We start from the raw sequence: 57671 nt of genomic DNA, 5'->3' as shown, positions 1-57671 counted from the left end.
GGTTTCGAATATTTTGGTAATCCAGATTTAAAGGCAGTGCTGAGTAATAATTTTGAGGTGACTTATAGCAATTTCAAAAAAGGTTCACTCAATGTAAGCTTAACCTATAATTTTGCCAACAACACACAGCAAAGAGTATTTGAGTTTGTACCAGCGGCAAATATCACCAGGGTAACCTCACAAAACATCGGTAAAGAAAGCTTGTTAGGCACCAACATTAACTTTAACTATCCTATCACTGCCAAATGGAATTTAAACTTAAGCGGAAACTTGAACTATTTACAGTTAGAAGGTATTGTTAATGAAAAGCTCATCAAAAATGATGGCATCACGGGATATGTGAACTTTAACACCAGTTACAAATTTGAACATACTTGGAAAGCTAGCGTATCTGTGAATTATGGTGCGCCAAACGTGATGTTGCAAGGCAAATCAAATGATTACTACTACATCGGTTTCAGCGGTAGCAAAGACATTATTAAAGATAAATTGACCTTTTCTGCCATGGTGGCCAATCCTTTTCAACAATATAGGGCATATAGAAATTATACCGAAGGAGATACCTTTACCCAAGAACGTATCCGTGAAAACATTTTCAGGCGTGTAAACATTGGTTTAAACTGGAAATTTGGAAAGTTCGAAGGATCTATCAAAAAAAGCGAGCGCAGTATCAACAACGACGACACGAAGAAATCAAGCAATTAAGTTTTGAGGAGTACCGAGGCCGGGCGTCATTTACGATGTCCGGCTTTTTTATTTGCAAAGCAGTTTTAATGCTAAAATTAATGTTCGTCGGGCTATACGCTGCAATCTTTTTGTGGCCTGGCGCAAACCTCATAGGTTTCCCTAGCTTACTTCCTATCAAACCTATGAGGTTTTTTCTTTAAGACAAAAAGGATTTCCGCTGCTATCCCGTTTAGATAACGGAAGTCATTGCTAGTTAACCTACTTTACTAACAAAGCAGATTCCGCTACTATTTCGTCATCTCGACCGTAGCGGAGAGATCTTTGAACATGGTTTAATCTTTCTTTGGTACTATTGTTCTTTTGTCATTCAGAGCGTCACCTGTACCGATTCTTCGGTAGCGAAGACCGTAAAGCAGCTACGCAGTAAATCACTTGAACTACTCCGTTTCCACACTATCTTTTGCGTACATTTCAGCAATAGCAGGCGCATATTTCTTTTCCACCACTCTGCGTTTCACCTTTAACGTTGGGGTAATCTCACCTTCATCAATGCTAAACGGGTTACGTTTGATTTTAAAGTGCTTGATGCGCTCAAATTTGGCCAGTTCATTGCTGATTTTCTTGATGTCCTTTTCCATCCATTCATTGATCTCTTGTTCATCAATAAAATCGCCCTCACGTTGGAAAAACTCCTCCTTCAGGTTAAAAGTTTCTTGCAAGGTTTCTTTATTGGGAATAATAATAGCAGTAATATATTCTCTTTTGTCGCCAATTAAAAACAATTGATCAATTTTGGGGCTTTTCAAGTAAATATTTTCTACCGGAGTAGGATACACGTTTTTACCATAGGCATTTACAATCATGTTTTTAAGCCTGTCGGTAATTTGTAGGTTACCTTTGTAAAAGCGGCCAATATCACCCGTGTGAAACCAATTGTCTTTGTCGATAGCCTCAGCAGTTTCGGCAGGCTTATTAAAATAGCCTTTCATCACACAGTGTCCGCGAACAATGATTTCACCTTCTTCGCACTCAAAATTCTCGTTAAACGTGTCGTGGGTTTGAATGTTGACAATCTGTTTGGTATCTACGTTCTGTATTCCAATTTCAATACCTGGGATTACACGGCCTACCGTGCCATATACCTGTCGGTGGTATTCGGTTACGGCCATTACCGGCGAAGTTTCCGTCAGGCCAAAGCCTTCCAATATCTTGATGCCCAGATTTCCAAAAAACTCGCCCACGTTTTTAGGCAACGCTGCTCCGCCAGAAATCATGAATTTTAAGCGTCCACCGGTTTTCTCTTTAATTTTGCTGAAAACCAACTTTTCTGCCAGTGCTTTTTTTCCAGTTAACAACAAGCCAGGGTTTTTGCCTGCTTCTTTTTTCTCTCTGTAGGCACTTCCGGTTTCTAGGGCCCAAGTAAATATCTTCGCTTTTAAACCACCTGCCGAAGTTCCGGATTTAATGGCCTTGTCATGGATACGCTCCAACAAACGGGGCACGCAGTTCATTACCGTTGGCCTCACCTCGCCCATATTTTTTGCCAAAAGCTCTAAACTTTGCGCAAAAGCAATTTTACAGCCCTGCGCACAGCAAACGTGGTAGGTAGCAGTGCGTTCAAATACATGTGATAAAGGTAGGAACGAAAGAAAGGTTTCTGTCTCATCAATTACTGGAATTTGCTCCAGGCACACCTTCACATTCTCCACAAAGTTGTAGTGGGTAAGCATTACGCCTTTTGGTGTGCCCGTAGTTCCGGAGGTATAAATCAACGAAGAAACGTCCATCGGTTTAACTTCATCGCGCATTTGGCCGATAATTGTTTTTTCGGTTTCGCTAACGGGTCTGTTTAAAATGTCCTGATAATCAATTACCTCAATATTTAAGCCCTCAGGGATAGCGATTTTCCCAAAATCTGCAAAGGCAGGAATAATATATTTAAGTTCCCTGCAGTTATCGGCTATTTTTATAATTTTCCTGAATAAAAATGGGTTGCCCACTAAAATGGCCTTAATGCCCGAATCGTTGATGATATAAGCCACTTCCTGCTCTGAAAGTGTGGGATAGATAGACACATTGATTACACCAATTTGTTGTATGCCTTGGTCGTAAAAAACATATTCTGGAGAATTTTCTATCATCAAGCCAAGCCTATCGCCTTTGATCACGCCTTTTTCAAGGAAGAAAGCCGAAACGGCATCAGCCTTGTCAAGCGTTTCCTTAAATGAAATTTCTTCCCATTCGGCCCCTTTTTTATGGATTAAAAAGGTGGTTGCTGGTGTATGTATATTTTTTACAACATTGCGTAGAAGCGAAGGTACGGTAGAAAATTCGTTGAATGTTACCATGTTACATTTACTGTTTGGTGTGTTTTAACCAACAATGATAAACTATTGTAACTAATAATACAAAATGAATTGCTGATTGTTGGTAAAATTAGAAATTAGGCCCAGATGTTTGTGCACTGCCTTTAATACCTAAAAAAGGGCAAAACAACAAAAGGCACCGATGAACAGTGCCTTTTGTGATATTTTATAATTTGTACTTACACAGAGAAACTCTCGCCACAGCCGCAGGTTCTACTGGCATTAGGATTGATAAAGTTAAAGCCTTTGCCATTCAAACCATCTGAAAAATCCAATTCAGTACCTGCAAGGTATAGAAACGATTTCATGTCCAAGGCTATCCTAATTCCACGATCTTCGAAAAATTGGTCGCCAGTTTTCTCTTCGTTATCAAAATCCAGATTGTATGATAAACCAGAACAACCGCCGCCTTTTACCGAAACACGTAAAAAGTAATCAGAGCCCAGCTGCGAATCTTGCATCAGGTGGTCTATCTTATCTTTTGCTTTATCTGTTATCGTAATCATAATTGTAGTATTTAGTATAAAGTATTTAGACAAGCTGCATAAGCAGCCATTGTCATTACCTTTAATCCTTTTAGCAGTCGGTACTTAACGATGATATCTAACATCTAAATACTAACTACTAAATACTTTTTAGTGGTGTGATTTTGGTAATTCCAATGCTTCTAAACCATTTTTAACGCGATAGTCGTTAATTGCAGATTTGATGGCATCTTCAGCCAATACCGAACAGTGGATTTTCACTGGAGGCAAAGCTAATTCTTCTACCAAATCCATGTTATCGATGGCTAAAGCTTCGTCAATAGACTTGCCTTTCAACCATTCGGTAGCTAAAGATGAAGAGGCGATTGCAGAGCCACATCCAAAAGTCTTGAATTTAGCATCTGTAATTACATTTTCATCATTTACCTCAATTTGCAAGCGCATTACGTCGCCGCATTCTGGAGCACCCACTAAGCCCGTACCTACGTTTTTAGCTTCTTTATTTAAAGTACCAACGTTTCTAGGGTTGGTGTAGTGATCAATTACTTTTTCTGAATATGCCATGATATCTTTTATTTTAATTAGCTAATTAGCCAATATGATTATTATCTAATTTATTAGTGTTCTGCCCACTCAATTTTGCTCAAGTCGATACCTTCTTTAAACATTTCCCACAGCGGAGAAAGATCTCTCAAGTGGTTAACTGCTTTTTTGGTATTTTCTATGGCGTAGTCAACTTCTTCTTCGGTAGTAAATCTGCCTAGGCCAAAACGTATCGAAGAGTGTGCCAAATCATCAGAAAGGCCTAGAGCTTTTAATACGTATGATGGTTCTAACGAAGCAGAAGTACAAGCTGAACCTGAAGAAACCGCTAAATCTTTCATTGCCATCATCAAGCCTTCACCTTCTACATATTTAAAAGAGATGTTGGCTACGTGAGGTAAACGATGTGCCACATTGCCATTCACATAGCTTTCTTCAAGTTGTGTTAACGCACTTTCTAGTTTATCGCGTAGGGCAGATAAGCGCTTAGCCTCCTCATCCATTTCTAAACGGCAAAGCTCGCACGCTTTCCCTAAACCAACAATTCCGGGTACGTTTAAGGTTCCTGAGCGCATGCCACGCTCATGGCCGCCACCGTCCATTTGGGCAGTAACTTTAACCCTGGGTCCTTTTCTGCGTACATACAAAGCACCAATACCTTTTGGTCCGTACATTTTGTGTGCACTAAATGCCATTAGGTCAATGCCGTCAGCATTTACGTCAACCGGGATTTTGCCCACCGCTTGAGTAGCATCAGTCATGAACAAGGCACCATGTTTGTGTGCAATGGCAGAAATTTCTTTCACTGGTTGTATTACGCCAATTTCGTTGTTACCATACATGATAGATACCAGGATGGTTTCAGGAGTCATGGCGGCTTCAAGTTCTTGAAGATCAATTAAGCCATCTTCCTTTACATTTAGGTAAGTGATTTTTGCGCCGAGTTTTTCTAAATGTTTGCAAGTATCCAATACCGCTTTATGTTCTGTAGTGGCGGTAATGATATGGTTGCCTTTATCAGCATACATCTCAAAAACACCTTTAATGGCCAAGTTGTCAGCTTCGGTAGCGCCAGAAGTAAAGATGATTTCTTTTTCTGTACAGCCAATCAATTTTGCAACTTGCTCACGGGCGTAATCTACTGCCTCCTCAGCCACCCAGCCAAAAGCATGGTTACGGCTAGCTGCATTACCAAACTTTGAAGTGAAGTAAGGTAACATAGCTTCTAAAACCCTTGGATCTAAAGGGGTAGTAGCATTATTATCTAAGTAAATAGGAAGTTCCATGATCTAATTCTTGTCTTAATTAATATACAAAGATACGAAAAAACTTTCCGAACAATTATAAATAATAGCTATGAAGCTATAGTTAAAAGCTGCATTTTTACATTGCGATAACGAGAAGACGTGGTTGCGGGTTGCCGGCGCTAGCGATTTGGCATTTAAGTGCCTAATTTAGCTCCCGGCTTTATAACATTAACCTTCCGCAGTAAATTATGAACAAGATAGAACACATTGGTATTGCCGTTAATGATTTGAAACAGGCATCTGCTTTGTACGAAAAACTACTGGGTACAAATTGCTATAAAACGGAGGCTGTTGAAAGTGAAAATGTTGAAACAGCTTTCTTTAAAGTTGGTGCTAACAAAATAGAGCTGTTGGCCGCAACGGCCGAAGAAAGTGCCATTGCCAAATTTGTAGCCAAAAAAGGAGAGGGCGTTCACCATATTGCCTTTGATGTAGATGATATTTATGCCGAAATGGACCGGTTGAGAAAAGATGGTTTTGTACTGCTAAACGAACAACCTAAAAAAGGCGCCGACAATAAATTGATTTGTTTTGTGCATCCTAAGGGAACAAATGGTGTTTTAATAGAGCTTTGTCAGGAAATTAGATGAGCGGGATGTCTTTAGCCAAAATGGTAGGCAAAGATTTTGAACTACCCGAGGAAATATCCGAAGCCCAATTGCGCAGTGCACTGGTGAGGGCTTTTGAATATCTGGTGGAGGATGATTTTCCAAAATTGGTGCAAATTCTTTATCGTGCCGATGTAGACCAGGACAAACTTAAAAAACTGCTGGAGAGTACAGAAAATGCCAGCTCGGGCGAGATCATTGCCGATGCCTACCTTGCCAGGCAAAAGGCAAAACTGGAAATATGGAATAAGTACAGCAAGCCTTCTAGCGAGTGATGATGGCAATGGCATCTTTGGCTATCTTTTTCAGGTTTCCTGCATCGGTATTACAAAAAATAATCACTTTGTATTTCAGATCGGGCAGTTGCAGAAACGTATGGTTAAAGCCTCCGATATTGCCATTACGTTCAACAATGTTGATTTTTTTTGCGTTTATGCTTTCTGTGCCGATATAACCGCCCGCTGATACGTAATATGTGCTATTTTCTACCAAACCAATTTTCTGCTCAGGTTGATAAAGTTCGGCTAATGATTGCTTGCTGATGATTTGCTGGCGTTCCAAAGCTAGGCTGAATTGCAGGAGCTCCCCTGGGGTAGTGAACATGGCACCAGCACCCGCGTAGTTTTCCAGGTACAAAGGGTAGTTGTTTTGTAAGGGATCCTTTACTTTTTCATTGCCAAAGGAGTAGTTGTAATAGCCATAAGCAAGGTTGCTAATGATTGAATCCCTGCGGGCTATGCCCGTGTTTTTAAGTCCCAAAGGCTGTGAAATTAACTCATCGAGCAAGCTCGCCCAAGGTTTTGCAGAAACTTGTTCCAAAATAGCGGTTAGCAAAATAAAATTGACATTGTTATACCTGTATTTGCTGCCAGGTTCAAATAGCAGTGTGTCCTTGATCCTTTTGGAGATAAATTCTTTTGGCGAAAGCTTGATCATATAATCGGCTATCTTTTCATTGGGCAAGCCCGAAGTATGGTGAACCAGATCTTTAACCCTGATTTTTTTATTGCTATTTGGCAACAGGTTGGGTAGGTAAGTGTTAATGTTGCTGTTTAAATCTAATTTGCCCTGTTCCTTTAGTTTAAAGGCCATTACCGAAGCATATAGTTTTGTAATTGAAGCGATGGGAAACCGGGTTTGCGAATGGATGGGCACATTGAACTGCCTATTGGCCAGCCCATACTGCTTCTCAAAAATAATTTGGTTGTTTTTGGTAATTAATACCGAGCCATCAAATCGTCCTTTTTTAAAATTGGCCGTAAACAGGCTGTCGAGTTGTTTTTGTTGAGCGCTAACATTAAAAACATAAAGTAGCAGAATAACAATTCCTTTAAGTTTCATCTTTTGTTTTTCGACATAAGACAGTAAAACTTTAAGGAAGTTGCACGTGGAAATGGAATATCTAATTTTCTTTGGTTGTAAACTTTACGAAGCTTTTAAAACTTCGTAAAGTTTAAGGGCAATCTTAAAGCGGTATTTTGTTGTAAAGCAGAACCTGAAACAAATTCAGGATGATGAATTTATTTCGGCACCAGCCAAATTTTTTGGCCGATGTATGCTTTAATGTCTAATCTTCCTCTTTTGAAAGTGCTCTGGTGGCTACTTTGCCAACGCTTAGCCCCTGTACAATGATAGAAAATACCACAATGAAATAGGTGATGGCCAATATCACTGGCTTGTGCGGCCCTTCGTCAATGGATAAGGCCAGGGCAATGGAAACACCGCCTCGTAAACCTCCCCAAACCAAAACTTTAATGGTGCCCTTGCTAAACTTATTCTTGAAAGGGATTACCTTAACTGGAATATAGATGGATATAAATCTGGCAAAAAGCACCACCATAATGCTAATGCCGCCTATTAACCAGTAATTGGTGATGTTAGGGATAATCAGCAGTTCGAAGCCAATGAAAAGAAACAAAATGGCGTTCAGAATTTCATCGATCAGTTCCCAAAATTTGTTCAAATAATCTTTGGTAGTAGCCGACATGGCGGTTCTTTTACCATAATTGCCGATAACGATACCCGCGGCAACCATGGTCAAAGGCCCTGAAATATGCATGGCTCTGGCAATTAGGTATCCACCCATTACCACCGATAGGGTAATTAAAACCGAGACTTTGTAGTCGTCAATCTTGCGCATGGCATTTGAGGCTCCTAGGCCCAATAATGCGCCCACAATAAATCCACCTGCCGCTTCTTTAACCAAAAGCCAAGAAATATTGCCGAAAGAAATATCGATGTCGCTGCTTTGGGTAAGTTGTAAAATTACAGCAAAAACCACTACGGCAACACCGTCGTTAAACAATGATTCGCCTGCTACCTTGGTTTCGAGCGACTTTTTGACTTTCGCTTCTTTTAAAACCCCCATTACAGCAATGGGATCAGTAGGAGAAATTAAGGCACCAAACAACAAACAATATAAAAACGGAATATTGAGCTGAAACACCGGTGCGATATAGAACAGTATACCGCCAACTACAAAAGTAGAAATAACCACACTCACGGTCGAAAATATTATGATTGGACCCCGTTGTTCTTTCAGGTCTTTTAGGTTGATATGGATGGCTCCCGCAAACAAAAGGAAGTTTAGCATGGCACCCATCAATACTTCGGTAAAATCTACATCTCGTAAAAGATTAGAAAAATGGCTAAATGTATCAGGAAACAAATGTCCGGTAATAACCAAAACTATAGAAGACAACATGGCAATAATCATAATGCCAATAGTAGATGGAAGCTTGAGGTAACGTAGGTTTAGGTAGGAAAAAAATGAGGCCAGAACAATAAGAACAGAAAACGAATAGTATAACTCCATGAATAAAAATTGAAGGTTTTTGAAATAGGTAAGTTCGCAATATATTCAAAAAAGGCCGTTTTTGCAAGAAAAGGACAGCTTTGGCGGTTAACAGGCTGGCTCATTCTGTTTAAATCACTTATGGCCAAAAAAATATTGTTTGTGAGAACTTGTTTGTATGGAAAATAATCTAGATATTTGCACCTCTAAAAATAAAGATTAAGATAAGAGGCATCCATCAGCGTCGTTTGCCAGCAAATTGCAAAAGCTGCGTTGGGGTTTCAAAATAAAGTTTAAATAGATTATGAAAAAAGATTTGCATCCATCAAGCTACAGATTTGTTGTATTTAAAGATATGTCTAACGACTATTCTTTCTTAACCAAGTCTTGTGTTGAAACTAAAGAAACTGTTAAATGGGAAGATGGTAACGAGTATCCTCTTTACAAATTAGAGATTTCTCACACTTCTCACCCTTTTTATACTGGTAAAATGAAATTGGTTGATACTGCAGGTCGTATCGACAAGTTCAAAAACCGTTACGCTAAAAAATAATTTAGCTAAAGAGATATTTTTTGAAAGTCCCGAGCGTAAGCACGGGACTTTTTTTATTTTTGTAGCTTATGGCGATCAATCTTTTTGATGACAAATCTTGGCTATCACTCAGGCCACTAACATTTACCAGGCCCGTAGCCGATATAAGGGTCGGTATCCTGACCATTGCAGAGAAATGGGCTAAACATCTTGAGATGCCCTTTGGCTATCAAACGCAGGACTATCTGAGCAAAAAATACTCGCCAATTTCCGGGCAACTTTTTATCAATGGCGCAATTTGCCCAGATAAAGATTTGTTGGAAGCTGTAATGCAGCTGAAAGATGAACAGATACTGCATGCCGCAGATGTGGTAATTGCCTACAAATCCTCGGCTGCGGTTAGCCATTCGGAGGCGTTCAAAAATCTTGAAAGGGTAGCTTACCTGTACGGATTCGTGAAAATTGATTATCCTGAACAGATTTTTGGCTATAATGACATCGAGCTTCAAAAAGATTTCGCTTTACTTACCAAAGGGAAAACTTCTGCCAAGCTGAGCGGCACCAACACCATTTTGGGCGATAATATTTTTGTGGAAGAAGGAGCGACTGCCGAATGTGCTACTTTCAATACGTTGCAAGGTCCGGTTTATCTGGGGAAAAACAGCCAGGTTTGGGAAGGCTGCCATATACGCGGATCATTTGCTTTGTGCCACGATTCGCAAGTGAAAATGGGCGCTAAAATTTATGGCAAAACAACCATTGGCCCATTTAGCAGGGTAGGGGGCGAAATCAATAATGCCGTAATTTGGGGCTATTCCTCCAAAGGCCATGAAGGTTACCTGGGTAATTCGGTAATGGGCCAATGGTGCAATATTGGTGCTGATAGCAACAACTCAAACCTCAAAAATAACTACGCAGAAGTACGTTTATGGGACTATGATAAAGAAAGTTTCCGCGAAACCGGCCTGCAATTCTGCGGATTGATCATGGCCGATCATGCAAAATGTGCCATCAATACCATGTTCAATACGGGTACGGTAGCAGGTGTAAGCGCCAATGTTTTTGGAGCGGGTTTCCCTAGAAATTTTATCCCAGATTTTTCCTGGGGCGGTTCGCACGGCTTTGAGGTGTATACCTTGAATAAGATGCTGGAAACCACCGAAAAAGTTTACGAGCGCAGAGATACCCTTTTAGATGAAACGGAAAGAGAAATTATTGCACACGTATTTGAACTAACAAAACAATATAGACACTTTTAATACGATTTTATCCCGTAATTACGGGAACAAACCACGGTTTAAGACTTGCGGTACACGCATAGCTTAAAACGTACAACTTAAAACCCAATATAGATATGAGAAAAAAAATAGTTGCTGGAAACTGGAAAATGAATAACGATTACAATGAAGGCGTTTCATTGTTCTCTGAAATTGTAAACATGGTAAGAGATGAGAAAAAGGGTAACCAAATTGCGGTAATCTGTTCTCCGTTTATTCACTTGAATAGCCTAGCACAACTATCGTCGGGAGTGGTTAAAATTGGTGCGCAAAACTGCCATCAAAATGAAAATGGCGCTTACACTGGAGAAATTTCTGCAAAAATGATTAAATCTACCGGAGCAGAATATGTAATTATCGGCCACTCTGAGCGTAGGCAATATTTTGCTGAAACCAATCAATTATTGGCCGAGAAAACCAATGTGGCACTTAAAAATAACCTGGTGCCTATTTTTTGTATTGGCGAAACTTTGGACGAAAGAAACAATGGAAGTTACTTCAACGTGATCGAAAGCCAACTTGAAGAAGGTGTTTTTGGTTTAAGCGCCGAGGATTTTGGTAAGGTGGTATTGGCTTACGAGCCAGTTTGGGCCATTGGAACAGGTTTAACGGCTACACCAGAACAAGCTCAGGATATTCATGCTTTTATCCGCTCTAAAGTTGAAGCAAAATATGGAATGAACGTTGCCGATGACACCACAATTTTATATGGGGGAAGCTGTAATGCCAAAAATGCTCCCGAGCTTTTTGCACAGCCTGATATTGACGGGGGCTTAATTGGCGGTGCCTCACTAAAATCACGCGATTTTACAGATATTGTTAAAGCATTAAATTCTTAATGGATTATATACAGGTAAATTTTAGCTTCGAACAAATCGAAGAGTACCAGCAGGATCTTTTAGTTGGCCAACTGGCCGAAATAGGCTTCGATTCCTTTGTAGATTCTACGGAAGGTTTCGATGCCTTCATTATTGCTGAGCAATTTGACGAAAGTAAGCTGAAAGAAGTGGTTGATGAACTGGATTTTGCAGTGAATTATGAAGTTCGGGAAATTGCACCTCAGAATTGGAACGAAGAGTGGGAAAAGAATTTTAGCCCTTTGATCATCAGTGATAACTGCTACGTAAGGGCAACTTTTCATGAAGCCCAGCCGCAATATCGCTATGAAATAGTGATTGACCCCAAAATGGCTTTTGGTACAGGACATCACCAAACCACCACCATGATGATGCAATACGTACTTGAAACCGATGTTACTGGTGCTTCGGTATTGGACATGGGGGCTGGTACCGCTATTTTGGGCATTTTAGCGGCAAAAAGAGGCGCAAAAGATATTGTAGCGATAGATTATGATGAGGTTTGCTATTTAAGTGCCATTGAAAATGCAAAGCTCAATGCTATTGGCAACTTGGTATCTCTACGCGGAAGTAAGGAAGTTATTCCTCAAACAACTTTCGATATCATTTTAGCGAACATTAACCGGAACATCCTTTTAGATCAGATAGAAAGTTACGCCACTGTACTTAAACATGGCGGATTGATTTTATTCAGCGGTTTTTATGAAACCCCAGATTTGGATATCATTAAATCACATGCCCAACAATATGGCTTAGTTTACCAAAACCACAAAAAAATGGGTGATTGGGTAGCCGCCAAATTTGTAAAGAATTAGCTGATTAGCTAATTGAATAATTTACTAATGATGAAGATACATTTAATAGCCATTGGCGGTGCGGCAATGCACAATTTGGCGATAGCGTTGCATAAAAAAGGTTTCGAGGTTAGCGGGTCAGATGATGTGATTTACGAGCCCTCTAAAAGCCGCTTGGATAAATATGGTTTATTGCCTGCCCAAATGGGTTGGGACGAAAGCCGTATTGCCGCTGATATTGAGGTGGTTATTTTAGGTATGCACGCTCGTGCAGATAACCCCGAATTGTTGAAAGCTCAGGCGCTGGGATTGAAAATCTATTCTTATCCCGCATATATCTACGAGCAATCGAAAGAGAAAACCCGGGTAGTGATCGGCGGTAGCCATGGAAAAACAACCATTACGTCGATGATTTTGCACGTGCTCAACTATCACCAAAAGGATTTTGATTATTTGGTTGGTGCACAGCTGGCAGGATTTGATACCATGGTAAAAATTACGGATTCGGCACCTATTATGGTAATTGAAGGAGATGAGTATTTGGCGTCTCCCATTGATAGAAGACCTAAGTTCCATTTATACCATGCCAATATCGCCGTAATTAGCGGTATCGCATGGGACCATATCAACGTATTTCCAACTTTTGCCAACTACGTTGAGCAGTTTGCCAAATTTATTGAAACCATTGCCCCAAACGGAACACTGATTTATTGCGAATTGGATCAGGAATTGAACCAAATGGTTTTGAAATCTACAGCCAATGTAGAGAAGATCCCGTACGGCGTTCCTGCGCACGAAGTGCGAAACGGCATTACTTATTTGCTGCCTCAGCAAACACCTCTAAATATATTTGGCGACCATAATTTGATGAACCTGAATGCCGCCAAGCAAGTTTGTGCAAAACTGGGCATTGCTGACGACGGATTTAACGAGGCCATTGCTTCTTTTGCGGGAGCAGCCAAACGCTTAGAGTTGGTAGGTACTGTAAATCAAACCAATATTTATAAGGATTTTGCACATTCGCCATCTAAATTGAAAGCAACTATTCATGCCGTTAAAGCACAATTTGCTGATAGGAAATTAGTGGCAATGATGGAACTTCATACTTTTAGCAGTTTAAATAAACAGTTCCTGAAGGAGTACAGTGGAGCAATGAAGGATGCCGATGTGGCTATAGTATATATTGATGCAAAGACTTTCGAACAGAAAAAAATGCAGCCATTAACTGAAGCAGATATCAAGGAAGCCTTTGAAGACGATAGATTGTTGTTTTTTAACGATCCTGCTAAATTGGAAACCTATTTGAAAAGCCTTAATTATCATCAAACCAATTTGTTGCTGATGAGTTCTGGGACTTACGCAGGACTTGACTTGCCGAAATTGGCTAAAGAACTTAAAACCAATTAGATTATTTTGGCCAGCCAGCACTTGATTACAGAGGTAGGAAACAACATCAGGGCTTTGCGCTTGCAAAAGGGAAAAGGACAAACCGAAGTAGCTAAGGCCTTAAGTATATCCGTAGCGGCACTTTCAAAAATAGAAAATGGACAAACGGATATTAATTTGTCTCGTTTACTTCAAGTGGCAAAGTATTTTGGCGTGTCCGTGGTTTCGCTCCTTTCAAAAGATTTGGCCAATACAGCGCCGCAAGAGGTAATAGAAGAGGTAACGGAATTGAAAAAACTACTTGCAGAAAAAGAAGCGGAGGTGTTTAAATTGCAGAAGAAAGTGATAGACCTTTACGACAAATTAGGCCTTTGATACTATTCATCCTTTGGCAGAAAAAGAATTTTCTGCCAAAGAGACTTAAAATTTCTTTCTTAAAGTCAAATGTTTTTTGCCAAATCTGGCCCCAGTAGCCTGGTGTATCGCCAGCATCTTCTCATTAAAATCTCCAACCCACGAAAGCTCCAGTTCCTCGTAATTTTTCTTGTTTGGAAGTACATACTCCTTCAATTTGATAAATAACGAAGATTCTAATCCGTGTTTTTGGTAAGCTTGTTTGGTGCCCATTACTATGGCACGCATTCTGTTAACGCCCGCCCAACGCCTGTAGGCGAACCGCAATTTTTGCCATAGGCCCAATTTGCCGTTAAAACCTTTAATCATCTGGTTGGCATCGGGAATAATTACCACAAAGGATGCTGGTTCTCCATTGGCGTAGGCAAACCAGATCAATTTTTCGTCCATAATTACTTCCATTTGTTTAAAGCTTTCCTGAAGGATCTCTTTTTTAATGGGCACAAAATTTTCGAAATCTTTCCAGCCGTCGTTGTAAATTTCCATCAAATCGTTGATGTATTTGTCGGCATTCTTTTTATCAAAATGTTCAAAAGAATAGGCCGGTTTGCTGGCTACCCAATTGGCAATTTTTGTAAAACGTTCCGGGAAAGGCTGCTTTACATCTACAATATTGGTAAGCTGTTCGTAAGCAGTTTCAAAGCCATAATGCCTAAATAGTTTAAGGTAATAGGGCAAATGATAGTTCATGCCATACGAAGCTGGAGTAAAACCTTCAATGAGCAAGCCCCAAAAGGTATCGTTCTCGCCAAAATTGATAGGCCCCTCCATGGCTTTCATGCCTCTTTCGGCTAGCCACTGTTTGGCGGTATCAAAAAGTAGGTTGGCCGCATTCTGATCATCTATACATTCAAAAAAACCAATGCCTCCAGTAGGAACTTCATAGCCGTAGGCCTTCTTCTCATTGATAAAAGCCGCTATTCTTCCAATGGTTTTGCCCTTGTTGTCTTGCAGTATCCATCTGGTGCATTGCCCATGCTTAAAGAAAGGGTTTTGATTAGGGTCAAATATTTTCACCACGTCTTGATCCAAGGGCCTAATGTAGGCTTTATCATTGCGGTAAAGATGGTTTACCACATCGAGAAACTGGTTTTGTGTTGGATGGTTGTTAACTACTATCACTTTCATGCAGGGGCTAAAATAACAAAAAGCATCTGTTTAGGATGCTTTTTGTGATAATGTTTATAGAACTGTTAGCTTAATAGTCGTCGTCATCATCGTCGTCATAACTATCGAAATTGTCGAAGTCGTCCAGAGGCATGTCAAAGTCATCTTCATCCTCTTCTAGATTCTTCTCATCTTGGATGTCATCTAGTTCCTCATCCATCTCTTCTTTCTTGGAATTTGGCTTGCCTGTAGGCTTGTCTTGAATAGGTTTTTTTGGCGTTTTCATTACACAAAAAATTGTTAATAGTTCGAAAGTTAAATGCGCTAATTAAAGTTACAAAAATCTTTTTTAAAATAGAAAACAGCGTTGTTTGTTTAGTTTTTCGCAGGCCCAAAAATAGAATAAAAACCATTTTTGAAAAATTTTTTTTTGAATTTTTTGGAGGTTTTTTTTGAAGCGCGGATAATCCATTTTGGTGTAAAATAAAAAAGCGTCCTAATTGAAAAATCGGGACGCTTTTAACACACAAATGAAACCTGAATTGAGATATACTTTTAGGTTAGGTTAAAAAATATCTTTGTCAATCCTATAAGAACGCTCTCAGAACAAACAATTAATGTTTGCTTAATTTCTTATAACAAGTTTAATACAAAAATGCGGAAGATGTACGCTTATTTAGTGAGTGGTAGTAATATTTGAGTAAACGGTATTTTAGCTGCCAAGGGGGATCACAATGGACACTATAGTGCCTGTTTTTCCGTGCTGTTTAATGTCCAGTTGTATGGATTTTGCTTCAATTTTATTCAACAGGTTTATTCTTTCCTTGGTTAAATCCATTCCCTTGCTCTGGTGCCCGTCTTTTTTGGCCGCCAGTGAATTGTCAATGCCCACACCATCGTCTATAATTCTGATGAGTAAACTTCCATTGTTTTGCCCGCTGATATTGATGGTTACCGTTCCGCCTTCTTCTTTTGGCATGATGCCGTGCCAAATGGCATTCTCGATGTATGGCTGTAGCAGCATCGATGGAATTTGTGTTTCTTCCTGGTCTATTTCGGGTGCAACCTGTATTTCAAAGCGGAACTTTTCTCCAAAACGGTTTTTCTCCAGGTTGAGATATAGGTTGAGGTAGCTGATTTCCTCTTCCAGTGAAATGTAGCTTTGTGTGCAAATTTCCAAGTTCTTCCTGATCAAGCGGGCAAAACCTGTAAGCACTTTGTTGGCCGATGCCGTATTTTTGGTATTGATGAAATGCTGGATGGAATTCATCACATTGAATACAAAATGCGGGTTCATCATTGCTTGCAGGGCTTGCTGCTCGAGCATCAGTATCTTGTTCTTTAATAAAAGTTGCTCCTGTTCCTTGTTTTTTTGCCTTTTGGTAATGGTTACCGTGATGAGGTAAATCAGATAGCCGCCCAACACCAATAAAATTCCAATAAACCACCATGTTTGGTAAAATTTCTTTTCCAGCACAAGCTTAATTTTGGCGGGCTGGCTCCAATGGCTGTTCTGGTTTTTGGCGCTTACTTCAAAAGTATATTCGCCAGATTCCAGAGAAGAAAGTTCTAACCTGCGGTTTTTGGTTTCAATCCATGCTCCACTACTTTTTAGTCGGTACCGGTACATGATGTTCTTGCTGTTAAAATCAATAGCGCTGTAATTGATGATCAGGCTACGCTCGTTTGGTTTTAACTTAAAATTGCTGTTGGTAAGGTCAAGCGCTTTTTTATGGATAATAATGGAGGTAATATAAACCTTGGGGGCCTGTGAGGTTTGCAACAAATGGCTGTACGCAAAATATACCAATCCGTTATTGGTTGCAAAATAGGCAGTGTCTTTGTCGATATATAAATCATTAAGGTTGTCGGAAAGGATGCCATTTACGTCATCAAAGGTGCTAACTATTGGTTTTTCGCGCCTAAAGGATATCCTGTTGATCCCCGTGTTGCTAATTGCCCAAAGATATCCATCTCTGGCAAAAAGTTTATTGATGATATTGTTGCTTAGGCCTTTTTTGTAGTCAATGATTTGAGTGACTTTCCCGTTTTTGAAGATGATAATGCCATAGCCGTCTGTAGCCATGGCTATGCTGCCGTCGGCCAGTTGGCGCATATCATTGATCCTTTTGGTAAGTAGTGGATATTTTTGGTAATGTTTGTTGAGTTTGTTGTGGTTAAATTCTGATAGGCCGCTAATGTTTGAAAACCATAAATTTTGCTCCCTGTCATAAAATACGCGATAGGAGCGGTCTTTAAAGAAGTCTTGCTGCTCCCTGTACTTGAGTACCGAAAATTCTAATTTGTTCCTGTCATTGATGATGACCACTCCCGATGACATAGACAATGTAAGCTTAGTGGTGGTATCAATGGCAAAGTTTTTAACCACAAACATATTGTTATTGGTTTCCCGCAAAAACTTAAAATCTTTAGTTAGGGGGTAGTTACTACTTATTGAACCCAAGCCATAATCTGAAGCGAAAAATACTTTTGCGTTTTTCTTATCAAAAACCAGTTGTTTAACGACATTATATTTTTCTGGATCAGATAGGTTAATTTGAATGCTGTTTTTAGCTTTCAGGTCCAATATACTTATAATGCCATTTTCCCCTCCAAGCCATAAACGGTTGTTTTTATCTTTTACAATACTTTTGATTATCCCATTTTTCAGTCCGTTTTCACTATTTATGGTGTAAAGCTGGTTTTTAAGTTGAGGTAGTTTGTAAATGCCGTTTTTGGCTGTGAACCAAAGATTGCCCTGTCTATCTTCAATAATTTGGTTAACGTTAATGCCCGGCAAAAAGGTGGCGCTTCTGCCATCATACCTAATGCCCTTAACGCCCGTTTCATTGCAAATCCAAAATTCGCTGTCGTTCATATAGATATAGCCCAAGTTGGATTCCAGTAGCTTTTGGTCAATGTCCAATATTTTGTGTGTAGCGGCGCCTTTAAGCTGGTTCAAGCCAGTCTTGTTTAAAAAATAGATGCCATTTTCATTTTTATAAATGGTTTTATAGGAAAGAGGATAACCTTCCTGATACGTTGGCGTAAAATCTCCATTTTTATAAATAAATGCAGCATTATTCGTAAATGCTCTGATACGATGGTCTTGGTCTTCGTAGATGTAAACATTTTGATATTTGAAATGCGTATGTTTAGAGGATATTTTTACGGTTTTTTTACCATCCCAAACGCCAATCACGTTATTGTTGGTGCCAAACCATAATTGCTTTTTGCTGTCTTCCAAAAAAGAAACCACTACGCCGTTAAAGCTTAAATCTTTCAGGTTGGGATCATTCTTCTCATTATGGATTTTTCCGTTCAGGAAATAGCTTAATTGGCCATTGAGGGCCATGAACCAAATGCGCCCTTTGCTATCTTGCCTCAATTGTAGGATTTGGTTGTCTGGCAAGCCGTCATCTACCGAGAAATTTTCAAAAACAGCACCGTCAAACCTACTTACGCCCGCGTCAGTGGCAATCCAGATAAAGCCTTGTTGATCTTGCAAGGTATAGTAGCAATTATTGCTCGGCAAGCCGTCTTTTGTGGTGTAATGCGGAAGGTATGCCGTTTGTCCGAACGTGTGGAAGCCACTTAGTGCAAGCAGCAAAAAAAACGCAAACCATGGCGCAAGTTTACTTTTCGCTTTGCAGTAGTGCATAGGCCTTTATTTTTTCAAAAAAATCACTGGTGCGTCTTCGCGATACGGCAAGATGCTCACCGTTTTCCAATAGCAATACCACGCCATTTTTATTATTGTATTCCTTTACATACTTCAGGTTTACAATGCTTGATTTATGAATCCTTACAAAACGTTCTTCGGGAAGAATCTCTTCATAGTCTTTGAGTACTTTGGAAACGGTTATTTTTTCTTGGTTTTTAAGATGGAAAACAGAATAGTTACTGTCTGCCTCGATGTGGATGACGTCGTCAACATCTACCAAACGATACCCTTGTCCGCTGGGTAATGTTAGCTTGTTTACGCCTTTTTGTTCTTTAAAATCTGTTTCCAGGTTTTTGAGCCCCACACTTTGGTTTAACGCCTGGTTAAGTTGTTTGTACTTGGCAGCTTTTTCAACAGCGGCTACAAGCTCTTCAATATCAATAGGTTTTAGGAGATAATCGATGGCGTTTGCTTTGATCGCCTTTAGCGCATATTGGTCGTAAGCGGTGGTGAAAATAACCCTTGCGTTTGTTTCCTGTAGCTGCGGGATGAGGGAAAAACCATGCTCACCTGGCATGGCAATATCTAAAAAAACCAAGTCAATATCGTGGTTTTGCAACAGTGCCCTCGCTTCATTTACCGATTTGGCAATACCACAGATATTTACCTCAGGACAATTTTCCTGCAATAAAAAATATAAGGACGAGCGTGCAAATTCCTCGTCATCAACAATAATGGTGTTTAGTGTGGCCATTGTCTAGTTTGGCTCAATTTATCAAAAAATGAAGGTAATTGGAAATATTTCTGCTTTTGTAAAATCCAGATCTTCGGAAAACTCGTATGTGTGGTAAATAACCTTTTAACTAAAACCCTAAAAACCCGTGTTATGGAAAATTTAAAAGAGAACCACAAAACATCTCCAAAAGAAACAGATATTTTGGATGCAAGGCTCCAACGACGAGCTTTTTTGCAGTATACTGGAGCTGGAGCTGCTGTTGTTGCGTTAGTTGCCGCAGGATGCAAAAAAGATAGATCGCCAAGTATGTCGTTTGGAACTACCTTGGATTTCAAAGACGATTTTGGCGTACTCAACTATGCTTATGCTTTGGAGCAATTAGAAGCAGCATTTTACATCAAAGTAGCCTCAAATCCGCCAGCGAGTTTTACAGCCGCTCAAAAAAATTATTTTCAAGATGTTCAGTTCCATGAAATCGCACACCGCGAGTTTTTTAAAAAGGTATTGGGGACTGCTGCCATCGGAAGTTTAGAGGTCGATTTTTCTTCTATCAATTTTACTGATGGCGCAAGCGTGCTTGCCGCCGCAAAAACATTTGAGGACTTAGGGGTTGCAGCCTATAACGGTGCCGGGGTAAGATTGAGAACCGATGCCTATTTAGTGGCTGCGGGACAAATTGTTTCTGTGGAGGCTAGACATGCTGCATGGGTAAGAGATCAAATTAGTAATGGAAGTTTTGCCGACCTGAACAGTTTGACCTCGTTGGGGGCTAATGCAGCTGGCGGTTTAGATGCAGCCTTAACGCCCGATAAAGTACTGGCAGCGGCTAGTGTATATATCAAAACCAAAATTAACGTAATTAATCTTTAACCTTTAAACCTATAAATTATGAATATCTTAAGCATATTAGATGAGATTGAAAAAGTTGATGGTGAGATTTATGAAAGAATAAATCCTCGAAGAAAGGCCATGCAAGATTTTTTCCAAATTGGAAAAAAAATCTCTTTAGCTGCAATGCCCTTGGCTTTAGGCTCGCTGTTCACGAAAGCTTATGGCCAAACCACCCCAACAGCGGTAAATGAAGTACTAAATTTTGCCCTTACTTTAGAATATTTGGAATATCATTTTTACAATCATGCCTTGGTGGCTACGCCAACCTTAATTCCTGCCGGCGCACCAAATGGCGCAATTACCACCATACGGAACCACGAAAAAGCACATGTGGACTTACTTAAGGGCGCTTTGGGAAATGCCGCCAGAACAGAATTGATTTACGATAATTTTGATTTCACTGCGGGAGGTACTTTTGGAACAGTTTATTTAGATTATGTAACCTTTTTAAAAGTTGCTACTGCTTTTGAAGATACGGGCGTAAGAGCTTACAAGGGCCAAGCTCCTGTTTTAAAAGGGAATGCTGTTTTAACCACGGCTTTACAAATTCACTCGGTAGAAGCCAGGCACGCTTCGCATCTACGTCAAATGTTGGCCGCAAACGGTGCTACGGGATTAAAGCCTTGGATTAGCCTGGGTACAGGAGGTGTTTCTAACGATACCGGAATTGCCGCAGTAGATCCAGTTTACGCCAGGGAAAATACAACCTTACAGGCAGGAGTTGAAATTACGGGCATTAATGGAACTGCGGTCACCAAAACTGCTGCTGCAGAATCTTTTGACGAATTTTTAACTAAGGCCGAAGTTGTGGCCATTGCTAATTTATTCCTTAAGCCAGGATTTAGATTGTAGCTGGTCAAAAAGGGTTGCCAAAGGCTTTTGAGAAGTTTTTTTGTATTGCTGCCTCGCCATCAAGAAGAAAACTTTTTGAAAGCCTTTTTTCTATTTGGTAATTTGAAAGGCGTTCAAAAAGGTATCCTTTTTGTCAAGTTTCTCACCATCCGGCACAATGCACGAAAGGCAATAGTATACGCCATCTACAAAAACAATATTCATATAAATTGTTTTCTTCTCTGTTTCGTTTCGGCCCGAAGTGAGGTAGTTGACGTAGTTTTTATGTTGTTTAAGTTGTAGCTTCTCTAAGCTGTACTGGGGTAATGTAGCCTGTAATGTACTTAAAAATTCGCCTGCAAACTCATTAGTGGCCGCTAGTTTTTCAAATATCCTTTCTTCTACTTTTAAATTTTTCGCAATAAAGCTATAAGTAGCGGTGTAAATTGCGCTTGTGCTATCTTTAAGCGCAAAGGTTGTACTTGCGGTTTGGCTAGGAGCCGCTGGGAAACTTGCCGTAAAACGACTGGTAAGCCTTTGCTTTGCCCAGTTCTTTTGGGCAAAAGCTCCTATCGTAAAAAAGGCAATAAAACAGCTTAAAATAATCTTTCTCATTTGGCCAGCTAAGTGACAATTAGTAATTGATCACCTGTTCTTCCAAATGTTCAGGTAATTCGCGGTAGTTGTATTTTTGACCACGCAGCTGGGGCTCAAAGCCAGCTTCTCTAATAGCGGTTTGTATGCCTTTTGCGGTAAAACGGTGCGGTGCTCCTGCGGCAGAAACTACATTTTCCTCAATCATGATGGAGCCAAAGTCATTGGCGCCGGCATGTAAACACAATTGCGCTACTGATTTGCCAACGGTTAACCAGCTGGCTTGTATGTTTTTAACGTTAGGCAGCATGATACGGCTCAATGCAATCATGCGTACATACTCATCACCAGTAACATTATTGCTAATGCCTCTTAAACGTTTCAGTAAAGTGCCATCATCTTGGAAAGGCCAAGGAATAAAGGCCAGGAAACCGTTTGCCTCGGCAGGCTTTTCGCTTTGCACTTCGCGTATCCAAACTAAATGCTCAAAACGTTCCTCAATGGTTTCCACGTGCCCAAACATCATGGTGGCCGAGGTGGTAATGTCTAACTGATGACAGGCCCGCATTACATCAAGCCACTCTTGTCCGCCACATTTCCCTTTGGATATCAGTCTCCTAACCCTGTCGTTCAAAATTTCTGCTCCCGCACCTGGTAAGGAATCCAGTCCAGCCTCTTTCAGGGCTTTTAAAACTTCGGTATGCGAAATTCCTTCCAATTTAGCCACGTGGGCAATTTCAGGCGGACCCAAGGCATGCAATTTTAAATCGGGGTAAAGTTCTTTGAGCTGTTTAAATAGGGTAGTGTAAAAATCAAGGCCCAAATCAGGGTGATGGCCACCTTGAAGTAAAAGTTGGTCGCCGCCGTAACGAAAAGTTTCCTCAATTTTTACCTTGTAGGTTTCTATATCGGTAATATAGCTTTCGTTGTGCCCTGGCCTGCGGAAAAAATTACAGAATTTGCAATTGGCAATACAAACATTGGTGGTGTTTACATTGCGGTCAATTTGCCAGGTTACCTTTCCACTGGGTACTTGTATTTTCCTCAGCTCGTTTGCTACATAGGCCAATTCGGCCGTGCTGGCATGGTGATATAAAAAAACACCTTCTTCTTTGCTCAAGAAATCAAAGTTAAGCGCCCTTTGCAGTAATTCTCCTGTATTCATGGCACAAAGGTAAGTATTATAAGGTTTATACGGATGATGAGATTGCTCAGATTAACGAATTTTAACTTCTGTATTATATTGTTGTGAAAATCAAATTTATCTCTTTGATGATCTTTAACAACCCAGGGGATAAGAACGGGCAGCTCCCTTGCAACGGCACTACAGCCACGATGGAATACGGCGCCACATTTTCTGAAAAAAACGGCGCTTGATGTTGGCGGTTACTCCATCTTTACACTCCCGCTACAATTGAACAACCTGGCAATTCAACAATTCGGTTATCTTTGTTGCCTATGGTAAATTTTAATCGTTTTACACTGTCCAATGGGTTAAAGGTTTTGGTGCATGAGGATACCACCACGCCCATGGCAGTTTTAAATATACTTTATGATGTTGGTGCCAGGGACGAAGAGGAGGGGAGAACGGGTTTTGCACATTTGTTTGAGCATTTGATGTTTGGCGGCTCGGTTAATATCCCGAGTTATGACGAACCTTTACAACGTGTGGGAGGTGAAAATAACGCTTTTACAAGTAACGATATCACCAACTACTACATTACCTTGCCAGCGGCAAATATTGAAACCGCATTTTGGTTGGAAAGTGACCGGATGTTGAGTTTGGCTTTCTCTGAGAAAAGCTTGGAAACACAGCGCAATGTGGTTTGTGAAGAATTTAAGCAGCGATACCTTAACCAGCCCTATGGTGATGTTTGGCTCAAGTTACGTCCGTTGGCCTATCAAAAGCATCCTTACCGCTGGGCAACTATTGGTCAGGATTTACAACAGATAGCGCATGCCAAAATGGAAGACGTAAAGGCCTTTTTTAAGAAACACTACAATCCGCAAAATGCTATTTTGGTTGTGGGCGGCAATGTAAATACCCAAGAGGTTAAGCAATTGGCCGAAAAGTGGTTTGCGCCTATTGCGGGCGGCGAAAAATATACGAGAAATTTGCCCGCCGAACCTGAGCAATTGGCCGAAAGAAGCTTGACCGTAACTGCCGATGTCCCTTTGAATGCCATTTACATCGCATTCAAAATGTCGGCCAGAAAAGATCCTGACTATCAGGTTTTTGATTTGTTGTCGGATATTTTATCTCAAGGGCAATCATCGAGGTTGTTCAACAGTTTGTTGAAAGAGCAAAAGTTGTTTAGTGAAATCAATGCCTATATCACCAGTAGTTTGGATGAGGGCTTGTTTGTTGTTGATGGAAAGCTGGTGGAAGGCATTAGCATGGAAATAGCTGAAAAGGCCATCTGGAAAGAACTTGAACTTATTGCTACGGAGCTGGTGAACGATGACGAGCTGACCAAGGTGAAAAACAAATCCGAATCGATTATGGTGTTTTCGGAAATGAACCTGCTTGACAAAGCAATGAACTTGGCCTATTATGAACTTTTAGGCGATGCCGCATGGTTAAACGTAGAAATTAACAAGTATTTGGACATTACAGCCGAGCAGATTAGAACGGTGGCCAGCAACACCTTTAAAAAGGAAAAATCATCAACCTTATATTATTTAGCCAATGCTTAACAGAACAATTGCTCCTGCATTTAGACAGGTAAGTGATATTAACTTTATACAGCCTAGCTCAAAACCATTGCATAATGGTATTCCAGTTTTTATCCTGAATGCTGGCGAACAAGAGCTGGTACGTATAGAGTTTATTTTCGAAAACGGAAACTGGGACAAAAACAAGCCCCTTCAGGCGGTTGCCGTAAATGGTTTGATCAATAGCGGAACTTCAAAATTAACGGCAAAACAAATTGCCGATGGAGTTGACTATTATGGCGCATTTTTGCAGACCGAATATAGTGCCGATTTTACGACCATTACCTTGTACACTTTAACCAAGCATTTGGCTTTGGTACTGCCAATTTTATATTCGGTACTGAACGAGAGCATTTTTCCAGAGCGTGAATTGGAAATTTATCAGCAAAACCAAAAGCAAAAATTGCAGGTAAGCTTGCAGAAAAACGACTATTTGGCCCGCAAAAATTTTGCTAATGCTATTTTTGGAAATACGGCCTATGGTGCTGATATAAACTTGTCAGATTATGACGAACTTAAGCAGGCAGATTTGTTCGCTTATTTTAAAGCCGCTTATCAGCCCCAAAACTGTACAGTTGTGGTTGCCGGGAAGTTTTTGGACAAGGATTTTGAAATATTGGATAATATCTTTGGCGGTGCATGGCAAAATGCCGATGGTTTTGTTCGAAACAGTTTCGGGTTTTCAGGCAAGGATGGCCAGGATATTTATATTGAAAAACCTGAAGCCTTACAATCGGCAATAAGGATGGGAAATTTGAGCATTAACCGGGCTCATGTTGATTTTCCTGCTTTACAAGTGTTAAACTGTGTACTGGGAGGATATTTTGGCTCTCGCCTGATGGCCAATATACGGGAGGACAAGGGCTATACTTATGGGATTGGCTCAGGCATCGCCTCGCTTAAGCACGCTGGTTATTTCTTTTTGGCTACCGAGGTTGGTGCCAACGTTTGTACCAATGCCCTAAAGGAAATTGAAAAGGAAATTACGCTCTTGAGAGAAGAAACTGTTGCCGATGAGGAGTTGGATTTGGTGAAAAACTATATGTTGGGTTCCTTATTGGGTAGCTTAGAAAACGCATTTTCTCATGCCGACAAGTTCAAGAACATCTACTTTTATGGGTTGGATTATAGTTATTACCACAATTATGTAAATACGGTAAAGCATATTACCGCACAGGATTTAAGGGAAATGGCCAATCGTTATTTGGATTGGAACGCGATGACAAGGGTAGTGGTAGGTAAGAAATAGTAAAGCCCTGCAGCAATGCAGGGCTTTTTATATATGGGGGTAGGTTCGCTGATTTATTTTTCCACTATCAGCGCCACTTTTCCGTCCATAGTGCTCACCAATAGTGTTTTGCTGTCAATTACTTTGAATGTATTCACCATAGAATGATCTATCTTGTGTGCCCATAAGGTTTTTCGTTCCAGCGGGTCAATACAGTAAACCGTTCCATTTTTGGTGCCGAAAAAAAGCTTGCCATCTTTCTCGATTAGGTCTGAGGGCGTATGTTCGTAACCATAGCCAACATTAAACTTCCAAGCAATGCCCTCATCCGTTCGCGTGGTTTTATAGGCCACAATTTCATCCTGCATGGTTTTTCCATAAATTAGGGTGCTATCTGCCGATATTCCAATTGACTCGCGGACCTTGGCTTGGTTGTTTCGCCACAAGGTTTCGCCTGTGTTGGCATCAATGGCCGTAAGAACTCGGTCTGGTGCCGCAATATAAATGGTACCATTGGTAGCTACAGGGGTAGCCATCGCTGGCGAGAACATTCTGTTCCCATTTCCATTGTTCCATTTCCATTCCAAAGTACCATTGTTGGCGTTTAAGGCATACAAATGCCTTCCCCATGAACCAAAAATGATTTTTCCCTGGTAAATCATTGGCTTGCCTACAATAGTGCCTTCTACAGCTTTAAACGTCCATTTAACCCGCCCAGAACTGATATCCAGCGCCAGAAATGTATTATTGCTGGTGCCAATAAACAAAGTTTCGCCACTAACAATAGGCGATCCCAAAACAGATTTATGTGCCGTGGATTTCCATTTTAACTTACCAGATGCTAAGTTTAGCGCATACACACTGCCATCACCAGAGCCCAAAATAACTAATCCATTGGTGATAACTGGAGAAGAGTAAATGGCTCCTTTGGTTTGGTAGGTCCATACAGGTTTCCCGGTTTTTCGATTCAAGGCCTCAATTAGCCCTAAGCTATTCCCAAAAACCACCAAATTATGGCTATAGGCAGGCGTGTTTACAACATTGGCGTTTGAATGGTAGGTCCAACTTGCTTTTACATTAGGATATTTCTGGTTGATCGAGAAATCCGGGCGTTCGTAGGTTTTTTGGTCATTAACAAATGTCTTCAATGCAATCTTTCGCCAAGCCGGGAGCAACTGCTCGGTAGGTCTTTTAGTGGCAAAATACACGGTGTCCCTGGTCATGTTTACAATATTATAGCCACCAATGCTGTCTTTTGCCCTTAGGTTTGATCGGCCCATGGTCGCTTCTATACCTTCAAAGTGGTATGCCTTGTTCTGGTGCCCGTGGCCGCAAATAGCATATTGGATATTTTTTGTTTTTAGGCGATTGGTCACTTCATACCAATTATCCAGGCTATTGTCTATAGGATAGTGGTTTACAAAAACAATAGGCATTGATTTAGGTGTCTTTTTAAGTAAACTGTCAAGCCACACGGTGGCGTCGCGGGGGATATGGCCGTCACTCATCCGTACGTATGGGCCCGAGGCGCAAGCAATAAACCGGAAACCTTTATGGTCAAACGTAAACTTGTCGTAACCAAAGCTGGTAATAAAGGAAACACCGCCCGACTCTGACCATCCCGTGTCGTGGTTGCCCGGAATCACGTAATAAGGTTTCTCAAGATTGGCCAAAATTTCTTTTGCCAGTTTGAGCTCCTCGTTGGTACCCATTTCGGTAATATCGCCGGTTACCAGCACAAAATCAATATCATGTTGTTTGTTGATGTCGGCAACCGTTCTTCTCAAATCCTCTTCTCCGGTAGCGGTACCAACATGCGTGTCAGTTACAAAAGCGTACTTGAAATTTTGCGCCTGGCTAAAATTGGCAATCATCAATAAAATTGCCACAAATAAGTTCTTCATCTAAAAATATATCACTAATAGTTTTAGTGAAATTAGGATAAATATCTATCGAAGAAGAATTGAAATGAAATTCTGAAGTATATGATTAAATTTTCCATGGTTTAAAAAAGATTTGGTTTTGGTTTTAAAATGGATTTTAATTTTGGTAAACTAAAACGGGCTGGCCATTTTCACATTTTATCAATTTAGGCGGCATGAGGTACATGCAATCTGATGTTATTTGCCATTTTTTGTTGAACTCCTTTTGTAGATTGGTGTACTGATCAACAAGTTTTTCAAGTTCTTCGGTATCGATACTGGTGCTATATCCTATATAGCCGGTTGGCCCACCGCAAGCTTTTGCACCAATTGCCTTAAATTTTAGCGGTTGATTTTCGGTACATTTACTGCTCTCAGCCAATGCCTTGATTTTTCCCATAATCGTTTGAAGCTGTTTTTCATCCTGAATTTTGTTTTGCTGCTTTCCTTTTTTACAGCCAAAGGTGAAAAAAAGGCCCAGCAGCAATAGGCAAGCATATTGTTTGAGTGGTTTCATATCACTTAGGTTACTTATACACTTTACGCAGCCGCCATTGATAACGCTACAACGTCTAAAAAATATGATTGTATCAGATGTTGGTAAAGAGTAACCTTGATGGATAGATAACTAGCTTGGGTTACTAAAACAAAAACCACATAAGCTTTACCAAAATATAACAATTGCGATTTCATTTTAAAGGGAAATATTGTATCTTTGCCCGGCAAATAATAATTCGTAATTTATTTGCTATGCAACTCGATCCCCAAAAATTTATTGCTTTAGGTTTAACTTATGATGATGTACTTTTGGTACCGTCATATTCGGAAATATTGCCTAGAGATGTTAATACCAGCACTTTCCTGACCAAAAAAATCCAACTGAACGTTCCTTTGGTTTCGGCAGCAATGGATACGGTTACCGAAGCGGAACTGGCCATTGCCATTGCCCAAAACGGCGGATTGGGAATGCTTCACAAAAACATGAGCATCGACAGGCAGGCTGAAGAAGTACGCAAAGTAAAACGTTCGGAAAGCGGTATGATCCAGGATCCGGTGACTTTGCTGGAAACATCAGTAGTTGCGGATGCTTTTAAGATCATGAAAGAGCATAAAATTGGCGGTATTCCAGTGGTTACTTCCGATAATAAATTAGTTGGAATTATTACCAATAGGGATTTGCGTTTCCAAAAGAACATGAGCAAACCTATTGCACAGGTAATGACCAAAGAAAACCTAATTACGGCGCCTGAGGGTACTACCTTAAAAGAAGCGGAAGAAATTTTGCAAAACCATAAAATTGAAAAGCTTCCTGTAGTAAACGAGCAAGGCTTTTTAAGTGGCCTGATTACCTTTAAGGATATCCAAAAAGTTAAAAACTACCCTGTGGCTTGTAAAGATGAAAAAGGACGTTTACGTGTAGGAGCTGCGGTTGGTGTAACTGCTGATACCATGCAACGTGTGGATGCTTTAGTAAAGGCTGGGGTAGATGTGATTGCCATTGATACTGCCCATGGGCACTCAAAAGGAGTGATTGATAAATTGAAGGAAGTAAAAGCTAAATACCCAGAACTACAGGTGATTGCCGGTAATATTGCTACTGGTGCTGCGGCAAAAGCTTTGGCCGATGCCGGTGCTGATGCCGTTAAAGTGGGTATTGGCCCAGGCTCCATTTGTACCACCAGGATTATTGCCGGTGTGGGTGTGCCGCAGTTGTATGCGGTTTTCGAATGTGCTAAAGCTTTAAAAGGTACAGGCGTTCCGGTCATTGCCGACGGCGGAATTAAACATACCGGTGATATTGCAAAGGCAATTGCCGCTGGTGCTAGCACGGTAATGGCGGGTTCGTTATTTGCCGGGGTAGAGGAGAGCCCAGGTGAAACCATCATTTACGAAGGACGTAAGTTTAAATCGTACCGTGGAATGGGCTCTATTGAAGCCATGGAGCAAGGCTCAAAAGATCGTTATTTCCAGGATGTTGAAGACGATATCAAGAAATTGGTGCCAGAAGGCATTGTAGGACGTGTGCCTTATAAAGGTACTTTAGCCGAGGTAATGTACCAGTACATTGGCGGTTTACGTGCAAGTATGGGCTATGTTGGTGCCGCTAGCATTGATAAGCTACAAGAAGCGCAGTTTGTACAGATTACCGCTGCGGGTATGCGTGAAAGCCACCCACATGATATTACCATCACCAAAGAGGCGCCAAATTATACGAGTAAGTAGAGAAATTAATTGTCGGTAAATCCTCAGGAACCAAGAAGCGGGGCATCGGTTACGATCGCCCCGCTTCTGTTTTAGTAGGAGCTGTTCAGCGGATTTGCGAAATGCCCGCATCTATCCTCAACTCTTCTCCATGAATATAAGAAGCATCACTAGAAGCTAAAAAAAGCACCGCTTTGGCAATTTCATCTGGTTCACCCAACCTTTTGAAAGGAATGGTAGGAACGATGTTTTGTAAAGCGCTGTCAATGGCCTCCTTACTTAGGCCAGTGTTATTGAAAATGTTGGTGTTGATATGCCCTGGGCTAATTCCGTTTACCCGTATTCCCTCGTTTGCGAGTTCAGCCGAAAAGGTTTTGATGAACGACGCAACCGCTGATTTAGCCGCGGAGTATACCGAAAAATTAGCCATGCCAATTGTTGTGACAAACGAAGTGTTGAAAACCACTGAGCTTCCACGATGCATTAAGGGGAGTATTTGCTGTACCGTAAAAAACGTTCCCTTCACAAGCATGTCGAACAATTCATCAAAATGGTCTTCCGTAACAGTTGTTACCCCTGAAAACATACCATAGCCAGCGTTTACAAAAAGGAGATGAATGGAATTGGTGTAATGCTTTACCTCTGTGGATAGTTTCCAGATATCGTCCATTTTACCAGCATTGGAAACAATCCCGTATGCATTTGGTCCCAATTGTTCCAAAGCCTCATTCACTGTTTTGGTGCTTCTTCCCGTAATAATGGCATATCCACCTTCATTGATAAATTGTTTTGCAGTGGCGAAACCCATTCCATTGGTGCCGCCGGTAATTAGTGCGAATTTGTCTCTAAATCTTTGCATGATATTATTTAAATAATGGCTGTCAGGTTTTCGAATAGCTAACAGCTCGAGTTTATACGGCGAATATGGAAATAGGATGGCAGTTAAAAAATCCGAAAATTGCTCAGTTTACCTTCCGTTTTAAGCACTTGTCAGTTAATTTTTTTGAAATAAAATTTTGGATTGTGAAAACTTTAATATATTTGTCTAGTAAATCTATAGATATTATATACAATTAAAATTTGAAATATGAAAAGTTCACTTAATCCCATGTGTTGCTGTATGATGAAAAACGCTTTCGACTATTTAAAAATACCCATACAGCAAATTTCGTAACACCTTATACAAAAAATGAAAATCAAACTATACTCACTAAGAAATAACATCTGCCTTTATATTACCTTCCTGTCTTTCATTACACTTTCCGCAAACCTAGCTTTTGCCCAAACCCCATTAACGGGGATAATCAAAAGAAGTGATGGCTCTCCCGTTCCGCACGCTACTGTTAAGATTAGAGGTGCCAATATTTCAACAAGTGCCAACGAGAAAGGCGAATTTCGATTGGTTCAGGTTCCAGAGGTACCTTTTTACATTCAAGTAAGTTCAGTGGGCTTTAAACCGCAAGATTTCCAAGTTTTAACCATTTCAGCTACACCTTTGGAGCTTGTTTTGCTTGAAGCTTCACAGTTGGATCAAATCGTAGTGACTTCAAGGCGCCGTTCGGAAGTATTGCAGGAAGTCCCTATTCCCATTACGGTAATTGGCGGCCAAGCGGCTGAAAATGCTGGAGCCTTTAACGTCAATCGATTAAAAGAATTGGTGCCTTCGGTACAACTTTATGCTTCCAATGCGAGAAATACAACCTTAAATATTAGAGGTTTAGGGTCAACTTTTGGGCTAACTAATGATGGGATTGACCCAGGTGTGGGCTTTTACGTAGATGGGGTTTACCATGCCCGTCCTGCCGCAACTTCAACAGATTTTATTGATATTGACCAAATAGAGGTAATTAGAGGCCCGCAAGGAACCTTGTTTGGTAAAAATACGACCGCAGGCGCATTTAACATCACTACCAGAAAGCCCAGCTTAATCCCAAGTGCAAAAGTGGAGCTGAGCTACGGTAACTACAATTTTATCCAGGCCAAAACAACCGTGACTGGGCCATTGGCAAAAAACCTGGCCGCGAAAATCTCCATATCGGGTACGCAACGTGATGGTACGATATGGAATGTGGCCGAAGAACGTAAATACAGCGGACAAAATAACTTAGGAGCAAAAGCCCAGTTCCTTTATACGCCTAATGAGAAATTAGAACTGTTGCTCAGCGGTGACGTGAGCGTACAGCATCCTGCGGGATATCCGCTGGTAGCTGCAGGTGTAACAACCACTGAAAGGAGCGCTTACCGACAATACGCTAAAATTGTGTCGGATTTGGGTTACAAGCAGCCAAAAATTGATCCGTTTTCGAGAGAAATCTATACCAATACCCCTTGGCGCCACAACCAATCCATTGGCGGAGTTTCCTTAAATCTTGATTATAAAATAGGAGGCGGCAAATTAACCTCTACCACTGCTTGGAGGTTCTGGAACTGGGATCCTACCAACGACAGGGACTTTACCGAGTTTTCGGCATTGACCAAATCTCAGGGAAATACCCGCCATGATCAGTATTCGCAGGAAGTGAGATATGCCGGAGACCTTACAGATAAATTGAGTGGAGTAGTTGGGGTGTTTGTGCTGGGTCAAAATTTGCAAGGTTTGAACCAAACAGAAGAAGTGGGCAAAGATCAGTGGCGTTTTGTACAAACAAGCAATACCGGGCAGCAGGCACTCTATTCCACGCCAGGTTTGCTAGATGGTTTTGGAATTAGGACCAATTCAACCATTAAATCTTTAAGCGCAGCGGCTTTTGCCCAAGTAGATTGGGAGGTGATTGATAAACTCCATGTGTTGCCAGGGATTAGGTTCACTTATGACAAAAAGGACGTGGATTACGATAGACAAACTTACGGAGGTTTGCAAACCACAGATCCGGCTTTATTAGCTTTGAAAGCAGCAGTTTATGCCAACCAGCAATTTAATATCAGTACCGAAAACAATAATTTGTCGGGTAACCTCACCTTGTCTTACAGACCAAATGATAGATTGAATACCTTCGCAACTTATTCTACAGGTTACAAACCAGTGGGAGTTAACGTGGGTGGTTTGCCTACTACTTCGTCTGGTGCTGCGGATATTTCGGTAGCGAGGGTAAAGCCAGAATATGTACAACATTATGAATTGGGACTAAAAACTAAGCCAACCGCAGGAGCCCTGTTAAACATTACTGCGTTTAATACCGATATTAAAGATTATCAAACCAATGTACAGTCACCTCAATTAGGCGTAAACAGGGGATACTTGGCCAATGCCGAAAAAGTAAGGGTAAGGGGCCTGGAGGTTGATGGTAGTTACCAGGCAGGCAGATTTTTGACCCTAAATGCTGCCGTAGCTTACTTAGATGGTAAATACGTGAAATTTACGAATGCGCCATTGCCGTTAGAAGAAACTGGCCACACCGAGGTGATCAATGGTGTTTCAACCCAAGTAGCTTTTAAAGATGCTTCGGGGGGTCGTTTGCCCGGTATTTCTAAATGGAATATATCTGGTGGCACTGAGCTAAGTACTGCGGGAAATCTGATTGAGAAAGAGGGCAGGTATTTTATTGCTGGCGATGTAAGCTATCGTTCGCAATATTCTTCAAATCCAACGCCATCAAAAGTTTTGGTGATAGATGGCTATACTTTGTTAAATGCAAGGATAGGATTTAGGTCGGAGAAATTCTCGTTGTTTGTGTGGGGACGTAACCTTGCCAACACCAATTATTTTGAGCAATTGCAAGCGGCCGCAGGAAACTCAGGCCTGTATGCAGGGGTGCTGGGCGATCCAAGAACTTATGGCGCTACGCTGAGATATGCTTTTTAATGTTTTACAGACTTGCGAAGTTTCGCAAACTTCGTAAGTCTCAAAAAGCAACTAATAAGGAAGATGAATGGCTGGTAATTGTACCGGCCATTTTTTTTGGGCTATTGAGGATAAAAAACGATCGTCATTTCGATAAGGAACGAAGAGAAATCTTTGAATTTGAGCATGACATTTAACTATAAAAAATAAGAAAGCTTATCTTCGCCTACATTTTTTACAACATGGAAAAGATAAAATCACTATGCGTTTACTGTGGCGCCAATTTTAATGGAGATGAAGTATTAAAGCAAGCGATTGTTGATTTAGCAAAAACAATGGTAGCGCAAGAAATCACCCTGGTTTATGGCGGCGGTAGTGTAGGGGTAATGGGCGTTATTGCCGACGAAGTATTGAAGTTGAACGGAACGGTAACGGGTGTAATTCCGCAGTTTTTAATGGACAAGGAAGTGGGGCACAAAGGCATTACACAAATGATCATTACCGAAAATATGCACCAACGCAAGCAAAAAATGGCCGATCTGTCTGATGGATTTGTGATACTGCCAGGTGGCTTTGGAACTTTGGAGGAGTTTTTTGAAGTACTTACTTGGCTACAGTTGGGCTTACATGCCAAACCCATCGGTGTGTTGAATGTGGGTGGCTTTTACGACCCGCTTTTTGCGCAAATGGATATGATGGTACAACATCGCTTTTTAAAGCAAGCCAACAGGGATTTGGTATTTAACGAAGCCGATCCAGCGGTTTTAGTTGAAAAGATGCAAGGCTTTTCGGCTAAGCCAGATGAGGTTTGGTTTAGGGATAGGAATTTGACTTAATGTTGAAACTGAAATAAATTTAGTATAAACGAACCGTTTTTTGTGTTACCCTAACCTTTAGCCAAACAAGCTGTACCATAATTGATTTTAGCACTACAGGTTAAGTTACTACTCAATAAAACAATGGTTGATTTTTGCCTGGTTGCATTTTCCGCAGTAAAATAGCCCTGAACGAATCGAAAAGCCCGCATCCCGATTTAAATCGGGAGAGGACTTGCAGCGAAGTGCAGGACTGTATTAAGCGATAAACCACTGGAAATGCGCTTCAATTAATCTTCCTGAATTTTTAATGTTAAATTTATATAACTGTAAATCAGTGTATTGTGTAATATTTTAAATAAATACTACTAAATCGGTAGGTTTTATATATTTTTGTATTGTTGATTAAAAAAACGCAAAGATGATTTTACAAAAAGTAGAAAGAAATTCGATAGAACCTAAGATAACTTTGGTAGGTGCCGGTCCTGGCGATCCCGACTTGTTAACCTTAAAAGGCGTAAAAGCATTGGCCACGGCTGATGTAGTTTTGTACGATGCCTTGGTAAACGAAGCTTTGTTAAATCATGCTCCTGAAAAAGCCATTAAAGTTTACGTAGGTAAGCAATCGGACGATGAATCTTTCTCTCAAAAATTAGTCAACAAATTGATGATAGATTACGCTTTGAACTACGGCCATGTGGTGAGGCTAAAAAGTGGCGATCCTTTTGTATTTGCAAGAGGCTATGAAGAAGTGCACGTTGCCGAATCTTACAGCATTCCAACCGAAATTGTGCCCGGCGTTTCCAGTGCACTTGGTGTGCCTGGGCTACAAAAAATCCCAATGGTTTATGGCAACATGAGCGAAAGTTTTTGGGTGGTTACAGGAACCAACGCACAAGGTGAAATATCCCCTGATTTGTACGTGGCTGCAAAATCAAATGCTACCATTGTGGTGTTAATGGGAATTGAAAAAATCAAAGAAATTGCTGGGATATTTAAAGCCGAAGGCAAAGCAAACTTGCCAGTAGCGGTGATCGAAAATGGTTCGTCGAAAGAAGAAAATGTAGTAGTGGGCATTGTAGATACCATTGAAGAGTTAATAGAAGAAAAGAAATTGAGTTCGCCAGCATTGTTGGTGTTTGGAAACGTGGTGTCGTTACATCCGCAGTTCAATTCCATCCATCAGTTTTATGCAATTATGGCGCAGGAAGAATATTAAAGGCTTATTACTTAACGTAATATTTTTGTTTGGTTGTGATTAGCTGGGCCCCAAAGCCCAGCTTTTTCTTTTTATAAAAATCTTAGTTTTATTACTAGTTTTCCTGGTTGTTGATCAGTAAAACTGATGCTGAACCAAATTCAGCATGACGGAGCGTTGATTAGCGTCACCCTGAATTTATTTCAGGGTCAGCCGTATATTTCAAATGGTAAAAATAAAATTGCTATAGCTTTAGGATTGCTTCGTACCTCGCAATGACGAAGTTCTATATCAATATGCATCTGTGGCAAAACTGATCTTCCGCATTTTAGAAATTTATTTGCCGTAAAAGTTTGCAATACTCAATCATTTGCCTAATTTAAAACAATTTCTATCCGAGTATCATTTATGGAGATCATACATCTAAGTGCCGAGTGTTATCCTGTTGCTAAAGTAGGTGGTTTGGGCGATGTTGTGGGTGCTTTGCCCAAATATCAGAACAAACTTGGCCACGTAGCCAAGGTAGTCATGCCAGCCTATAACTCTAAATTTTTATATGAAAATGAATTTGAAACCGTTTACGACGGTTGGGTAAAAGTAGGGACCACCAATTACCAGGCCAGGATATTAAGGGAAGTGACCAACAAACTGGGGTTCGATATGTATTTGGTGCATATTGCGGGCTTATTTGATCGGGATGGGGTGTACGGCTATGGTGACGATACCGAACGTTTTTTGGCCTTTCAAATTGCGGCGTTGGATTGGATGGCGCAATGGAAGCATCAACCGGATGTAGTGCATGTTCATGACCATCATGCTGGGCTAGTTCCTTTTATGATGGGCAACTGCTTTCAGTTTAGCAAGCTTAACCAGGTGCCAACAGTGCTTACCATTCACAATGCGCAATACCAAGGGCAATTTGGCTGGGATAAATTGCATTACCTGCCGCCCTTTGATTTGATCAATACCAGCAAATTGGATTGGGGCAGTGCCATTAATCCCTTGGCTGCGGCCATTAAATGTGCCTGGAGGGTCACTACCGTATCGCCAAGTTATCTGGATGAAATTAGTTATGCGGCAAATGGGCTGGAAAGTTTATTGGCGCAAGAGCGAGGTAAATCTATTGGGGTGTTGAACGGGATAGATACAGAGGTGTGGAATCCGCAAAAAGATCCGATGGTGGTGAAAACTTACCAGGCCAGAACTTTGGAAAGCGGAAAAAAAGCAAACAAAGAAGAGCTTTGTCGTGTTTTTAACCTCGATCCAGATAAACCACTTTATACCTTTATTGGCCGTTTGGTGGGAGAAAAAGGAGCCGATTTATTGCCTGATATTTTTTACAATGCCTTGGCGCAAAGCGATGGGGAAATTAATATCTTGGTGCTTGGTTCGGGAGATCCACAGGTGGAAGATCAATTGAATGAAATTACTCACCGCTATCCTGGCAGGTATAATGCTTACATTGGTTACAACGAAGCTTTATCGCATCAAATTTATGCGGGAGCAGATTTTCTGTTGATGCCTTCCAGAGTAGAGCCTTGCGGGCTTAACCAAATGTATGCTTTGAGATACGGGACAATTCCTATCGTAAGAAGAATTGGAGGACTAAAAGATACGGTGATTGATATTGGTGATGGCGGTTTTGGCATTTGCCATGACCAAAGCAGTGTGTGGGACGTTGGCCATGCCATTGGCAGGGCGTATGAACTTTATCTTGATCAGAAGAAAGTAAAGGAAATTAGAAAATATATGATGTCGATTGACCATTCGTGGGACTCCTCGGCACAACAATACATTGATATATACCAAATGTAAAAACAAAAAGCTATGACGGAAAAAGTATTAGGAGTGATCCTCGGGGGCGGTCAGGGTTCCAGGTTGTCGCCATTAACATTAACCAGATCAAAACCAGCTGTGCCAATTGCCGGTAAATATCGCTTGGTCGATATCCCAATTTCCAATTGCTTAAATTCTGGGATACATCGTATGTTCGTGCTTACGCAGTTTAACTCTGCATCTTTAAATAAGCACATCAAAAACACGTATCATTTTAGCCATTTTTCGAAAGCTTTTGTGGATATACTGGCTGCCGAACAAACACCAGATAATCCAGCTTGGTTTCAGGGAACTGCCGATGCCGTGCGCCAATGTATGCACCATATTGTGAGCCACGAGTTTGACTATATCTTGATTCTTTCCGGCGACCAATTGTATCAAATGGACTTTAAAGACATGCTAAAAGCACATATTGATGCAGCGGCCGAAATTTCCATTGCTACCATTCCAGTGACGGCTAAAGATGCTACAGATTTCGGTATCATGAAAACGGATGAAAACAGCATCATCACCTCGTTCATTGAAAAACCTAAAACAGAATTGTTGCCAGATTGGACTTCAGACACCGGGGAGGAGATGGCAGGCTATGGTAAACATTTCTTAGCTTCTATGGGGATTTATGTTTTTAACCGAGACGTATTGATCAAAATGTTAAATGAAAACCCCGAGGAAAAGGATTTTGGTAAGGAAATTATTCCAAGGGCTTTAGAAAATAGCAGGGTATTGAGCTATCAATATGAGGGATATTGGACAGATATCGGTAATATCTCATCGTTTTTTGAAGCCAATTTGGGCTTAACTGATGACCTGCCGCAGTTCAATATGTTTGATACTGCGCATACCATCTTTACGAGATCAAGAATGTTGCCGCCATCCAAAATTTCTGGCACTACTTTAGAAAAAACCATTATTGCCGAAGGTTGTATTGTTCAGGCCAGTAGAGTGGAACATGCGGTATTGGGAATTAGGTCACGTATCGGAAGAGGAACAACCATTGCCAACTGCTATGTGATGGGCAGTGATCGTTACCAAACTTTAGATGAGATTAACGAAGCCAACCGAGCAGGAACTCCTTTGCTCGGAATCGGAGATCGTTGCTATATCAACAATGCCATCATCGATAAAAACTCTAAAATCGGGAATGATGTACGTATCAATGGAGGTCCGCATTTAGCCGAGGGCGATTATGGTTTTTACGTGGTTAAGGACGGTATTGTGGTAGTTAAAAAAGGAGCTATAGTGCCTAATGGTACAGTGATATAGGCTAATCACACAAAACTTCGGTGGTTATAGTATAAATGAAAGCAGGTATCATTACCTGCTTTTTTATGCGATTTTAGTCTTTTCTAAACCATCTAATGCTTTTGCTGTTGTAATCATAAACATCCTTTTTTATTTTATGACAGCTGCACATTTATATCAAACCGGCATTATCGGTAACTGCTCTTACATCGCTCACATCCATAAAAACACAAACATCAGTTGGCTATGCTGGCCCAAATTCGATAGCTCATTTGTTTTTGGCAGTATGCTCGACGAAGAAAAAGGTGGTAAATGTACCATTTTACCTACTTCAGATTATAGTTCACATCAATATTATATAGAAAATACCAACGTATTACGGACAGAAATTACCGCTGCGGATGGTAGATACCGTATTACTGATTTTGCGCCACGTTTCCATTTGCACGAACGTTATTTTAAACCGCTCATGTTGGTTAGAAAAATAGAACCATTGGCAGGTAATCCCCGCATAAAAATTGCTTGTGAACCCGTTTGTGATTATGGCAGGAGCAAAATGCGCAGGGCCATAGGCAGTAATCACATCGATTATATAGGCTGTGACGAAGACATGCGATTAACCACTAACCTGTCGTTAAATTATATTTTAGATGAGCAAGATTTTGTGCTCAACGACGTGAAATATCTCATTTTTACCTACGGTTATGCCTTAGATGCTCCTATTATAGCTACCGCCGAACAGTTTTTAAGAGAAACGACGGCTTATTGGCGCGTTTGGATCAAGCACTCCTCAATTGCAGGTTTTTACCAGCCTTATGTAATCCGCTCGGCCTTGGTGCTCAAAATACACCAATATGAAGATACCGGCGCCATCATAGCGGCAAGCACCACAAGTTTACCCGAATCGCCTGGAAGTACCCGGAATTGGGACTATCGTTACTGTTGGCTGCGCGATTCCTATTATACATTGACTTCCTTAAACCATATTGGCCACTTTGAGGAAATGGAAAAGTACTTCAACTACATTTCTGATATTACTTTTGACACGGATAAGCGCTACCAGCCTTTATATGGCATTACAGGCAAGCGCCATATTGTGGAGGAAACTTTAGGGCATTTGAAAGGTTATATGGGCGAGCAGCCTATTCGTGTGGGCAATCAGGCTTATGAACATATCCAAAATGACATCAATGGCCAGGTACTCATTTCCATGTTACCTCTCTATACCGACCATCGTTTTGTTTTTTCTGAAAGAGGAGATTCTGTTCGTTGGATAGAAGGAGTACTCAAAAAAATTGAAATGACCATTGATGAGAAAGATGCAGGGATTTGGGAGTTTAGAAATATCGCAAACATGCATTGCTATAGTAATCTATTTCAGTGGGCGGGGGCTAATGCAGCGCTAAAAATGGCTAAAACCATAGGCAATCAAGCGCTGGAGGAACGGGCGAAGATCTTGATTGATAAAGCTGCGGCCCATATCGAGGCTTGTTATGATGAAGAACGCAAGGTATATACCAATGCGGTAGGCAGTAAGCATTTGGATGCAAGCACGCTTCAGCTGATCATGATGAATTATTTGGACCCCTCGTCGCAACGTGCAAAAGACCATTTGGCTGGTTTGGAAAGGGAACTAAAAACCGATGATGGACTGTTTTACCGCTATCTACATGCCGATGATTTTGGTAAGCCGAAAACTACTTTCCTCATTTGTGCCTTTTGGTATGTAGAAGCTTTGGCTTGCGTGGGCAGGCTCGACGAAGCGATACAGGCTTTTGAAAATATCATTTCTTTTTGCAATCATTTGTTGTTGTTCAGCGAGGATGTGGATGCCAAAACAGGGAGCCAATGGGGTAATTTTCCGCAAGCATATAGTCATGTGGGGCTAATGAATGCCGCTTACCGCATAGCGAAGAAATTGGACAGGCCAGTGTTTTTGTAGTTGACTTATTCTTGTTTTAACCGCAAAGGAAAAGAAGAGTTACGCAAAGAACGCAAAGGTTTTAAACAGTTGTTTTCTTTGCGTCACTTTGCGAATACTTCAAAACTCTTTGCGGTTAATTTTATGCTCTTTTTAATATAATATTCAAAAGATTTAACTTCGTTGACTTTCAGTTCTACTCTCGATAAAGTTGCGGTCAAAATGGACGAAGTATTATATCGAAGCGTTTTTTAAAGCAATGTTAGTTTCCTTCAATATGGATTGAAGCAAGTCTCTTACTTCATGATGGTCATTCAAATAGAATTTTGCTTCTGAAACCTCGCTGCCAACTTTGATGGTAATCGCATTGTTGGGCATTGCTTTAAAAATATCTTCATCGGTATGGTCATCGCCCATGGCTAAAATAAAATCATGTTCCTCTTCATGTAGCCAGTTTAGCGCCGCCTTGCCTTTATTTACTTCCATATTTCTAAATTCAATCACTTTGTTGCCAGGCATAATCTGTAGGCCTTTATCGGCTGCAAGCACCCTTAAGTTATTGATGATTTCATTGGCTCTTAGCTCGCCAAGCCCCTGTTCGGTTTTACGGTAGTGCCAAACGAGCGAAAAGCTTTTTTCTTCAATAAAAGCACCGGGCGTTCTGTCGGTGTAGGTGTCCAAAATGCTTCTGATTTCGGCTTTCCATTGGCCGTTAAGCAATGGTAGTGCATGCCATGCATCGTGTTGTCGTTTTTGCCACGCACCATGTTCGGCAATGATGCTGATATTCAAATGCCCAAACCATTGTTCCAACGTATTATGGTTGCGTCCGCTAATAACCACTACGGTATTGGCAGGGTCTTTGGCAAAGTTTTCCAATAAAGTCAATAACTCCTTGTCGGGGCTAGCTTCATCAATATTGGCTTTGAAACCTACCAAAGTGCCGTCGTAATCTAAAAAGATGATTCGTTTTTGGGTTGCGGCGTATCTGCTGGTGATCCCTTGACTTACTTTATTTACGGCATGTTTGGTGCGCAATGAATGTTCCAAAAGCTTGGCGTCGTCCATTCGGCTTAAAAAATTGTTGACCCAATGGTTAACATTAAATTTCTTCACCAAAGCCCGCATGCTTTGCATACGCCTTTTTTGCTCGTCTAAAGGCATTTGCAGGGCGGTTACAATGGCATTCATGATGTCGCCTATGTTGTTGGGATTTACGATAAGGGCATCGTTCAATTCTTTCGAGGCCCCAGCCATTTCACTCAAAATCAATACGCCTGTTTCGTCTCGGCGGCTGGCTACATATTCCTTGCTCACCAGGTTCATGCCGTCTCGCATGGGCGTTACCAAGCAAATATCGGCTGTGCTGTAAAGGGCTGATAGGCTTTGAATAGAAAAGGAACGATAAAAATAACTGATGGGCACCCAGTCGAGGGTACGGTATTTAGCATTGATATTGCCCACCAGCTGGTCGATTTTTTCTTTGAGCTCCTTGTACTGCGCCACGGTATCTCGTGAAGGAACCACGATCATAAACAGCGATATTTCGCCGATAAACTTGGGGTGAAGCTGCAAAAGCAGCTCGAAAGCCCTGATACGCTCTAAAATGCCCTTGCTGTAGTCCAAACGATCGATAGATAAGACCATGCGACCTTGTTTTTCTGATTTCAGGTTGTCAATTTCGGCAAGGACCTGTCGTTGCAAAGGCAATTGTTCAAACTTGTCGAAATCGATGCCCATTGGGAATGGTTCTACAATTATTTGCCTGTTATTTAGAGAAATGATATTTGAAGAGAAGTGAACAGGCGTTAAACGAGAAGCGGCACTCAAAAAATGCCTTACATCGTCGTAGGTGTGAAAGCCAATTAAATCGGCCCCCAACATGCCCTCAATCAATTTATCCCGCCATGGGATAAGCCTGAAAATTTCGAAGGAAGGGAAGGGGATATGTTGGAAAAAACCAATGGTGGTGTCGGTGAGTCGGTTTCTCAGCATTGAAGGTAAGCACAATAACTGATAGTCTTGTATCCATATTTTATTCCCTTCGGTGAATACGCTGTGCGTGGCTTCTGCAAACTTTTCATTTACCGATACATAACTATCCCAATACACTTGTTCAAAACGGGCATAAGTAACCAAGTAATGAAAAACCGGCCATAATACTTCGTTTGAAAATCCTTCGTAAAAGAGGTTGATTTCTTCTTGGGTGAGGAATACAGGAACCAAGTTCATTTTGGCCAATCTTTCCTTGATTTGTGGTTGGTCCTTTGGCGGGATGTCGATGCCGGGCCAGCCTACCCACAGCATATTGCCGTTTTTATAGGCGTCGCCCAGTCCGGTGGCTAGGCCGCCTTCGCTGCTTTGTAGGCTGTATTTTCCGTTGTTTTTGCTGATTTTTACGGGTAGTCTGTTCGAAATAATAATTGTTCTGCTCATGCTCGTCTCTAAAGTATCCTACTATAAAAAGGGATAAAAGTGGTTTTTGTTTGTTTGGATATTAAAAAAGCCCGATTTTTTGAAATGGACCTTGTTTATTGAAGAAACGTTGTTACATAAGCCTGATAGCAGAGGAAACCAATTTTTAATTGGTTGTAACGGATAGCAGGGCTGGCCACAGATAGTACCGCTAACGTTCACTTTCAAATCTTTTGGGGAATAGCCTATCTTTGTGAAATGCAAAAAACTTTTACAGACCAGCTTGGCAACAACATATCGATTAATTGGCCGCCCAAACGGATCGTTTCGGTGGTGCCTTCGCAAACGGAACTGTTGTTTGACTTGGGTTTGAGCGAGCAAATTGTTGGCCTCACGAAGTTTTGCATCCATCCAATAGAAATGTTTGCCGCCAAACAGAAGGTTGGTGGTACCAAAAAGTTGAGAATTGACGTGATTAGGGAGCTTAGGCCCGACCTGATTATTGGAAACAAGGAAGAAAATAGCAAGGCTGATATTGAACTATTGCAGCAGGAATTTCCGGTGTGGATGAGCGATATTTATCATTTGGAAGATGCCATGCAGACCATCACCGATATTGGAGATTTGGTTGATAGACAGCCTGAAGCAGCCTATTTGAACCATTTGATAAACGCTGGTTTTAACGATTTGCAGACTTTGGCATTGAGCAAAGGGATTGACCAAACGGTGGCTTATGTGATTTGGAAAGATCCGTACATGTTTGCTGGAAGAAATACTTTTATTGACGATATTTTGCGGAAAATTGGGCTGCGTAATGTGGTAAATGAAACGCGATACCCAGAAATTGAGGTGGCCGAGCTGATTGCGCTTAACCCTCAATTTGTCTTTCTATCTTCTGAACCTTATCCGTTTAAAGAAAAACATATCGAAGAACTTCAACGGTTTTTGCCACAGGCTAAAGTGATTTTGGTTGATGGGGAAATGTTTTCGTGGTATGGCAGCCGTTTGGTGAAGGCGGTACAGTATTTCTTTGATTTTCAAAATCAATTACTTAGCGAATAACTATTAGAATCTATTTTTAAAATAATTTAAAAATTATAATTTAGTTTTTAAATTTTTGAATTATGCGTGTTTTAAATATTGGATTTTCTTTGTTGAGCATGAGCTTGCTGGCTTGTGGCGTAAGTAAAACGGCCAAGCTTCCTCAAACGGCTGAGGTAAGTATTGCCAACGAAATATTGCCGGTAGCACAAAAACCTTGTTTTGAAGGTGCCTACTATCGTAAACTGGTTTCGAGCCATGATTATTGGCGTGGTATTGAGGGGACGGTGGTACTGCCCCGCATCGAATTTGACCAACAGCGGGCCAATCCTAAAAAACCTGGGCAGTATTTGGATAATCCTTCAATTTACTTGGGTGGCAGTATGGGCAACCAGGAAACAGATATAGGCATGGCTTGGGAAGTAATTAAAGAAGATAATGGCCAGGTTTCGAAGGAACGTAAAGCGTTTAGGCCGTTTTTAAGGCGTACTGGACATGAGAGTGGGCAGCTGGCGGTTTTTGAAAACGCTCCTGCACAGAAAGCTTACTACTGGTATCCGGGAGAGGAAATAAAAATGTCGTTGGTTTTAGTGGCGGATAAAAAAGTGCGATTTGTAGTAGAGGGAGCAGGTAAAAAATTTGAAAGGGAATTTGATTGCGATGGTTATTTGCTGAAAGATGTGGGCGAGTTTAAGCGTGTAAACGCCATTGACCAAGTGGGTAATGAAGGCAAGCCCGTGCAAGCTACCAAAACCAAAGTGCTGAATGCCGAATGGAAAGCGACCAACTTATATAGATTGATGGATGGTAAGCTAACGTTGGTGCCTTTTAAAAAAACACGCTATACCGAAATGATGTGCCCAGCGGTTAAATATTTTGAGGTAAAGGCATCGAAAGCACAAGTAGCGGCGGGAGCAGAAAGCTTAACCATTAGCGGAGCTGGATATTAGTAATTTTAATTTGGTTGAATATGAATGGCTTAGGTTGTTTTGGAAAATAAAATGAAATTTTTTTTCGCAATTGTTATGGAATAATCAATGTAATTTCTATTTTTGCAGTCCTAAATAAATCCTAACTGCGGAAGTGGCGTAATTGGTAGCCGCACCAGACTTAGGATCTGGCGCTTCACGGCGTGGGGGTTCGAGTCCCTTCTTCCGCACCAAAGATTGACCGTCCCGATGCAAATCGGGACGGTTTTATTTTAAAAAGAGGTTGATAAATTAAAATGCAAACCGAGTGTGTATGAGCGCATGTCCAGTGCCTCCATACGAAATACTCAATACTAAAATCTTAGAAATGAATATCGTACAGGAAAAAATTGACGATTTAAATGCTTTAGTTAAAATTACTTTAGCCCCTGAAGATTATACTCCAAACGTAGATAAAGCGATTAAGGAGCAAGCTAAAAAGGCTAATTTACCTGGTTTCCGTAAGGGAATGGTGCCAGCTGCACACATTAAAAGAATGTACGGCAAAAGCATCTTGGTAGAGGAAATCAACAATATGTTGAACGATAACATTTCAAAATACCTTACTGATAACAACGTGGAGATTTTAGGTCAACCACTTCCTGTACAAGAAGACGAGAACCAATACAACTGGGACTATAACGATACTTTCAACTTTGCTTATGAGCTAGGTTTAGCGCCAGCTGTTGATATCGAGGTTTCTTCAAAAGATAAATTTACCCAATACAACGTTAAAGCTGATGAAGAGACTTTAAACGAGCGTATCAAAAATATCCGTAAAAGCTACGGTAAAATGACCAATCCTGAGGTTTCTGCTGAAGGTGACGTGCTTTATGCGGAGTTGAAGCAATTGGCTAACGATGGTTCTGAGTTTGAAGGCGGTATTTCTGCTACTGGTTCTATCCGTACGGATTTGGTTACCGACAAAAAAATCTTGAAAACCTTAGTGGGCGTTAAAAAAGACGATACTTTGGAGCTTGATGTGAACAAAGCTTTTGGTGGTGATGCCGCTGCCATTGCAAAATTATTGAACATTAGCGAAGAAGATGCTGCAGAGCTGAAATCTAAATTTAAAGTGACCGTTAAAAACGTGAACCGTTTAGAGGAAGCTGAATTGAACCAAGAGTTCTTTGATAAAATCTTTGGCGCTGATGCGGTAAAAGATGAGGCTGGTTTCACGGCTAAAATCACAGAAGAAATTGAGTCGATGTTTAAGCAAGATGCTGACCGCAAATTGCAAAACGACATTTACACGCAATTTACGGAGCAAACCAAAATGCAATTGCCTGATGAGTTTTTACGTAAGTGGTTAAAAGCTACCAACGAAAAACTAACTGACGAAGAGTTGGCCCAAGGCTATGATGATTTTGCCAAAAACTTGAAATGGACTTTGATCGAAAATAAAATCATCAAAGACAACGATATCAAAATTGATTACAAAGACGTTTTTGAAGCTGCTAAACAACGTTTGGATGCGCAATTCAGAATGTACAGCCCAACTCCTCTTCCAGAAGACCAATTGGCACAATATGCGGCTAACTTCTTGCAAGAAAAAGAAAATGCCAACCGTATTTTCGAAGAAGTGAAGGCATTGAAAGTTTTCGATTATATCAAATCGGTGGCTACTTTAAACGAGAAAGAAATTACTTACAACAAATTTACTGAGTTGAAGTAAGGGATAAGCGTGGCAAGCATCACGTCATTGCGAGGTACGAAGCAATCCTAAAGCGAATGTTTTCCTCATAATGTTGTACGATTGCTCCGTGCCCCGCAATGACCAAAAATAGTTGAACTGACCGTTTGTCAGTAATGAAATAAACAAGAGTCCCGATATAAAAATTGGGACTCTTGTGATATAAAAGCCATTCATTTTATGTTTTTAAAGTATTTGAGTAGGTTTTTTGAAAGGTAAATAGCCGATGGATAAGATTTCGTTCATAGATATGGTATTTCATATTGTCGTATAATCTGCTATTTTAGCGGAGTGCGGAGATTGGCACGAAAATTAACGAATCTTAGAAAATATTTACTGAAATAAATTAGCTTTGGGATAGTAGTTAATACTCATCACCAAACACCAAACCCTAATTGCAAGATGAAAATAGATAAAGACGAATTTAGAAAATATGCCGTTAAACACCATCGCATTAACGGATTGAACGTAGATAGATTTATTGGTGCGACCAACAATTCACCAAAATCAATGACGCCTTATATTATTGAGGAGCGCCAGCTGAACGTAGCACAAATGGACGTTTTCTCTCGTTTGATGATGGACCGTATCATCTTTTTGGGTGATGCCGTTTATGACCAAAATGCCAACATTATCCAAGCGCAGTTATTGTTCTTGCAATCGGTAGATGCACATAGGGACATCCAGATCTATATCAACTCTCCGGGTGGTTCTGTTTATGCAGGCTTGGGCATTTATGATACCATGCAGTACATCTCACCAGATGTGGCAACCATTTGTACCGGTATGGCAGCTTCTATGGGAGCAGTTTTATTGGTGGCGGGCGCTAAAGGCAAGCGTGCAGCGTTAAAGCATTCAAGGGTGATGATTCACCAGCCATCTGGTGGTGCGCAAGGGGTAGCATCAGATATGGAAATCAATTTGAGAGAGATGCTTAAATTGAAAAAGGAATTATATGAAATCATTTCATCGCACTCTGGCCAAACCTACGAATGGGTAGAGAAAGCTTCGGACCGCGATTACTGGATGACTTCCGAAGAAGCAAAGGGTTTTGGAATGATTGATGAAGTGTTAGGATCGAATAAATAGTTATGCGTTGCGAGTTGTGAGTTACGGGAATTAAGGCCGTAACTCATCACTTGTAACCCGTAACTCATAACAGAAAAAATAAAAATGGCTAGACAAGGAAAAGATTCACATTGCTCGTTTTGTGGCACTCCAAAAAACGAAACCCTGATGTTAATTGAGGGATTGGATGCCTACATCTGCGATAAATGTGTTAATCAGGCCAATGTACTGTTAGCGCAGGAGCTGGGAAATAAGAAGGGTAAAGCTTTTGACGAAACTTTTAAACTGCTAAAACCAGTTGAAATTAAAGAGCACCTGGACCAATATGTAATTGGACAATACGATGCTAAAAAGGTCCTTTCGGTAGCGGTGTACAACCACTACAAACGTTTAAGTCAAAAGATAGATAAGGACGAGGTAGAGATTGAAAAATCCAACATCATGCTGGTAGGCGAAACGGGTACAGGTAAAACCCTTTTGGCCAAAACCATTGCCAAAATACTGCACGTGCCATTTTGTATTGTAGATGCTACCGTGCTTACCGAGGCAGGCTATGTGGGCGAGGACGTAGAAAGTATTTTAACCCGCTTGTTGCAAGCTGCGGATTATGATGTAGCATCGGCTGAACGCGGAATTGTGTACATTGATGAGGTGGATAAGGTGGCCCGCAAAAGCGATAACCCGTCCATTACCAGAGATGTAAGTGGCGAAGGCGTACAACAGGCCTTACTGAAAATTTTAGAAGGTACTATTGTGAACGTACCGCCCCAAGGTGGCAGAAAGCACCCAGACCAAAAGATGATTGCCGTAAACACCAACAATATTTTGTTTATCTGCGGTGGCGCTTTTGATGGTATCGAAAGAAAAATTGCCAACCGTTTGCGTACGCAGGCCGTGGGCTATAAAGTGAAGAAAGATGAGGTGGAACTGGACCTTAAAAACCTTTACAAATACATTACGCCGCAGGATCTGAAATCGTTTGGCCTGATCCCTGAATTAATTGGACGTGTTCCGGTTTTAACTCACCTGGATCCATTGGACAAGGAAGCGTTGAGAAATATCCTTACAGAGCCTAAAAACTCGCTGATTAAGCAATATGTAAAACTGTTCAATTTAGAAAACGTAAACCTAAAGTTCGACGATCAGGTGTTGGAGTTTATTGTGGACAAGGCCATGGAATATAAATTGGGTGCTAGGGGGCTGAGGTCCATCTGCGAATCCATTATGCTGGATGCCATGTTCGAAACACCGTCGGACAATGGGGTGAAAGAGTTGGAGATCACACTCGATTATGCTAGGGAAAAGTTTGAGAAATCAGATTTCAAAAAACTTAAAGCTGCATAAAAAATATTAATCCCGACTTGTTCGGGATTTTTTTTAACCTATTATTTGAGATAGGTTGGTGCAAAAAGATAATTAAACCTTAAGAAATTAAGACCCATTAAGGGTATTTCAAATCCTGAAAGTCTTAACTACACTTAATCTCTTAATGGTTTACTTGATGAAAAATGTTAATTATTATTTTATAAATTTAAAGAAAGGAGAAAATGTATGAATGAAGAAAAAGATGTAAAGAAAGATGAAGAAGTAGTAAAAAATGCCAAGAAGGTAAAGGAGGTAGAAACGCCAGTTAGAAAAGGCTTAAAAAGCAAAGAAGATATCGTAAAGAACTGGTTGCCTCGTTATACAGGCCGCCCGCTGGAGGAATTTGGTCAGTACATCCTGTTAACCAACTTTAGCAAATATGTCACTTTGTTTTCTGAGTGGAATGATAATGCGCCTATTTACGGTTTAGACAAGCCCATGCAAAGTGTTACTGCCAACGGCATTACCATCATCAACTTTGGGATGGGAAGTCCTTTAGCAGCTACCATGATGGATTTGTTGACGGCCATTCAACCAAAGGCCGTATTGTTTTTAGGTAAATGTGGTGGTTTAAAGAAAAAAAACCAAATTGGCGATCTAATTCTTCCAATTGCAGCCATCAGGGGCGAAGGTACTTCTAACGACTACCTGCCTGCAGAAGTGCCGGCACTACCTGCCTTCGCCTTGCAAAAGGCCATTTCAACAACTATCAGGGAACATTCCCGCGATTATTGGACGGGTACCTGCTACACCACCAACCGTAGGGTTTGGGAGCATGATAAAGATTTTAAGAAATACCTGAAAAGCTTGCGTGCCATGGCCGTGGATATGGAAACGGCAACTATTTTTACTACAGGTTTTGCCAACAAAATCCCAACAGGGGCTTTATTGTTGGTTTCAGACCAGCCAATGATCCCGGAAGGCGTTAAAACTACCGAGAGCGACAGCTCAGTAACCGCTAACTTCGTGGAAACCCATCTTAGAATCGGTATCGATTCCTTGAAACAGTTGATTAACGGTGGCCTAACGGTGAAACACCTTAAATTCTAGTCCTAAATTTGACAGCTGTCATACTGAGCCTAGCGAAGCATTAGTTTAAATCTTCACTGCGTTCAGAATGACATCCATGTCAATCTAGCCCACTTTTCGGGTAATCAAACCAAACTAAATTCCCCGTACCGCCACTGATGAGTTCCCAGCTATCCAAAGGAAATTCAATTATGGCTACACTGCACGTGGGCATATTGCTGATATGTTCATCGGTAAGGTAATTCAGCAAGTCTGTCAAACCCGGGTTATGGCCAAATAGCGCTATTTTATCAAAGCTCGTATCGAAATCGTTGATTACCTTTAACAAAGTCTTTACGCTGGCTTCGTAAATATCGGCATTGGTGTTCAGTTGTTCGGCTGGTATTTGCCACCCCGCAGCAAAATATTTAGCGGTAGTAAGTGCCCTGAGGGCGGGACTGCTCACCACGGCATCGGGCCGGATGCCTTTTGCCACCAATCTATTGGCCATTTCGGGTGCATTTTGATGGCCCCGATGGTTTAGTGGCCTGTCAAAGTCCCTTAGGCTGGCATTTCCCCAATCAGACTTTGCATGTCTAACAATAAAAAGTTGCTTCATTTGGTTTAAAGTATCGAAGGCACGGTTTTGTTTGCGCAAATTAGTAAATAATATGGGTACGCATATTTGATCTACATAAATTTTCTCCTCTTGCCCCATCAAAGGGGGGATATGCGGCTTGGTATCACTGGGTTGGGGCATTAAAGTGCTCTGTTAAGTTTTCTATGAGCCTATGCGATTCATTTATAAAACAAGAATAACTGGAAATGTAACCACTAGGCACATGGGGCACATCCCGAACAGACCGTTTTAGTAGAACGAAAAATGGATTGCAAAGGCATTAAATGATGGAAATTTCTGTAAAGCATCCTGCTCCGTTGTGTACCCTGTCGAAAAGCAGGATATACAACTTTGTGTCCACCTCTTTGGGGGCTAAGGGGGCGGCTGAAAAGCGAATGTATCTGCAAAAATCAATCTCCGTATCTGCGGCTTAAGCAAGTTTCATGGCTTAGTAGAGCTTATTTTTTTCCAAAACATGAAGTAAAGCTTATCTTTAAGCCATGATGGCCAAGCAAGAAGATTTTACCGTTAGTGTAATTATTCCCTGTTACAATCAAGCTTTATGGATTGAAGAAACGATCCGTTCGGTTTTAGCCTCCACTTATTTGCCCATCGAAATCATGATTGTGGATGATGGGTCTACCGATGAAAGTGTACAGGTAGTTGAACAGCTCGCTAAACAACATCCGCTCATCAAAATTTACCAGCAACCCAATAGCGGTCCTTCGGTTGCCCGTAACCATGCCATTAGCAAGGCCAGCGGTACTTTCATTTTGCCATTGGATGGCGATGACCTTATTTCTCCGGACTATATTGCCCGGGCCGTTATTACTTTTAAGCAAGATCCAACCGTAAAAGTAGTGTATTGCCAAGCCGAAAAGTTTGGTGCCAAAACAGGCAAATGGAATTTAAAGCCTTTTAGCCTAGAGAACCTAGCCAAGGACAACATGATTTTTGTGAGTGCTCTTTACCGCAAAAGTGATTGGCAGGCTTGTGGTGGCTACCCCGAAGATTTGCGTTGGGTAAGCGAAGACTGGGTGTTTTGGATTGCCATGCTTAAAAATGGGGGAAAGGTAGTTCAGCTGCCCATTACTGGATTTTATTATCGCATTAGTCCAAACTCACGCAGAAAGGGCATGGATAAGCATAAAAAGCAGCGGCTAATTGATTATATCAACACCCATCACGCTGATTTTGTATATCGTTATTTAGCTGGCCCGCTGCGTTTCCAACGCCGCCAATCAAAACGATATAATAAGTTGCTGAGGTTTTTCGGGCTATTGAAAGACCGGCGTAAATAGCGGGATTTTTCATTATGGAAAAGCCAAAAAAGAGGTTAAATCATGCCAAAAGGTTTATTGCTGCCCTAAACTTCAGCGTCGTTTTTTAGAAATTCCGTATAAAATTTCTCAGGTTTTATATAAGATTTTTGAAGCGCTGTATGACTTTTTAAAAAATCCATATAAATTTTTCCGAATCTTATATGAGATTTTTTATTTTCTGTACAAACTTTTATAAATGCTATATAACTTTTATAAAGTTCTGTATAGAAATTTTTATTCTCTGTACGGGATTTTTTGAAAGTTGTATGTAAAATCAGTTTTTTAGGCGTAATGGGCACCGGATAGCGCTAAAATCTTTCCGCTCAGCCCAATTTCAACGATTATCCCGTTGGTTTGTATTTTTTTAACCCGGCAATGCTTCCCTCTTGGCCAGTAGCCGAGCAGTCCTAAAGCTAATTGTGGGTGTTTATTGTTGCATTAGCCCAAACTCACGCAGAAAGGGCATGGATAAGCATAAAAAGCAGCGGCTAATTGATTATATCAACACCCATCACGCTGATTTTGTATATCGTTATTTAGCTGGCCCGCTGCGTTTCCAACGCCGCCAATCAAAACGATACAATAAGTTGTTGAGGTTTTTTGGGTTGCTGAAAGATTAGGCCGTTTTAAAAGATTGGTTGCTTAGTTTTTTTTGCATTGGTGAAGAAAATGACGTCATTGCGAGTTTACGAAGCAATCTTACAACGATAAATACCTAACTAGCTTTAGGATTGCTTCGTAAACTCGCAATGACGTATAAATTAGTAGGCCGTAGATTATCTATGGTAAACCCCAGCATTTTTTACACGGTTAACAGGCAAATCGGTGCTCACATGCGCCTTGTATTTTAGGTTTAGGGGATGAAAAAGATTCCCGAAAACGGTCCATGGCAAGGGGTAGTTGCTGCTTCGGCCCGTAAAAAGATTTTTTATTCGCTCTGTGCTCCTGCTAAAAAAGTTGTTCCCTTTTAATGCTCTTTCCCTGGGATGTTTGGCCGGATATTTTTTTAACTGTTCCAGGTTTTCATCCAGTAACAAATGTAAGTTGTGGAGCAGCTCTTTGGAAAGTGGGGTTCCACCTCGGCCAACCCAGGCCGTTACCGAAACCAGGTCTTTGTAAAAATCGGGCATCCAATGGCCATTTTGGTCATGCACCCTTGCTGCACCATGCTTGCTTTCTTTCCTGCCAATCATGTAAATTGCTGGATCTTTGAATTGCGCCCAGCAAGCAGCAAAACTCACTTCGGTAGCCTTAATATCATGCCATGCGCCACCATAATGGTGTAGCAGGTAAATCCGGATATAATCTGATTGGTGTACTACGCTAAGCAGGGGCAAGGCTTCGTGGAAAGGGTGTGCGGGCAGTTCCAGCAAATGCCAATTTTGTGGGCCCACCAAAAAAATAGGTACGCCAATGTGCTGTTGTAAAAGTTGGAAACTTAACATGCGGTTGCCTTCCATGGCATTGCCCGCCCAAAATGTCCAAACCACAAACGGCACGTCGTGTTGGTATTCAATACTTTTTACATCGGTAACAAGCATCAGATTTTATCTCTTCCTTTGGTGAATTTTTGCCAGTAATATTTCCAGGGATTGGTGTATTTCAATTGTTTCCACGGGCGACTGCCGTGCGCCTTGTGATAAACAGGGGCGTTAAACAAAATATAGTTTTTGAAATTTAAGGCAATTGATTTTTTGGAGATGATGGTATCGTACCAGTCCTTGCTACGGTCAAGCCCCTTAAAACTATAGCTGCTTAAAAAGGGGATGCTCATTAGCGTACAGCAAAAGCTAAGGCTGCGGTTGGTATCGGTAAAGTCTTCGGTGCGGCCCTTAAACTTCAGGTACGGGAAATTGATTTCGCCCCGGTCATCAACCGTAACGGCACCTACCATACCGGCATCAGGCAGCTTTTCGTTAAAATCAAGCAGTTTGCTAAAGGTATCTGGCTTTACTTCTACATCAGACTCAACCACAATTAAAGGCAAATTTTTAGCTAGGGCACGTCTTTGTGCATCTTCCAGCACCAAATTATAGTTGGGCGATGGCGTGTCGGTAATATCTTCCAAATTAACCAGCTCAAAACCTAGCTGGGCAGCACTTTGGGCAAGTGCTTCCGTAGTTTCATTATCGCTAAAATCGTTATACACAATATACTCCAGCGCAATGCTGCTTTGTTTAATGGCTGCAATGGTTTGCAGCGTATTTTCTATGGCATTTTTAACAGGGGTAATTACAATTGCTTCAGTCATTCCAGAAATTTTTAGGAAACCTGATAGTTCCCATCTTTCAATATCGCCTTAATTTTTGCGCTGAGCGAAAAAAGAGAGAGCTTTGTCCCGGTGGTTTTGGCCTGTTGGCTAAACCTTAGCCTGGAGCTGGCCATCTTTTCTTGGTAAGTGCCCAATGCGCTATAGCTTTTCCATACCCAAAACTGTCCCATCAGGGTTTTGGGTAAAACCTCAAAGATAAAGGTTTGCACCTTAAACCAAGCATATTGCGTAGGGTTTAGGTGTATGCCATGTAAAATATAACGGTTGCGGTAATAGGTGGCCTTTACACTTTTTTTAAGATTATTGGCATTAATGGTAGATGAGCCGATATGGTAACAGCTTGAAGCAAAAGCATAATAGCATTGCCAGCCCAAACGCCAGGCCCGCAGGCCCAAATCTACATCCTCAAAATAAAAGGGCGAAAAAATTTCGTCGAAGCCAAGCAGCTGTTTGATTTTTTTGGAGCAAACCAGGGCATTGGCCCCAGAGAGGAAAATGGTAGGGGCGGGCAAGTTGGGGTTGCTTGTTTCGTAGATTTTGCCTTGCTTAAACTTAAAGCCAAACCTTTCCGGCAGCCTTGGTCCGTCGTGCGTATTGGAAGTGGTATCCATAATGCGGCCCATTACACCAAAGGTGTTTTCGTTTTGGAAACATTGCCATTGGTTGTCGAAATAATTGGGGCTAAGCTTAATATCTGAGTTCAGGATGAGCATCAGTTCTTTGCTGGCCTGCCTAATGCCCTTGTTACAGGTAACGGAAAAACCTTGGTTGGTTTCGCTTTCCAGTAGAATGACATCAGGGTAGTGCTGTTTTAAAAATGCCACCGAATCATCCCTGGAAGCATCGTCTACGATAATGATTTCATAGTCAACGCCCGCATTTTTAACGGCCTGCACCGTAAAGGGAAGAAATTCTTCCAGCAAATGGCGGCCGTTGTAATTGGGAATAACTATGGAAACACTTTTTTTATTCATGGACGCTTGCTGCTAAAGAAATCGCTGATTTGTTGTAGTGAAAAAGCATTCAGGCAATTTTGGGCAGTTAATCCGCCCTTGCGGGCTACCATTACGCCGTAGCGCATATCCAAAAAGCCTTCTTTGCGGTGGGCATCGGGATTGATGGATAGCAATACGCCTTTTTCCAGCGCATAGCGATGCCAGCGCCAATCAAGATCCAAGCGAAGTGGATTGGCATTTATTTCGATCACTACTTTGTTGGCGGCACAGGCATCAATTACTTTTTTAAAATCAACATCGTAACCTTTTCTACTTAACAACAAGCGGCCCGTTGGGTGTCCCAAAATGGTAGTATAAGGGTTTTCAATGGCTTTGATCAGTCTTTCGGTAGCTTTTTCTTCGGTCATCTTCAGCTGGCTGTGCACCGAGGCTACCACAAAATCAAATGTTTTTAAAATATCTTCGGTATAATCAAGCGATCCATCATATAAAATATCACTTTCTATACCCTTAAATATTTTGAATGGAGCCAGTTTTTGGTTTAGCTCGTTAATTTGCTGATGCTGGGCATAAACCCGCTGTTCATTAAGGCCATTGGCGTAAAAAGCTGATTTTGAATGGTCGCAGATGCCCAAATATTCTAGTTTAAGGTGGTCGCGGCAGTAAAGGGCCATGTCTTCAAGGGTATGCACCCCATCGCTCCAATCAGAGTGGTTGTGCAGGCTGCCCTTTAAATCACGATCGGTAATCAGTAGCGGTAGCTGATGTTTTTTAGCCAAATCTATTTCGTTAAGGCCTTCGCGCAACTCGGGCAAAACAAAATCAAGCCCTGCCTTTTCGTAAATATCTTCTTCGGCATGAAACACGTGGTTGCCTGCAAGGGCCAGCACCTGGTTTACGTGTGTTTCGCTTCCGGTGAGCTTAAAGTATTGAAGGTAAAAGCTGTCGGTAGTAACTACAAATAGCTTTATGTTTAGGCCATCGGCAGTTTGGGCGGTAAAAATATCGGTGCCGGCTTCTTCAAAACCAAGCTCAAAAGTTGAGAGCAGTGAAATCAGCAGGTCGGGGTTTTCAGTGCCAATAACCAGTACGGCTTCGTCAATAATTTCACACGCTCTTCTATAGTCGCCCGCTACGCCCAACAAGGCTAACATGTCTGCCTGGCGTAGCCAAACTGCAAGTTTACTAAATAGTGCGTTAATAATGGGCTCGGCCTGAGCATATAGGAACTTGCCGTTGGCCGCCATTTTGAACTCCAGTATCTTTTTAATTTCTTCCTGCGTTTTTAGGCCAAAACCTTTGGCCTCTATCAGCCTGTTTTCATTGCAGGCATAATAAAGCTCGCCAATGCTTTCTATTTGCAGGTCGTTCCAAATAATGGCTATCTTTTTGGGGCCTATGCCTTTAATGCCCAACATTTCGATAATGCCGGGCGGCGTTTGGCCAATCAGGGTTTCCAGCTCCTGGATGGTTCCCGTTTCCAGCAGCTCAATAATTTTTGCGGCAATGCTTTTGCCTATGCCATCAATCTGGTCAATTTGGGCGGTGGGCCTACTGGCAATGGCAAAGGGTAGTTTATCCACTTTAAATGCAGCATTGGCTACAGATTTTATCTTAAATGGGTTTTCGTGGTGAAGCTCCATTAACTGCGACAACAGCCTAAGCGTACGTGCGATGGGTTTGTTTTCCATGTTTTAGTATCTGTGTTGCGTTTGGTCTTAAACGCTTAACTAAAATCTCTTTAAAGGTTTATCTAATGATGATTTCGTGATCAAGCCTAGCCTGTATGCCAGCTTGGGCAATAGCTTTTTTCATCTGTTGGTAAAGCACATAGTTTTCGCCGAACTCTTTTTTGGCGTAGTAGGCGCTCACGTTATCTTTGGCATTGCTCAACAGTTCTTTCAAAGGATCAATCTTTTCAGGATACTCTACCACTTTATAATCCTTTAGTTTTGCTTTTTTTGCTGCCGAAGCAATCGCCTCACCAAAGCTGGCGATGCGGTCGGCCAAACCATTGGCTACGGCATCTTTACCGGTCCAAACGCGGCCACCCCCCAAGCTGTCAACCTGTGCCGTGGTTTTTTTTCTGCCATTGGCCACCTTGGTAATAAAAGTTTGGTAAATATTGTTAACGCCCTTTTGCATGATGAGTCTTTCGGCAGGGGTCATTGGCCTGTAGGCGCTGGCGATATCTGCATATTTCCCGGTTTT

Annotated in this window: 50 protein-coding genes and 1 tRNA gene (2 of these 51 cut by a window edge); 29 read left to right on the top strand and 22 right to left on the bottom strand. The window is 41.2% G+C overall.

Annotated elements, in window-relative coordinates; translation table 11 throughout:
• Positions 1-705: the 3' portion of an outer membrane beta-barrel family protein gene (locus tag DUT71_RS12125; RefSeq protein WP_162796034.1), read on the top strand. Its footprint begins 690 nt before the window's first position; only the last 705 of its 1395 coding nucleotides appear in the window; its start codon lies beyond the left edge, outside the window; the stop codon is at positions 703-705.
• Between the two features lie 419 nt (positions 706-1124).
• Here DUT71_RS12125 and DUT71_RS12120 read toward each other — a convergent pair whose 3' ends face one another.
• From DUT71_RS12120 to DUT71_RS12105, 4 genes are all read right to left on the bottom strand, one after another.
• Positions 1125-3035 carry an AMP-dependent synthetase/ligase gene (locus tag DUT71_RS12120; protein ID WP_113662800.1) on the bottom strand — a complete coding sequence of 637 codons (1911 nt, stop codon included), beginning with the start codon at positions 3033-3035 and terminating at the stop codon, positions 1125-1127.
• Positions 3036-3232: 197 nt separating this feature from the next.
• Positions 3233-3559: a HesB/IscA family protein gene (locus tag DUT71_RS12115; protein WP_113662799.1), complete on the bottom strand. Its 327-nt coding sequence runs from the start codon at positions 3557-3559 to the stop codon at positions 3233-3235.
• 129 nt (positions 3560-3688) lie between these two features.
• On the bottom strand, positions 3689-4102 hold the full coding sequence (gene iscU / locus DUT71_RS12110; RefSeq protein ID WP_113646778.1) for a Fe-S cluster assembly scaffold IscU: 414 nt from the start codon (positions 4100-4102) through the stop codon (positions 3689-3691).
• A 53-nt stretch (positions 4103-4155) separates the two neighbouring features.
• Positions 4156-5367, bottom strand: coding sequence for an IscS subfamily cysteine desulfurase (locus DUT71_RS12105; RefSeq protein ID WP_113662798.1), 1212 nt, complete (start codon positions 5365-5367; stop codon positions 4156-4158).
• 209 nt (positions 5368-5576) lie between these two features.
• Here DUT71_RS12105 and mce point away from each other — a divergent pair, with 209 nt between their 5' ends.
• Positions 5577-5978: a methylmalonyl-CoA epimerase gene (gene mce / locus DUT71_RS12100; RefSeq protein ID WP_205313928.1), complete on the top strand. Its 402-nt coding sequence runs from the start codon at positions 5577-5579 to the stop codon at positions 5976-5978.
• Between the two features lie 5 nt (positions 5979-5983).
• Entirely contained in the window at positions 5984-6271 is a 288-nt protein-coding gene (locus DUT71_RS12095) for a hypothetical protein (RefSeq protein ID WP_113662904.1), read from the top strand.
• On the opposite strand, the gene DUT71_RS12090 is transcribed toward DUT71_RS12095, so the two are convergent.
• Both DUT71_RS12090 and DUT71_RS12085 read right to left on the bottom strand, forming a co-directional pair.
• Positions 6261-7337: a serine hydrolase domain-containing protein gene (locus DUT71_RS12090; RefSeq protein ID WP_113662796.1), complete on the bottom strand. Its 1077-nt coding sequence runs from the start codon at positions 7335-7337 to the stop codon at positions 6261-6263. The genes DUT71_RS12095 and DUT71_RS12090 overlap by 11 nt on opposite strands.
• Positions 7338-7563: 226 nt before the next feature.
• Entirely contained in the window at positions 7564-8811 is a 1248-nt protein-coding gene (locus tag DUT71_RS12085) for a cation:proton antiporter (protein WP_113662795.1), read from the bottom strand.
• A gap of 283 nt (positions 8812-9094) precedes the next feature.
• On the opposite strand from DUT71_RS12085, the gene DUT71_RS12080 reads away from it, so the two are divergent.
• From DUT71_RS12080 to DUT71_RS12055, 6 genes are all read left to right on the top strand, one after another.
• Complete coding sequence (locus DUT71_RS12080) at positions 9095-9343, top strand: type B 50S ribosomal protein L31 (RefSeq protein ID WP_113646771.1); 249 nt, start codon at positions 9095-9097, stop codon at positions 9341-9343.
• A gap of 68 nt (positions 9344-9411) precedes the next feature.
• Positions 9412-10581, top strand: coding sequence for a putative sugar nucleotidyl transferase (locus tag DUT71_RS12075; protein ID WP_113662794.1), 1170 nt, complete (start codon positions 9412-9414; stop codon positions 10579-10581).
• A 95-nt stretch (positions 10582-10676) separates the two neighbouring features.
• Positions 10677-11438: a triose-phosphate isomerase gene (gene tpiA, locus DUT71_RS12070; RefSeq protein WP_113662793.1), complete on the top strand. Its 762-nt coding sequence runs from the start codon at positions 10677-10679 to the stop codon at positions 11436-11438.
• The gene (gene prmA / locus DUT71_RS12065) at positions 11438-12271 is read left to right on the top strand and encodes a 50S ribosomal protein L11 methyltransferase (protein ID WP_113662792.1); all 834 of its coding nucleotides are present in this window, start codon (positions 11438-11440) and stop codon (positions 12269-12271) included. The genes tpiA and prmA overlap by 1 nt, the downstream gene beginning before the upstream one ends.
• A 30-nt stretch (positions 12272-12301) precedes the next feature.
• Positions 12302-13657: a UDP-N-acetylmuramate--L-alanine ligase gene (locus DUT71_RS12060; protein ID WP_113662903.1), complete on the top strand. Its 1356-nt coding sequence runs from the start codon at positions 12302-12304 to the stop codon at positions 13655-13657.
• A gap of 6 nt (positions 13658-13663) precedes the next feature.
• Positions 13664-14011, top strand: a complete 348-nt coding sequence (locus DUT71_RS12055; RefSeq protein ID WP_240186918.1) for a helix-turn-helix domain-containing protein — start codon at positions 13664-13666, stop codon at positions 14009-14011.
• A gap of 45 nt (positions 14012-14056) precedes the next feature.
• Here DUT71_RS12055 and DUT71_RS12050 read toward each other — a convergent pair whose 3' ends face one another.
• From DUT71_RS12050 to DUT71_RS12035, 4 genes are all read right to left on the bottom strand, one after another.
• Positions 14057-15178 (bottom strand): GNAT family N-acetyltransferase, encoded by a 1122-nt coding sequence (locus DUT71_RS12050; protein WP_113662791.1) that lies wholly within the window; start codon positions 15176-15178, stop codon positions 14057-14059.
• 70 nt (positions 15179-15248) lie between these two features.
• On the bottom strand, positions 15249-15443 hold the full coding sequence (locus DUT71_RS12045; protein ID WP_113662790.1) for a hypothetical protein: 195 nt from the start codon (positions 15441-15443) through the stop codon (positions 15249-15251).
• Positions 15444-15869: 426 nt separating this feature from the next.
• Positions 15870-18818 carry a sensor histidine kinase gene (locus tag DUT71_RS12040; protein WP_113662789.1) on the bottom strand — a complete coding sequence of 983 codons (2949 nt, stop codon included), beginning with the start codon at positions 18816-18818 and terminating at the stop codon, positions 15870-15872.
• Positions 18793-19575, bottom strand: a complete 783-nt coding sequence (locus DUT71_RS12035) for a LytR/AlgR family response regulator transcription factor (RefSeq protein WP_113662788.1) — start codon at positions 19573-19575, stop codon at positions 18793-18795. The genes DUT71_RS12040 and DUT71_RS12035 overlap by 26 nt, the downstream gene beginning before the upstream one ends.
• 132 nt (positions 19576-19707) lie before the next feature.
• Between DUT71_RS12035 and DUT71_RS12030 the strand changes: the two genes are divergently transcribed.
• Together DUT71_RS12030 and DUT71_RS12025 are read left to right on the top strand one after the other, a co-directional pair.
• The gene (locus DUT71_RS12030; protein ID WP_113662901.1) at positions 19708-20427 is read left to right on the top strand and encodes a ferritin-like domain-containing protein; all 720 of its coding nucleotides are present in this window, start codon (positions 19708-19710) and stop codon (positions 20425-20427) included.
• Between the two features lie 18 nt (positions 20428-20445).
• Positions 20446-21300 (top strand): ferritin-like domain-containing protein, encoded by an 855-nt coding sequence (locus DUT71_RS12025; protein WP_113662787.1) that lies wholly within the window; start codon positions 20446-20448, stop codon positions 21298-21300.
• 90 nt (positions 21301-21390) lie between these two features.
• Here DUT71_RS12025 and DUT71_RS12020 read toward each other — a convergent pair whose 3' ends face one another.
• Positions 21391-21894 carry a hypothetical protein gene (locus DUT71_RS12020; protein WP_113662786.1) on the bottom strand — a complete coding sequence of 168 codons (504 nt, stop codon included), beginning with the start codon at positions 21892-21894 and terminating at the stop codon, positions 21391-21393.
• 19 nt (positions 21895-21913) lie between these two features.
• Positions 21914-23038 carry a cyclic dehypoxanthinyl futalosine synthase gene (gene mqnC, locus DUT71_RS12015; RefSeq protein ID WP_113662785.1) on the bottom strand — a complete coding sequence of 375 codons (1125 nt, stop codon included), beginning with the start codon at positions 23036-23038 and terminating at the stop codon, positions 21914-21916.
• Between the two features lie 293 nt (positions 23039-23331).
• Here mqnC and DUT71_RS12010 point away from each other — a divergent pair, with 293 nt between their 5' ends.
• Both DUT71_RS12010 and DUT71_RS12005 read left to right on the top strand, forming a co-directional pair.
• On the top strand, positions 23332-24570 hold the full coding sequence (locus tag DUT71_RS12010; protein WP_113662784.1) for a M16 family metallopeptidase: 1239 nt from the start codon (positions 23332-23334) through the stop codon (positions 24568-24570).
• Positions 24563-25837 carry a M16 family metallopeptidase gene (locus DUT71_RS12005; protein WP_113662783.1) on the top strand — a complete coding sequence of 425 codons (1275 nt, stop codon included), beginning with the start codon at positions 24563-24565 and terminating at the stop codon, positions 25835-25837. Before DUT71_RS12010 ends, DUT71_RS12005 begins: the two co-directional genes overlap by 8 nt.
• A gap of 53 nt (positions 25838-25890) precedes the next feature.
• On the opposite strand, the gene DUT71_RS12000 is transcribed toward DUT71_RS12005, so the two are convergent.
• Together DUT71_RS12000 and DUT71_RS11995 are read right to left on the bottom strand one after the other, a co-directional pair.
• Positions 25891-27720, bottom strand: coding sequence for an outer membrane protein assembly factor BamB family protein (locus tag DUT71_RS12000; protein ID WP_113662782.1), 1830 nt, complete (start codon positions 27718-27720; stop codon positions 25891-25893).
• A 136-nt stretch (positions 27721-27856) separates the two neighbouring features.
• Complete coding sequence (locus DUT71_RS11995; protein ID WP_113662781.1) at positions 27857-28255, bottom strand: hypothetical protein; 399 nt, start codon at positions 28253-28255, stop codon at positions 27857-27859.
• Positions 28256-28488: 233 nt separating this feature from the next.
• Here DUT71_RS11995 and guaB point away from each other — a divergent pair, with 233 nt between their 5' ends.
• Entirely contained in the window at positions 28489-29961 is a 1473-nt protein-coding gene (gene guaB / locus DUT71_RS11990; RefSeq protein WP_113662780.1) for an IMP dehydrogenase, read from the top strand.
• Between the two features lie 85 nt (positions 29962-30046).
• Here the strand turns inward: guaB and DUT71_RS11985 are convergent, their stop codons facing one another.
• Positions 30047-30799 carry an SDR family oxidoreductase gene (locus DUT71_RS11985; RefSeq protein WP_113662779.1) on the bottom strand — a complete coding sequence of 251 codons (753 nt, stop codon included), beginning with the start codon at positions 30797-30799 and terminating at the stop codon, positions 30047-30049.
• A gap of 330 nt (positions 30800-31129) precedes the next feature.
• Here DUT71_RS11985 and DUT71_RS11980 point away from each other — a divergent pair, with 330 nt between their 5' ends.
• The 6 genes from DUT71_RS11980 (at position 31130) to DUT71_RS11955 (ending at position 40754) form a co-directional block, all read left to right on the top strand.
• On the top strand, positions 31130-33742 hold the full coding sequence (locus DUT71_RS11980; protein WP_113662778.1) for a TonB-dependent receptor: 2613 nt from the start codon (positions 31130-31132) through the stop codon (positions 33740-33742).
• 221 nt (positions 33743-33963) lie between these two features.
• Positions 33964-34557, top strand: a complete 594-nt coding sequence (locus DUT71_RS11975; protein WP_113662777.1) for an LOG family protein — start codon at positions 33964-33966, stop codon at positions 34555-34557.
• Between the two features lie 400 nt (positions 34558-34957).
• A complete protein-coding gene (gene cobA / locus DUT71_RS11970) occupies positions 34958-35755 on the top strand; it encodes a uroporphyrinogen-III C-methyltransferase (protein ID WP_113662776.1) in 798 nt (265 codons plus the stop codon).
• A gap of 387 nt (positions 35756-36142) precedes the next feature.
• Positions 36143-37549 carry a glycogen synthase gene (locus DUT71_RS11965; protein ID WP_113662775.1) on the top strand — a complete coding sequence of 469 codons (1407 nt, stop codon included), beginning with the start codon at positions 36143-36145 and terminating at the stop codon, positions 37547-37549.
• Positions 37550-37561: 12 nt separating this feature from the next.
• Positions 37562-38833, top strand: a complete 1272-nt coding sequence (locus DUT71_RS11960) for a glucose-1-phosphate adenylyltransferase (RefSeq protein ID WP_113662774.1) — start codon at positions 37562-37564, stop codon at positions 38831-38833.
• 136 nt (positions 38834-38969) lie between these two features.
• Positions 38970-40754: a glycoside hydrolase family 15 protein gene (locus tag DUT71_RS11955; RefSeq protein WP_113662773.1), complete on the top strand. Its 1785-nt coding sequence runs from the start codon at positions 38970-38972 to the stop codon at positions 40752-40754.
• 213 nt (positions 40755-40967) lie between these two features.
• On the opposite strand, the gene DUT71_RS11950 is transcribed toward DUT71_RS11955, so the two are convergent.
• Positions 40968-43169, bottom strand: coding sequence for a bifunctional alpha,alpha-trehalose-phosphate synthase (UDP-forming)/trehalose-phosphatase (locus DUT71_RS11950; RefSeq protein ID WP_113662772.1), 2202 nt, complete (start codon positions 43167-43169; stop codon positions 40968-40970).
• A gap of 237 nt (positions 43170-43406) precedes the next feature.
• Here DUT71_RS11950 and DUT71_RS11945 point away from each other — a divergent pair, with 237 nt between their 5' ends.
• The 7 genes from DUT71_RS11945 to DUT71_RS11915 all read left to right on the top strand — a co-directional run bounded on the left by DUT71_RS11945 (position 43407) and on the right by DUT71_RS11915 (position 50333).
• The gene (locus DUT71_RS11945; RefSeq protein ID WP_113662771.1) at positions 43407-44210 is read left to right on the top strand and encodes an ABC transporter substrate-binding protein; all 804 of its coding nucleotides are present in this window, start codon (positions 43407-43409) and stop codon (positions 44208-44210) included.
• Positions 44211-44272: 62 nt separating this feature from the next.
• Positions 44273-45139 (top strand): hypothetical protein, encoded by an 867-nt coding sequence (locus DUT71_RS11940; RefSeq protein WP_205313927.1) that lies wholly within the window; start codon positions 44273-44275, stop codon positions 45137-45139.
• 127 nt (positions 45140-45266) lie between these two features.
• Positions 45267-45351 (top strand) — tRNA-Leu (locus tag DUT71_RS11935).
• 134 nt (positions 45352-45485) lie between these two features.
• Positions 45486-46832, top strand: a complete 1347-nt coding sequence (gene tig, locus DUT71_RS11930; RefSeq protein ID WP_113662770.1) for a trigger factor — start codon at positions 45486-45488, stop codon at positions 46830-46832.
• Between the two features lie 420 nt (positions 46833-47252).
• Positions 47253-47939 carry an ATP-dependent Clp endopeptidase proteolytic subunit ClpP gene (clpP, locus tag DUT71_RS11925; protein WP_113662769.1) on the top strand — a complete coding sequence of 229 codons (687 nt, stop codon included), beginning with the start codon at positions 47253-47255 and terminating at the stop codon, positions 47937-47939.
• 84 nt (positions 47940-48023) lie between these two features.
• Positions 48024-49262, top strand: a complete 1239-nt coding sequence (gene clpX / locus DUT71_RS11920; RefSeq protein WP_113662768.1) for an ATP-dependent Clp protease ATP-binding subunit ClpX — start codon at positions 48024-48026, stop codon at positions 49260-49262.
• Between the two features lie 207 nt (positions 49263-49469).
• Positions 49470-50333 carry an AMP nucleosidase gene (locus tag DUT71_RS11915; RefSeq protein ID WP_113662767.1) on the top strand — a complete coding sequence of 288 codons (864 nt, stop codon included), beginning with the start codon at positions 49470-49472 and terminating at the stop codon, positions 50331-50333.
• Positions 50334-50412: 79 nt separating this feature from the next.
• On the opposite strand, the gene DUT71_RS11910 is transcribed toward DUT71_RS11915, so the two are convergent.
• A complete protein-coding gene (locus tag DUT71_RS11910) occupies positions 50413-50910 on the bottom strand; it encodes a SixA phosphatase family protein (RefSeq protein ID WP_113662900.1) in 498 nt (165 codons plus the stop codon).
• 500 nt (positions 50911-51410) lie between these two features.
• Between DUT71_RS11910 and DUT71_RS11905 the strand changes: the two genes are divergently transcribed.
• Positions 51411-52211, top strand: coding sequence for a glycosyltransferase family A protein (locus DUT71_RS11905; protein WP_205313926.1), 801 nt, complete (start codon positions 51411-51413; stop codon positions 52209-52211).
• Between the two features lie 485 nt (positions 52212-52696).
• The gene (locus DUT71_RS20210) at positions 52697-52852 is read left to right on the top strand and encodes a hypothetical protein (protein WP_162796033.1); all 156 of its coding nucleotides are present in this window, start codon (positions 52697-52699) and stop codon (positions 52850-52852) included.
• A gap of 156 nt (positions 52853-53008) precedes the next feature.
• On the opposite strand, the gene DUT71_RS11895 is transcribed toward DUT71_RS20210, so the two are convergent.
• The 5 genes in view from DUT71_RS11895 to sppA are tightly spaced (at most 58 nt apart) and all read right to left on the bottom strand, a layout consistent with a single transcriptional unit that may run on beyond the window.
• Positions 53009-53773, bottom strand: a complete 765-nt coding sequence (locus DUT71_RS11895; RefSeq protein WP_113662765.1) for a capsular polysaccharide synthesis protein — start codon at positions 53771-53773, stop codon at positions 53009-53011.
• Positions 53773-54483 carry a glycosyltransferase gene (locus tag DUT71_RS11890; RefSeq protein WP_113662764.1) on the bottom strand — a complete coding sequence of 237 codons (711 nt, stop codon included), beginning with the start codon at positions 54481-54483 and terminating at the stop codon, positions 53773-53775. Before DUT71_RS11890 ends, DUT71_RS11895 begins: the two co-directional genes overlap by 1 nt.
• Positions 54484-54494: 11 nt before the next feature.
• A complete protein-coding gene (locus tag DUT71_RS11885; protein ID WP_113662763.1) occupies positions 54495-55478 on the bottom strand; it encodes a glycosyltransferase family 2 protein in 984 nt (327 codons plus the stop codon).
• Complete coding sequence (locus tag DUT71_RS11880; RefSeq protein ID WP_113662762.1) at positions 55475-57151, bottom strand: DNA polymerase/3'-5' exonuclease PolX; 1677 nt, start codon at positions 57149-57151, stop codon at positions 55475-55477. Before DUT71_RS11880 ends, DUT71_RS11885 begins: the two co-directional genes overlap by 4 nt.
• Before the next feature lie 58 nt (positions 57152-57209).
• On the bottom strand, positions 57210-57671 hold the 3' end of the coding sequence (gene sppA, locus DUT71_RS11875) for a signal peptide peptidase SppA (RefSeq protein ID WP_113662761.1). It continues 1302 nt past the right edge of the window; the window shows 462 of its 1764 coding nt (coding positions 1303-1764); the start codon falls outside the window, past its right edge; its stop codon occupies positions 57210-57212.

The sequence above is a fragment of the Pedobacter nanyangensis genome, assembly GCF_003313505.1.
GTDB lineage: Bacteria > Bacteroidota > Bacteroidia > Sphingobacteriales > Sphingobacteriaceae > Pedobacter > Pedobacter nanyangensis.
The sequence above is the reverse complement of the archived record's forward strand: the minus strand, read 5'-3'. Positions and strand labels throughout refer to the sequence as shown.

Bases quoted from the DNA above. Each gene is read 5' to 3' on its own strand.
- DUT71_RS12120 (WP_113662800.1), bottom strand. From the start codon at position 3,035: ATGGTAACATTCAACGAATTTTCTACCGTACCTTCGCTTCTACGCAAT.
- DUT71_RS12115 (WP_113662799.1), bottom strand. From the start codon at position 3,559: ATGATTACGATAACAGATAAAGCAAAAGATAAGATAGACCACCTGATG.
- iscU (WP_113646778.1), bottom strand. From the start codon at position 4,102: ATGGCATATTCAGAAAAAGTAATTGATCACTACACCAACCCTAGAAAC.
- DUT71_RS12105 (WP_113662798.1), bottom strand. From the start codon at position 5,367: ATGGAACTTCCTATTTACTTAGATAATAATGCTACTACCCCTTTAGAT.
- mce (WP_205313928.1), top strand. From the start codon at position 5,577: ATGAACAAGATAGAACACATTGGTATTGCCGTTAATGATTTGAAACAG.
- DUT71_RS12095 (WP_113662904.1), top strand. From the start codon at position 5,984: ATGTCTTTAGCCAAAATGGTAGGCAAAGATTTTGAACTACCCGAGGAA.
- DUT71_RS12090 (WP_113662796.1), bottom strand. From the start codon at position 7,337: ATGAAACTTAAAGGAATTGTTATTCTGCTACTTTATGTTTTTAATGTT.
- DUT71_RS12085 (WP_113662795.1), bottom strand. From the start codon at position 8,811: ATGGAGTTATACTATTCGTTTTCTGTTCTTATTGTTCTGGCCTCATTT.
- DUT71_RS12080 (WP_113646771.1), top strand. From the start codon at position 9,095: ATGAAAAAAGATTTGCATCCATCAAGCTACAGATTTGTTGTATTTAAA.
- DUT71_RS12075 (WP_113662794.1), top strand. From the start codon at position 9,412: ATGGCGATCAATCTTTTTGATGACAAATCTTGGCTATCACTCAGGCCA.
- tpiA (WP_113662793.1), top strand. From the start codon at position 10,677: ATGAGAAAAAAAATAGTTGCTGGAAACTGGAAAATGAATAACGATTAC.
- prmA (WP_113662792.1), top strand. From the start codon at position 11,438: ATGGATTATATACAGGTAAATTTTAGCTTCGAACAAATCGAAGAGTAC.
- DUT71_RS12060 (WP_113662903.1), top strand. From the start codon at position 12,302: ATGAAGATACATTTAATAGCCATTGGCGGTGCGGCAATGCACAATTTG.
- DUT71_RS12050 (WP_113662791.1), bottom strand. From the start codon at position 15,178: ATGAAAGTGATAGTAGTTAACAACCATCCAACACAAAACCAGTTTCTC.
- DUT71_RS12045 (WP_113662790.1), bottom strand. From the start codon at position 15,443: ATGAAAACGCCAAAAAAACCTATTCAAGACAAGCCTACAGGCAAGCCA.
- DUT71_RS12040 (WP_113662789.1), bottom strand. From the start codon at position 18,818: ATGCACTACTGCAAAGCGAAAAGTAAACTTGCGCCATGGTTTGCGTTT.
- DUT71_RS12035 (WP_113662788.1), bottom strand. From the start codon at position 19,575: ATGGCCACACTAAACACCATTATTGTTGATGACGAGGAATTTGCACGC.
- DUT71_RS12030 (WP_113662901.1), top strand. From the start codon at position 19,708: ATGGAAAATTTAAAAGAGAACCACAAAACATCTCCAAAAGAAACAGAT.
- DUT71_RS12025 (WP_113662787.1), top strand. From the start codon at position 20,446: ATGAATATCTTAAGCATATTAGATGAGATTGAAAAAGTTGATGGTGAG.
- DUT71_RS12020 (WP_113662786.1), bottom strand. From the start codon at position 21,894: ATGAGAAAGATTATTTTAAGCTGTTTTATTGCCTTTTTTACGATAGGA.
- mqnC (WP_113662785.1), bottom strand. From the start codon at position 23,038: ATGAATACAGGAGAATTACTGCAAAGGGCGCTTAACTTTGATTTCTTG.
- DUT71_RS12010 (WP_113662784.1), top strand. From the start codon at position 23,332: ATGGTAAATTTTAATCGTTTTACACTGTCCAATGGGTTAAAGGTTTTG.
- DUT71_RS12005 (WP_113662783.1), top strand. From the start codon at position 24,563: ATGCTTAACAGAACAATTGCTCCTGCATTTAGACAGGTAAGTGATATT.
- DUT71_RS12000 (WP_113662782.1), bottom strand. From the start codon at position 27,720: ATGAAGAACTTATTTGTGGCAATTTTATTGATGATTGCCAATTTTAGC.
- DUT71_RS11995 (WP_113662781.1), bottom strand. From the start codon at position 28,255: ATGAAACCACTCAAACAATATGCTTGCCTATTGCTGCTGGGCCTTTTT.
- guaB (WP_113662780.1), top strand. From the start codon at position 28,489: ATGCAACTCGATCCCCAAAAATTTATTGCTTTAGGTTTAACTTATGAT.
- DUT71_RS11985 (WP_113662779.1), bottom strand. From the start codon at position 30,799: ATGCAAAGATTTAGAGACAAATTCGCACTAATTACCGGCGGCACCAAT.
- DUT71_RS11980 (WP_113662778.1), top strand. From the start codon at position 31,130: ATGAAAATCAAACTATACTCACTAAGAAATAACATCTGCCTTTATATT.
- DUT71_RS11975 (WP_113662777.1), top strand. From the start codon at position 33,964: ATGGAAAAGATAAAATCACTATGCGTTTACTGTGGCGCCAATTTTAAT.
- cobA (WP_113662776.1), top strand. From the start codon at position 34,958: ATGATTTTACAAAAAGTAGAAAGAAATTCGATAGAACCTAAGATAACT.
- DUT71_RS11965 (WP_113662775.1), top strand. From the start codon at position 36,143: ATGGAGATCATACATCTAAGTGCCGAGTGTTATCCTGTTGCTAAAGTA.
- DUT71_RS11960 (WP_113662774.1), top strand. From the start codon at position 37,562: ATGACGGAAAAAGTATTAGGAGTGATCCTCGGGGGCGGTCAGGGTTCC.
- DUT71_RS11955 (WP_113662773.1), top strand. From the start codon at position 38,970: ATGACAGCTGCACATTTATATCAAACCGGCATTATCGGTAACTGCTCT.
- DUT71_RS11950 (WP_113662772.1), bottom strand. From the start codon at position 43,169: ATGAGCAGAACAATTATTATTTCGAACAGACTACCCGTAAAAATCAGC.
- DUT71_RS11945 (WP_113662771.1), top strand. From the start codon at position 43,407: ATGCAAAAAACTTTTACAGACCAGCTTGGCAACAACATATCGATTAAT.
- DUT71_RS11940 (WP_205313927.1), top strand. From the start codon at position 44,273: ATGCGTGTTTTAAATATTGGATTTTCTTTGTTGAGCATGAGCTTGCTG.
- tig (WP_113662770.1), top strand. From the start codon at position 45,486: ATGAATATCGTACAGGAAAAAATTGACGATTTAAATGCTTTAGTTAAA.
- clpP (WP_113662769.1), top strand. From the start codon at position 47,253: ATGAAAATAGATAAAGACGAATTTAGAAAATATGCCGTTAAACACCAT.
- clpX (WP_113662768.1), top strand. From the start codon at position 48,024: ATGGCTAGACAAGGAAAAGATTCACATTGCTCGTTTTGTGGCACTCCA.
- DUT71_RS11915 (WP_113662767.1), top strand. From the start codon at position 49,470: ATGAATGAAGAAAAAGATGTAAAGAAAGATGAAGAAGTAGTAAAAAAT.
- DUT71_RS11910 (WP_113662900.1), bottom strand. From the start codon at position 50,910: ATGAAGCAACTTTTTATTGTTAGACATGCAAAGTCTGATTGGGGAAAT.
- DUT71_RS11905 (WP_205313926.1), top strand. From the start codon at position 51,411: ATGATGGCCAAGCAAGAAGATTTTACCGTTAGTGTAATTATTCCCTGT.
- DUT71_RS20210 (WP_162796033.1), top strand. From the start codon at position 52,697: ATGGATAAGCATAAAAAGCAGCGGCTAATTGATTATATCAACACCCAT.
- DUT71_RS11895 (WP_113662765.1), bottom strand. From the start codon at position 53,773: ATGCTTGTTACCGATGTAAAAAGTATTGAATACCAACACGACGTGCCG.
- DUT71_RS11890 (WP_113662764.1), bottom strand. From the start codon at position 54,483: ATGACTGAAGCAATTGTAATTACCCCTGTTAAAAATGCCATAGAAAAT.
- DUT71_RS11885 (WP_113662763.1), bottom strand. From the start codon at position 55,478: ATGAATAAAAAAAGTGTTTCCATAGTTATTCCCAATTACAACGGCCGC.
- DUT71_RS11880 (WP_113662762.1), bottom strand. From the start codon at position 57,151: ATGGAAAACAAACCCATCGCACGTACGCTTAGGCTGTTGTCGCAGTTA.